Genomic DNA, 56,273 nt, shown 5'->3' on the forward strand with positions numbered 1-56,273 from the left:
GCTCGGCGCCGGACTGCTCGGGGCCAGGACCCCGCCGACCGGCCGGGCCGAGGCCGGCCGCCGGAGGGGGGCCCCGGAGACCGGACGGTCGGACCGGGTGCCACCGGCCTCCGGCGGGCCGGCGTGGGCCGCCCACGGTCGTCCGGGCGCACCGGGCCCCGGCACCGGGCCGTGCGGCGACGCGGCGGCGGGCTCCCCCCGGTGCCGGGCGCGCCGTAGCCACCGGCCGCCGCGTGTGCGGACCGGACGCGAACGAGCCACGCGGCTGCGCCGGGATGGCGTTCCCGGACGGCTCCGGCGCGAGGGCGACGCGGCGGTTGCGGTGCTCGAGCGCCGGGTTCCAGGCGTCGAGACCGCGACGGCGCCGTCGGGGTACGGGCGCGACCGTGCGGGGTCCGGACGCTCCTCGGGCGCGGCGGAGCCCTGTCCGCCCCGGCCCCGGCGGCCGTCGCGTCGGGCTCGGTGCCGGGCCGGTCGGACCCGTCGAGATCGTCCGCGCCCGGTCGGACTGCGGACGCAACCGACGGCGAGACGCCGCCGGTGGACCTGCTCACCTCTGGCTCCACGCCTGCTTGGTCGCGCGGACGAGGCGGTCCTTCAGTTCACGGGTGTGCCGACGGCTGACCGCAGCTCCGCGGTCTCCGGGCCGGTCCGATGCGCACGACGTAGCCGGACCCGGCCACCGCAGCTCGGTGACCAGCGGCAGCGCCACCAGGAACGAGCGGTGGATGCGCACGAAACCGGCGTCGCGCCAGCGGTCCTCGAGCACCGACAGCGGGATCCGGACGAGGTGGCTGCCCTCGGTTGTGTGCAGCCGGGCGTAGTCGCCCTGCGCCTCGACACGTAGCGCACGGCGGACCGCGGTACCAGCTTGGTGGTGCCGGCCAGCTCGACGGGGATGACCTCGTCGTCGCCGCCGGTCTCCTCACGCACGGTCTCGACCGGCCCGCTGCGACGGGTCGACAGGATCCGGTCGAGCGCGGCGGAGAGGCGCTCGGTGCGCAGCGGCTTGAGGAAGGTAGTCGATGGCACCGACGTCGTAGGCGTCGACCGCGCGGTCGTCGTGCGCGGTGACGAAGACGATCGCCGGCTGCACGGCCATGTTTTGCAGCACCCGGGCCAGCTCCAGGCCGTCGAGACCGGGCATGCGGATGTCGAGGAACACGGCGTCGATGTCGGTCTGCTCGGCGACGTCCGCGCCGCCCCCCCGCCGGCTCCCGCGGCCGCCCCGGCCCGGCGGCCGTTCAGGATGCGCAGGGCCTCGGTGGACTCGCCGGCCTTGAGGACCGTCGCGACGCGCGGGTCCTCGTCGAGCAGGTAGGCCATCTCCTCGAGCGCGGGCTGCTCGTCGTCCACCGCGAGAACGACCAGTCCGCGAGTGGTGTCGTTGCTGTCCACGATCTCCTCATCCTGCTTCCGGGCCTGCGCCGGGAAGCCCATCCGCTCGATGATCGCCCGGCGCCGCGACCATGGTGACGTGCCGACGCGCGTGATGCCAGGGCACGAACCGGATCGGTGACCGTCCGGACACGGGGTGCAGCGCGGCCGTGGTGCGCACGGTCACCGGTGTCACAGCCCGTAAACGGGCCCACGCCGCCCTCGTTCGAGGGCGGAGCGGAGAGCAGCTCGTGCCGGCCCCGGCGATGCCGCCGGAGAGGCCGGCCTGGGCCGCGGACCCGCCGGCGCCGAGACGGGCGAGCAGCGGCCTGCGCTGCTCCACCGGGCTGCTCGGCATCGGGGAAACGTTCGGTCAGGACGTCGTGGGCGCTGCCGATGCCGTCCACCAGGCCCAGCTCGCGGGCCCGCTCGCCCAGCCACACCTCGCCGTCGAACAGCTCGGTGTCGGTCGCGAGCCGGTCGCCACGCCGCTCGCGCACCCATCCGGTGAACCGGTCGTGCAGCTGTTCCTGCAGGCCGGTGAGCCAGCGACGTCCTCGGACCGCTCGGGCAGGAACGGGTCCAGCCGCGACTTCGACCCGCCCGCGGTGTGCAGCCGCCGGGAGACACCCCATCGCTCGATCAGGCCGTCGAGCCCGAACCCGGCGCTGATCACGCCGATCGAGCCGACGATCGAGGTGGAGCAGGAGTAGATCTCGTCGGCGGCGCAGGCCAGCCAGTAGCCGCCGGACGCGGCGACGTCCTCGCAGAACGCGAGCACCGGCACGTCCTTCTCCGCCGCCAGCGAGCGGACGCGGTCCCCGATCAGCTGGGACTGGGTCGGCGAGCCGCCCGGGGAGTTGATCACCAGTGCGACAGCGGCGAGCCGCTCGGGCGCGAACGCCCGTTCCAGCACCTTCTCCATCGACGAGATGTTCAGCACCTGCCGCGGTACCGACGCGGCCTGAGCGCTGATGACGCCCTGCATCCGCACGACCGACACCACCGGAGGGCCGACCGACTCACCCAGCCTGCCGGGCAGACGGGAGGTCACCGCCGCGGGAATACGCAGGACGTCCATGCCGTCCCACCGTACGCGCGAGCACAGGGTGACGTGGTGTGACCGGATCGGCACAGCTCGCGACCACCTGGTTCACCCGTACGGCCCATCAGATGGCCAGAGGGTCCCACGGATGCCCGCCGGTCAGGCCCGGATGCCCGCCCGGAACTTCGGCACCCGCAGCGTGATCTTCATCCCGGCGCCGATGTTGGTGTCGACGACGAGGCCGAAGTTGTCGCCGAAGGCCGAGCGCATGCGGTCGTCGACGTTGCCGAGGCCGACGTGCGCGCCGGAGAGGTGGGCGTCGTCGAGGTCCTCGTTGAGCCGGGCCGGGTCCATGCCGACGCCGTCGTCCTCGACGACGATCACGCACTCCGACCCGGCGTTCTCCGCCCGGATGGTGACGGTGCCGCCGTTGGGCTTGCCGGACAACCCGTGCCGGACCGCGTTCTCCACCAGCGGCTGCAGCGCGAGGAAGGGCAGGACGACGTTCTGCACCTCCTGGTCGATCTGGAGCTTGATGTTGAGCCGGTTCCCGAAGCGGGCCTTCTCCAGCCGGACGTAGCGCTCGATGTTGTTCAGCTCGTCGAGCAGCGTCGTGTACTCACCGGCCGAGCGGAACGAGTACCGGGTGAAGTCGGCGAACTCGATCAGCAGCTCACGGGCCCGCGCCGGGTCGGTGCGGATGAACGAGGCGATCGTGGTCAGTGCGTTGTAGACGAAGTGCGGGGAGATCTGGGCACGCAGGGCGCGGACCTCGGCGCGGTTGAGCCGGGCCCGGGAGTCGTCGAGCTCGGCGAGCTCCAGCTGGCTGGAGACGTAGCGCGCGACCTCGCCGGTGGCCCGCAGCACCGGCGGGCCCGCCGTCGACGGGGTCAGCGCGGCGAGCGTGCCGATGATGTTCCCGTCGCTCTCCAGCGGGACGACGACGATCCCCCGCACCTCGCAGCCGGGCTGGTTGCACTTGATGGAGGTGTGGCTCATCAGCTCCATCCGGCCGGTCCGGACGACCGTGTCGGCGAGCGTCTGCACGTCCTGCTGGTGCTGGTCGGCGGTGCCGTCCCAGCCCAGGACCGTCCCGCGGGAGTCGGTCATCGCCATCGCCGTGGTCTCCAGCAGCTGGCGCAGGTACGGCAGCGCCTGCGACGCCGAGCGCGACGACAGCCCCTCGCGCAGCACCGGCGCGGCCAGCGCGACCGTGTGCAGCGCGGAGAACGTGGCCTTGGCCAGCGGCGAGACCATCGTGTTGCGCCGGTTGCGCTGCCACAGGAAGAAGAACACCGCGACCACGCCGACGACGACAGCCACCACGAGCAGCAGCGCCATGGACGGGGTGAGCGTGGTGGATCCGTCCACGACTGCGAGCACCCCCGTTCCCGCGCCCGCCACTAGCGCACCAACCGGGACAGGCGGCGGTCGGCGAGCGGTTTCCCCCCGGTCTGGCAGGTCGGACAGTACTGGAACGATCTCTCCGCGAACGACACCTCGCGCACGGTGTCGCCGCAGACCGGGCAGGGCAGCCCGGTGCGGGCGTGCACCCGCAGCCCGGAGCGCTTCTCCCCCTTGAGCTCCGCGGCGCCCTGGCCGACCGAGCGGGCCACCGCGTCGGACAGCACGGCGTGCAGCGACTCGAACAGGGTGTCCCGGGCTGCGGCGTCGAGCCGGGACGCCGTGGCGTAGGGCGACAGGCGCGCCGTGTGCAGGATCTCGTCGGAGTAGGCGTTGCCGATGCCGGCGAGCGTGGACTGGTCGGCCAGCAGCGTCTTGAGCCTGCGGTTGTCGCCGTCGAGCAGCTCGTCGAGACCGGCCCGGCCCAGCTCCAGCGCGTCCGGACCCAGCTTCGCGATGCCCGGGACCTGCGCCGGGTCGTCCACCAGGTACACGGCGAGCCGCTTCTGGGTGCCCTGCTCGGTGAGGTCGAAGCCCGGCCCGCCGACCTGGTCGAGGTGCACCCGCAGCTGCAACGGGCCGCGGCCCGGCTTGGGCGGGGTGACGCCCGCGGTGGTGTGCCAGCGCAGCCAGCCGGCCCGGGACAGGTGCGTGACCAGGTGCAGCGGGCCGCTGTCGGGGCGGTCGTCGAAGTCGACCGACAGGAACTTCCCGAACCGCGACGCCCCGGTCACCACCCGGCCCACCAGCGCCGACACCGGTGGGTCGAACGTCTTCAGTGCGCTCATCGAGGCCAGGTCCACCCGGGCCACCGGGCGGTACACGGCGTGCTCACGCAGGTGGTGGGCCAGGGCCTCCACCTCGGGCAGTTCGGGCACCGCGACTCCTAGTTGATCGGCTGCAGCGGGCTGTCCGCGTGGCCGGGCGTCGACCGGTTCTTGAGGCTGCGCACGACCACCTTGGTCTCCTCGCGTGCGGTGGCGAGCCCGCGCACCATGCCCGTCCACTTCTCCGGGGGCAGGTCGTAGCCGCCCTGGGTCTTCGCGGTGATCGTGAACGGCCTGCGCAGCAGCCAGCGGAACGGGAAGAAACCCAGTCCGACGATGACGACGAGCCAGTAGAACCAGGGGAAGACCACCCCGCCGGGCACCCAGACGACGAGGACCAGCCAGAAGAACACCAGCGTGCCGAGGATCAGCACGACCGCGCCGTTACCCGCGTCGACGTCGTGCTCGAACTCGTCACCGACCGCCGGCGTGGTCCACTCGATCCGCCGGCTCACCTGCCATTCACGGTAGTCCGCCGCGATGACCGTCTTCGTCGTCAAGGTGTCCGCTCCCCTGCCCCGGTACCGCCCACGATGTTCCCACAGGCCACCGACAGATCCGAGACCTCACGCGCCCGCCGCCGCGTCGCGATCCCCCGTCTCCCACGTACGGGCCGCTCGTACGAACCTTTCGTGCGAACGGCCCGCTCGGACGGACACGAGAGCCGGGCCGAGGAGGGCGCTGCGGTGGGTCAGCAGGCGGGCTCGGCGGGCTCGCGTTCCGGGGCACCGGGGGCCAGCAGCTCCGAGCGGGTCAGCACGACCGGGTCCGGGCCGTCGTTGCGCAGCTCGTTGGGCCTGCCGTCCTCCAGGAAGAACGCCTCCCCCGGGCCGAACGGGCGCGGCTCGCAGGAGTCGGCACGCTGCACCGTCACCGTGCCGGACCGCACGACCGAGATCACCGTGCCGGGGTGGCGGACCCAGCCGCTCGCCTGGCCCGGCTGCAGCACCTCGGTGCGCACGAGCAGCTCGGCGGGGCCGGGCGTGGAGATGTCGACCGGGCGGTCGAGGCGCCCCCGGGCGTCGGAGCCCGCCTGGGTGACCGGCACGTCCGGGACGCCGGGGAGCGCGGGCTCCGTGGTCGGCGCGGGGGCGGCGGACGACGGAACGACTTCGCTCTCGTGGCCGAGCTGCCCCGGCTGGGCACACCCCGCGAGCAGGGCGGCGGTCGCGACCAGCAGGGCCGGTCCGAGAAGGTGACGGGCGAGCGGCACGGGCGGTGTCCCTCCGGGCGCGATGCGTGATCGCACCGCACGCTAGTGGCCGATCACCACGCGAGCGGCAGCCGGGTCGTCCCGTTGATGAAGTTGGAGGTCAGGCGGCGCACCTCCCCGTCGAGCCGGGCCGGCGGCAGGCGCAGGAACGCGGTGAGGAAGGCCCGCATCTGCATCCGGGCGAAGTGCGCGCCCAGGCACAGGTGCGGCCCCTGCCCGAACGCCAGGTGCTCGTTCGGGGAGCGGGTGATGTCGAAGGTGTCCGGGTCGGCGAAGCGGCGCTCGTCGCGGTGCGCCGAGCAGTGGTAGACGACGACCTTGTCCCCCGCCGCGATCTCCGCGCCGTTCAGGACGTGGTCGCGGGTGGCGGTCCGGCGGAACGTCAGCACCGGCGGGTGCCACCGCAGGATCTCCTCGATCGCCGACGGCAGCAGCCCCGGTTCCGCGCGCAGGCGGGCGTAGGCGTCGGGGTGCCCGACGAGCGCGAGCACCCCGCCCGGCAGCGCGCTGCGCACCGTGTCGTTGCCCGCGATGACCAGCAGGAAGAAGAACATGTGCAGCTCGGGGCCGGTGAGTGCGCGGCCGTCGACCTCGGCGTGCACCAGTGCGGTCATGACGTCGTCGCCGGGCTCGGCGCGCTTGCGCTCGGCGAGGGCGTCGGCGTAGCCGAACATGTCGGCCAGCGCGGCCGGGGAGCGCGGGTTCACCGGTGGACCCTCGGCCGCGTGGTCCGGGTCCTGGTAGCCGATCACCCGGTTCGTCCAGTGCAGCAGCATCGGGCGGTCCTCGACCGGCACGCCGAGCAGGTCGGACAGGTTCTGCAACGGGAACTCGTCGGTGACCCGCCCGACGAGCTCGCAGCCGCCGTCGTCGCGTACGGCGTCCAGGAGCGCGTCGGCGCGGCGCTGCACCGCGGCGGCGAACCCCTCCAGCCGGCGACGCGTGAACGCCCCGGTGACCAGCGTCCGCAGCCGGACCTGCTCCGGCGGGTCCATGTTGAGCACCATCCGGCGCAGGAACGGCAGGTCGGCCGGGTCCGGGTCGCGGATCTGCGTCGCCCCGAGCGACGACGAGTAGTCGGCCGGGCTGCGCAGGACGTGCCGGACGTCGTCGTAGCGGGTGACGGCCCAGAATCCGGGTCCGGCCGGCCACGGGCCGACGGCGTGCTCGTCCTGCCAGGAGACGGGCGCGGCGTCGCGCAGCAGCCGCAGCGCATCGTGCGGCACCCCGCGGGCGAACACGCGCGGGTCGAACACATCGGTGTCGATCTCGTCCGGGTCGACCCCATCGGGGCCGCTCACCGGTTCGCGACCTCGATCAGCGTGTCCGCGTGGCAGGGCACGTCCTCGGCGCACCAGCAGCACAGGTCCTTGCCCGCGAGCTCGGTCCGGGCCCGTTCGACCAGGTCGGGGCGCTCGTCGAGCAGCCAGCGGCGGTGCGCGGCGATGGCCGGTGCCCGCCCCATCTCGCGCACGTCGAAGGGGTTGCCCCACGGTCCGGGCCGGGTGACGAGCACCGCGCCGTCGGGTTTGCGCCACCCCTTCGTGCGACGCAGCCGGATCCGCCGTGGAGTGCTCACGACCCGCACCGTAATCAGGTGGCGCAGCTCACGGCCAATCGCTTTGCATTGCGCAATGCATCGGCGCATGCTTGCGCGAGTCAACTAGTTGCGTGATACATGCACTACCGAGAGGGGGTCCGCGATGAGCACCGCACAGGCTGCCACCGCCGAGCCCGCCGACGCCGACCTGGAGCTCGCCGACTCGATCGTCCGGGAGCTGTTCCTGCTGGTCCGCCAGGTGAAGCGGTCCGGTGAACGGCACCGCCCCGAGATGATCGTCGACATGGCCGCGTACCACGTGCTGGCCCATCTCCACTTCGGCGGCCCGCAACGGGCCGGCGAGGTCGCCGCCACCTTCCACTCCGACCCCTCCACGATCAGCCGGCAGGTGTCCGGCCTGGTCAAGGCGGGTCTCGTCGAGCGGCGCGCCGACCCCGGCGACGGGCGCGCCTCCCTCCTCGCCGCGACGGACGAGGGCGTCCGCGTGATCGAGACCGAGCGACGCCGTCGCGCGCACGTCATCGCCACCGTGCTGGCCGCGTGGAGCCCCGACGACCGGCAGGCCCTCACCGGCCTGCTCGGCCGCTTCCTCGACGACTATCAGACCTTCGAAGCACAGGAGTCCTGAGAATGTCCACCGCTGCCGCCAGTGCGCAGCGCCCCGCCGCCACCTCCGGCGACGGCGAGCTGACGCACCGGCAGATCCTGACCGTCCTGGGTGGACTGATGCTGGGCATGTTCCTGGCCGCCCTGGACCAGACGGTCGTCTCGACCGCGATCCGCACCATCGCCGACGACCTGTCGGGCCTCAACCTGCAGGCGTGGGCGACGACGGCCTTCCTCATCACCAGCACCATCACCACGCCGCTGTACGGCAAGCTCTCCGACATCTTCGGTCGCAAGCCGCTGTTCATGACCGCGATCACGATCTTCCTGATCGGGTCCGTGGCCTGCACCCTGGCCTGGTCGATGTACTCCCTGGCCGCGTTCCGCGCCCTGCAGGGCCTCGGCGCCGGCGGCCTGATGTCGCTGGCGCTGACGATCCTCGGCGACATCGTCCCGCCGCGTGAGCGTGCCCGCTACCAGGGCTTCTTCCTGGCCGTGTTCGGCACCTCGAGCGTGATCGGCCCGGTCATCGGCGGCCTGCTGTCCGGTGTGGACAGCATCGCCGGCATCGACGGGTGGCGCTGGATCTTCCTGGTCAACGTGCCCATCGGGCTCGTCGCGCTGGTCGTCGTCCAGCGGGTGCTGAACATCCCGCACGTCCCGCGGCCCGCACGGATCGACTGGCCCGGCGCGCTGGCGCTGGCGCTGTGCCTGGTGCCGCTGCTGATCGTGGCCGAGCAGGGCCGCGAGTGGGGCTGGGGTTCCACCTCGTCGATCGTCTGCTACGTCATCGGTGGTGTCGGCCTGCTGCTGTTCCTGCTGGCCGAGCGTGCCTACGGCGACGCCGCGCTGCTGCCGCTGCGGCTGTTCCGCACCGGCATCTTCTCGCTGTCCGCGGTGCTCAACCTGCTCATCGGTATGGCGATGTTCGGCGGCATCGCGCTGCTGCCGCAGTTCCTGCAGATCGTGCACGGCGCGACGCCCATCGAGGCCGGCTTCATGATGCTGCCGCTGGTCGGCGGGATCATGGTCGCATCGATCCTCTCCGGCCAGCTGACCTCGCGCACCGGCCGCTACAAGATCTTCCCGGTGATCGGCACCGCGTTCATCACGATCGCGATGGTGCTGCTGTGGCAGACCGTCACGCCGTCGATCCCGATCTGGCAGCTCGACCTGACCATGGCCCTGCTGGGCCTCGGCCTGGGTCTGTGCATGCAGACCCTCGTGCTCGCCGTGCAGAACGCGATGCCCGCCCGCGACATGGGTGTCACCACCTCCTCGGTGACGTTCTTCCGGCAGATGGGCGGCACGCTGGGCACCGCGATCTTCCTGTCGGTGGTGTTCTCCACCGCCGGCGACAAGATCGCCGACGCCATCCGCACCGCGCTCGGCACGAGCTCCTTCCGGGCCGCGCTGACCGACCCCGCCGTCGCGGCCGACCCGGCCAACGCGCAGGTCGTCGGGGCGCTGCAGTCCGGTCAGGCCGGCGGCCTGTCCACCTCGGTGCTGGCCGACTCCTCGTTCCTGCAGCGGATCGACCCGCGGCTGGCCGCACCGTTCCAGGAGGGCTTCACCAGCGCGATGACGCTGGCGTTCCTCATCGCGGCCTGCGTGATCGCGGTGGCCTTCGTCCTGGTGCTGTTCGTCAAGGAGCTGCCGCTGCGCACCATGTCCGGTGCGCAGGCCGCCCGGGCCGAGGCCGCGGGCCAGGGGGCCGCCGCCGCGTCGGTCCCGACCGAGGCGCTCGGGACGGTCGCGCCGGCACCCGCCCCGGCCGGGCGGGTCGACGGCGGTGGGCGCGGAGCGGACATCGCGCCGCCCACCACGCCGCTTCCCGTCGTCGCCCGGCAGGAGCCGCCGCACCCGGCGCCCCGGCCGCGTCCGCACAACGGCACCGTCGGTGACGCCGCCGCGGCCGCGGGCCTGGACCACCTGCACTCCGCGGGCGGCGACGGCCCGGCCGTCACCGGACGGGTCCAGGGCGGCACCGGCACGCCGGTCACCGGGGCGGTCGTCACCGTCACCCGGCTGTCCGGCGACCAGGTCGGTCGCACCACGACCGACGACGACGGCCACTACCGCATCGCCGTCGACCAGCCCGGACGCTTCCTGGTGGTGGCGGCCTCGGCGGCGCTGCCGCCGCACGCCGCCACGGTCTCGGTCGGCACCGAGCCGGTCCGCCACGACGTGCGGCTGTCGGTCAGCAGCGGCATCCGCGGCACCGTGCTCGACGCCGCGGGCACCCCGCTGCCCGGGATCACCGTCTCGCTGATCGACCACGGCGGCGACGTCGCCGCGGCCGGCCGGTCCGGTGAGGGCGGCCGCTGGGCGCTCGACGGCGTCCCGGCCGGGCGCTACACGCTCACCGCCGCCGGCGAGGGCGTCGACCCGGTGGCGGTCGGCGTCGAGGTGCCCGGCTCCGGCACGGCGGTCCAGGACCTGCGGCTGCCGCAGCGCTCCCGGCTCACCGGCCGGGTCACCGCGGCCCCCGACGGGCACCCGGTGGCGCACGCACTGGCCACGCTGATCGACGCCGAGGGCGCCGTCGTCGGGTCGCGGCTGTCCGGCCCGGACGGGGCCTTCGCGTTCGAGGGCCTGCCCGCGGGCAGCTACACCCTCGCGACCAGCGGCTACGCCCCGGTCGCGACGGTGGTCGCGCTGGAGCCGGGCCGGGTGACCCACTCCGACGTGGAGTTCCCGCTCCCGCTCGACGGACAGGCGTCCACGAACGGCAACGGGTCCGCGTCGAGCAACGGCAACGGGCTCCAGAACGGCCGGCACGTCCGGGAGGGCGAGCAGGGTCTGCGGGGCGAGGCGCACCGCTGACCCACCCGTCCGTGTTCCACGTGGAACGCCCCGTTCCTCCCGTCACGGGAGGGGCGGGGCGTTCCGCCGTCTACAGCGCGATCGCCGCGCCCACCCCGGACCGGGGGTCGACCGCGGCGTGCAGCGTCCCGGGCCCGCCGCCCCCGGGGACGGCGGCGCCGGTCCCGACCGCGCACATCCGGCCCAGCGCCCAGGCGCCCGCGTCGTCCACGACGTGCCCGCGGCGGGTCAGCCCGGCGAGGGTGCCGGCCCCGAGCCGGGACTCGACGACGAGCCCGTGCGGCTCCCAGCCGCGCGGCGCGAAGGACGCGGGGAACGCCGTCGAGTGCCAGGTCGGCGCGTCGATCGCGGCCTGCAGGTCCAGACCACCGTGCATCAGCGCGAGCAGGAAGGCGAGCTGCCACTGGTCCTGCTGGTCCCCACCCGGCGTCCCGAACGCGAGTGCGGGCTCGCCGTCGCGCAGCGCCAGCGACGGCGACAGCGTCGTGCGCGGCATCCGCCCGGGCGCCAGCGTGCTCGCGAGCCCCTCCTCCAGCCAGAACATCTGGCCGCGGGTGCCGAGGCAGAAGCCCAGCGCCGGGATCGTCGGCGACGACTGCAGCCAGCCCCCCGACGGCGTCACCGAGATCATGTTCCCGGCGGCGTCGACGACGTCGACGTGCACCGTGTCCCCGCGGGCGACGCCGTCCCGCGACACCGTCGGCTCGCCGGTGCCCGGCCCCTCCGTCCCGGAGCCGCGCCCGGCGCCCGGGGTCGCCGCGTAGTCCCCGATCCGGGGGGTGCGTCCGCCCGGCGAGCCGGGTCGCAGCCCGCCGTCCGAGGCCGGGCCGATCAGGCCCCGCCGGTCGTCGGTGTAGGCGTCGGAGAGCAGGTCGGCGAGCAGGTCGGGGGTCGCGCCGTCGCCGTACCAGGCCTCCCGGTCGGCGAAGGCGAGCTTCGCGGCCTCGGCGGCGGCGTGCACCGTGTCGAGGGTCGCGACACCGCCGGGCAGCTCCAGGTCCAGGCCCGCCAGCAGCCGCAGCTGCTGCAGCAGGACCGGCCCCTGCGACCACGGGCCGCACTTCGCGACCGACCAGCCGGACCCGGCGTCGGCGACGAGCGCGTCCTCGTAGTGCGCCGACCAGCCGGCCAGGTCGTCGGCGGTGAGCAGGCCGGTGTGGTCACGCCCGGTCTCGTCCCGGACCGGGGTCGCGGCGAACCGGCCGATCTCCTCGGCGACGAACCCGCGGTACCAGGCGTCGCGGGCGGCGTCGATCCGCGCCTCCCGGCTCGGGCCGACGGCCTCGTCGAGCAGCCGGCGCCAGGTCGCGGCCAGCACGGGCAGCCGCACCCGCTCGCCCGCGGCGGGGACCCGGCCGTCGGGCAGCCAGGTCGCCGCCGACGACGGCCAGTGCGTGCGGAAGTGGTCCGCGACCGTGCCGATGGCCGCGGGCACCCGCGGGACCAGCGGGAACCCGCCCGCGGCGTAGCCGAGCGCCGGTGCGAGGACGTCGGCGAGCTCCCAGGTGCCGTGGTCGCGCAGCAGGGTCAGCCAGCCCTCCCAGGCCCCGGGGACCGTCGCCGGGAGCAGGCCGGTGCCGGGGACGATCGTGCAGCCCAGGTCGCGCACCCGCTGCGCCGTCGCGGCGGCCGGTGCCACGCCCTGGGCGCACAGCACCCGAGGGACGGGGTCGGTCGCGGTGACGAACACGGCGGGCAGCTCACCTCCCGGCCCGCACAGGTGCGGCTCGACCACCTGCAGCACGAACCCGCAGGCGACGGCGGCGTCGAAGGCGTTCCCGCCCCGCGCCAGCACCGTGGCCGCGGCGGCGGTGCCGAGATGGTGGGTGCTGCTGACCGCACCGTGCGGCCCGATCCGGTCGTGTCCTCTGGGTGCCACGACCCGGATCCTCACACGCCCGCGTGTGCCCCGCGGACCTCAGGCGGGGTCGCGCAGCTCGCTCACCAGCGGGACCTCCAGCACCCGGTCCGAGGACATCCACTCGCGCAGCGCGCGGGTGGCCAGCACGTCGTCGGTGTTGTAGCCGAGCAGCCGCTCCCGCTGGACCGGGTCGGGCTCGCCGCCGTCGAGCGCGACGGCGTCGCGGTACCAGCGCATGGAGTTCTCCCCACCCGCCTCCGGGTCCCGCCAGGAGAACCCGGCGGCGGGGGCGATCTTCTTCAGCCCCTTGCCCTGCGCGCACAGGAACCAGGTGGAGACCACGCCGTAGAGGTCGACCCAGCACGGGTCCGCGACGAACGCGCGCACCTCGGCCTCGGTCGGCACCCCGGGCATCCCGGCGAACCGCTGCGCCGAGGCGATCATCCAGCGGTTCTCGGCCTGCTCGTTGTAGCAGTAGGCGGCGAACGTGCGCCCCGACGCGAGCGTGGCGGCGCGCAGGCCCGCGAACCAGGTCCAGAACTCCCCGAACGAGCGCCCCTCGTCGCGGGTGGGCAGCGGGTCCCAGGTCGCGAACGCCCGGTAGCCGGGCTCCGGGTCCCCGTCACGGGCACCGCCGGGCAGCGTCAGCAGCGCACCCCACAGGTAGGCCCCGGACTCGCCGAAGCTCTCCATGTCGACGTCGACCTCGACGTCGGCGCGCGTGACCGGCACCCGCGGCACCCGGCGGGCGACGGCGAGTCCCCGGCGGCGCGCACGGGCCAGCGCCACGAGGTCGGTGAACGGCGGCCCGGGCAGGGGGCCGGTCAGCTCGGCGGGCGGGTCCGCCGGGTCCAGCCCGGCCAGCCCCGCGACGGTCACGACGCCCGACTCCCGCAGCAGCCGCGCCGTCTCGCCGTGGGCGACCAGGCTGACGTCGTCGACCTGCTCCAGCTCGGCCTCGCACGTCGGCCACCAGGGGCAGCGGCGGCACTCGGTGATCCGCGACGGCGCCGCGAGCGCGGGCCCGCCGGTCGCCGCGGCCCGGGCGACGGCGGCCCGGTCGGTGAACCGCGCGTCGTACTCCTCCAGCGTGGACCGCCCGCCGGGCCAGTGCCCGGCCCGCAGGTCGTGCCAGACGACCACGTCGGCGTCGAGCCCGATCACCCCGCCGAGCCGCGGGGCCGACTCCGGCGGCGCCCAGCCCGCGGCCTCCAGCAGCCGGGTCAGCTGGGCCAGGGCCAGCAGGTCGCGCGGCTGGGAGCGGACCTTGCGGTCCGGGTCGTGCCGGGCGCGCTGCGGCCACGGGTCGGTGACGGCGGTGGTGCGCGCGCCCTCGCCCGGATCGGTGATCCGGCGGCGCACGACGAGCAGCGGGGCGTAGCCCCCGGTGGGCGTGCGCACGAGCAGCTCCGCGGTGCCGCGCCGGTCGCCGTCGACGGGCAGTACCGCACCCCAGACCAGCGGTGCACCGGCCGCGACGAGCTCGGCCGTGCGCTCCGCCCGGGCCGCCCGCGGACCGGCGCCGGTCCCGGTCGGCCCGGCCGCGCCGTCCGGCCAGGTGCTCGCCCAGTCCGCACCCCAGGTGCGCGCGAGCAGCTCGCCGATCCGCACCCGGTGCGCCGCCGCGTCGGCCCGGCGCTGCTCGATCGCCGGGTCCGGGAGCGCCCGCGGCCGCTCCGCCGCCGACGGGTCGTGGTCCAGGTGCACCCGGCGGCGGCACCCGCTCAGCGCCGCCGCGTCCAGCAGGACACGGGGTGCGGTACGCGGTCCGGTCGAGGTGCTCACGGCTCCCGAGGGTAGAGACCACCCCCGACAGGAACGGATCCGCGTGACGCCCCGTTCCCCCACCCGGGTGGTGTCGGTCCTGCGCGCGCGGTGGGCGGGGCCCTAGGCTGCGTCGACACGGCGATCATCTGCCGAGCCGACCCGGGAGGACACGACATGGGACTGCTGCGCAGGAAGCCGAGCGCGGGCGAGCGCGCCGCGGCGGCGACCAGGGAGGCGGCGGTCGATGCGTCGGAACGGGTGCAGTCGGCCACGGTCCAGACCCTCGAGTACACCCGCGAGACCGCCGACAAGGCCGCCGAGAAGCTGCACCAGCGCGCGGTGAAGGCCCGGAAGAAGGCCGAGGCGGCGTCGCGGCGGGCGGAGAAGGCCGGCCGCCGGGCCGCGCGCAGCACGCGTCGCGCCGTCGGCGAGGGCACCGCCACCGCGAACAGCCTGCTGAGCTCGGCCGACCTCAAGGCCCGCTCGGCCGACCGGAAGGTCGCCAAGGCGGCGGCGAAGGCCGACGCGGGCGCCCGCAAGGCCGAGGCGAAGGCCGCGCGCGCCGCGGAGAAGGGCAGGCTCAAGAGCGAGAACCTGGCCGCCAAGCAGGCCGAGCGGGACCGCGCCGCCCGCGAGTGGAACGCCAAGAAGGTCCAGCGGTACCTGGGCGTGGCGAAGATCGTCGCGCCGCTGCTGGCGCCGTACGCGATGGCCGCGGCCGGGTCGCTGCGCCACCGCCTCGACGACCACCGTTCCCGCCGGCTCGGCGTGTCCCCGGACGAGCTGGGCGGCTACTCCGGCCCCGGCGGACGGCTGCACGCACGGCTGTCCCGGATCGCGCGCACCATCACCGAGCTGCGCGAGGACGGGACCGTCGAGCGCGACCAGGCGGCGAAGCGGTTCGCCGACGAGACCGAGCCGCGGCTGCACGACCTCGCCGCCGCCGTCCGGGCCGCGGAGAACATGCCGGCCGCCCGCCGCAAGGCCGCGTACCGCACGGTGTCCGCGGACCTGGACCGCATCGAGGTCCGCCTGCTCGACCACCTGGGCGTCCGCTCCTGACCCGCTCCGTGGGCCCGGCACCGGCCGGGCCCACGGCGACGCTCAGCCCGCGCGGTACCGATGCGCGCTCCGCCTGCGCTACGCGCGGTAGGTCTCCAGCAGCCGCAGCCACACCTCGCTGATCGTGGGGAACGCGGGCACGGCGTGCCACAGCCGGGCCAGCGGCACCTCACCGACCACGGCGACCGTCGCCGCGTGCAGCAGCTCGGCGACCCCGGGCCCGACGAACGTGACCCCGAGCAGCACCTCACGCCGCGGGTCGACGACGGCGACCACCCGGCCGGACCAGTCGTCCGCGGTGAGTGAGGACCCGGCGACGGCGATGTCCATGTCGACCACCCGCACGTCGAGCCCCTCGGCGCGGGCGGTCGCGGCGGTCCGGCCCACCCAGGCGACCTCGGGGTCGGTGAACACGACCTGGGGCACCGCGTGGTGGTCGGCGGTCGCCGCGTCCTCGCCCCAGGGGGTGTCGTCGAGCGGGCGGCCCGCGGCGCGCGCGGCGATCGCGTGCGCGGCGATCCGGGCCTGGTACTTGCCCTGGTGGGTGAGCGGGGCCCGCCCGTTGACGTCGCCGACGGCGTAGAGCCAGTCCCCCGCTGCGAGCCCCGAGTCGTCGACGGCGATCTCCCCGCGCCGCCCGAGGCCCACCCCGGCCGAGCCGAGGTCGAGCCCGTCGGTGGCCGGACGACGCCCGGTCGCGACGAGCAGCCGGTCCACCTCGACCTCGTCCCCGCCGCCGACCAGCACCGTCGCGTCCCCGCTCCGGCGCACCTCGTCCAGGCCGGTGCCCAGCCGCACGTCGACGCCGGCCTCCCGCAGCCCGGCCGCGACCCGCTCGGACGCCTGCGGCTCCGCGCCCGGCAGCACCCGGTCGCCGTGGTTGAACAGCGTGACCTGCGCGCCCAGCCGGGCGTGGGCCAGCGCCATCTCGCAGCCGACGACGCCGCCGCCGAGCACGCCGAGCCGGCGCGGGACCTCCCTCGCCGAGGTCGCCTCGCGCGAGCCCCAGTACTCGACCGTGTCCAGCCCCGCGACGTGCGGGACGACCGGCACGCTGCCGGTCGCGACGACGACGGCGTGGCGCGCGGTCACCACGGTCTCGGTGCCGTCGGCCGCGGTCACGACGACGCGCTTCTCCCCGGCCAGCCGGCCCCGGCCGCGCAGCACCGCGGCACCGGCGCCCTCGGCCCACCGCACCTGGCCGCTGTCGTCCCAGTCGGAGGTGAACGTCGTGCGGCGTTCGAGGACCTTCGCCGGGTCGAACTCGGCCCGCACGCCGGGCAGCCGCCGGGCGTCGGCGACGGCCTGCGGGGTGCGCAGCAACGCCTTCGACGGGATGCACGCCCAGTACGAGCACTCCCCGCCGAGGAGCTCGGCCTCCACCAGCACCGCGGACAGGCCGGCGTCCACCGCGTAGCCCGCGGCGTTCTCACCGACCGGGCCCGCCCCGATCACGACGACGTCGTAGCTCTGCTCGCTCATGGCACCGAGCTTCCCGCTCCGGGGCCGTCCCATGTCACCCCGGCGCCGGACTGTCACCCCAGGGCGGCGACCGCGTCCCCCAGCTCGGTGTCGCCACCGCGCAGCTCGAGGGTCAGGCCCGCCGACTGCGGAGCCGTGAGCAGCGCGGCGACGGTCGCGGCGGTGTCGTCGCGGGTCACGTCGCCGTACTCCACCGGCGGCGGGGCCAGCACCACCCGGCCGGTGCCCGGGTCGTTCGTGAGCCTCCCCGGGCGCAGGATCGTCGCGTCGAGCCGGCCGTCGGCGCGGACCGCCTCCTCGGCGGCCTTCTTCGCGCGGATGTAGGCGGCCCAGACCTCGCCGCGCTCGGGGTCCGGCTCGGCGTCCACCCCGGTCGAGGAGATCAGCACGTAACGGCGGATCCCGGCGGTCGCGGCGGCGTCGGCGAGCAGCACGGCGCCGTCGCGGTCGACGGTCTCCTTGCGCTCCACCCCGCTGCCCGGCCCGGCCCCCGCAGCGAAGACGACGGCGTCGGCGCCGGTCAGATGCCCTGCGAGGTCCGTCGCGGAGATCTTCTCCAGGTCCGCCACGACCGGGCTCGCCCCGGTGGCCGCCACGTCGTCGGTGTGGTCGGGGTTGCGCACGATCGAGCGCACCGTGTGTCCCTGACCCGTGAGCAGTGTGGACAGTCGCAGCGCGATCTGTCCGTGTCCTCCGGCGATCACCACGTCCATGCGGCCACGCTAGGCCGGACGGCTGCTCACCGCCTGTTCGGCTTGAGCGTCCAGACGATCGTCATGGCCCCGGTCTGCACACCCTGGGCGTCGGTGATGGTGACGTCGACGGTGAACTCCGGGCGCGTCCCGGCGTCGAGCTCGGCGAGCACCTCACCGGCCGGACGGGTCAGCACCGCCTCGGCGCGGAGATCTCCCTTGGCGAGCTTGAGGTAGCGGATCTCGGACCGGACGACCAGCGGCACGGCCCGGTCCCCGGCCGAGGCGAACGCGGCCAGGCCGACCGCGCCGGACGCGGTCTCGCCCAGTCCGAACATGACCGCGGCGTGCGGCCCGCCGACGTGGTTGTGCTGGTCGGACCGGTCGGGGAGGAACGCCTCGACCCGGTCGGTCGTGATCGATCCGAAGGTGATCCCGGCGGTGCCCACCCACGGCACCGCCTGCGTCATCGCGTCGGCCACCCAGCTCGCGTCATCAGCCATGACCCGACCCTACTCGTCGGTAACCTCCGAGGAAAGCGACGCCCGTTTCCTCACGATTCTCGCTGTGCGAGAACGAACCCCCTTGTCCGTCGTGCACAACGGGGTTGAGATCGGTGTGACAGCAGGCACACCAAGTCCCACCACCACGATGCGCAACGCCGCGCGTCCGAGGCTCGGAGGTACCGCCAGTGAAGGCCGTGCGGGTGCACGCGTACAAGCAGGACCCCCGGATCGACGACATCCCGGAACCGACGATCCAGGGTCCGCTCGACGTCATCGTCAAGATCGGCGGTGCCGGCGTGTGCCGCACCGACCTCCACATCATCGACGGGGACTGGGCCGACATCCAGAACCCCGACCTGCCGTACGTGATCGGCCACGAGAACGCGGGCTGGGTGCACGCGGTCGGCGACGGCGTCACGAACGTGCGGGTCGGCGACACCGTCATCCTGCACCCGCAGCCGTCGTGCGGGCTGTGCACCATGTGCCGCTACGGGCGCGACATGCAGTGCACCGGGGACGCGTTCTTCCCCGGCCTGTCGAACAACGACGGCGGCATGGCCGAGTACCTGCGCACCACCGCGCGGTCCTGCGTGAAGCTGAACCCGGACACCAACCCGGCCGACGTCGCCGCACTCGCCGATGCGGGCATCACCGCCTACCACGCGGTCCGCAAGGCGGTGCCGTTCCTGTACCCGGGCACGACCGCGGTCGTGCAGGGCGCGGGCGGGCTCGGCCACATCGGCATCCAGGCGCTTGCCGCGCTCACCGCAACCAAGATCATCGTCGTCGACAAGAACCCGGACGCGCTCGAGCTGGCGAAGCAGATCGGCGCGGAGGAGACCGTCGTCGCCGACGGGAACCAGGTCGAGGCCGTCCAGGAGCTCACCGGTGGCGGCGCCACGGTGGTCTTCGACTTCGTCGCCGAGCAGGGCGCGGAGAACGACGCCTGGGCGATGACCGGCCCGGCCGGCTACAACTTCGTCCTCGGCTACGGCGGCAACCTCTCCGCCCCCACCCTCGACTTCGTCGCCGGCGAGAAGAACATCATCGGCAACATCGTCGGGACCTACAACGACCTCGCCGAGCTCATGGTCCTGGCGCAGGCCGGAAAGGTCACCCTGCACACGGTCCAGTACAAGCTCGACCAGGCGCTGGAGGCCCTGCACGACCTGGACGCGGGCAAGGTCCGTGGCCGGGCGATCCTCGTTCCGTAACCCAGTCATACGTACGTACAGGACGAACGTTCTTTCCCTGACCCACCACCGATCAGCAGAGCTGCTGACGCAGGAGGAACCACATGTACGAGAAGGACGGCGAGAAGTACTTCATCGTCGACTCCCACAGCCACTTCTGGGACGCCTCCCGGGAGAACTGGGTCGAGGGTCGCGAGCAGTACGCCAAGGGCTGGATCGACTGCTTCTACGGCTACCACCAGCTCGGCCCGCCCGAGACCCACTGGGACTGGGAGCACTACCTCAAGGTCTCGCAGGACGACTTCGAGCGCGACGTCTTCATCGAGGGCCACGTCGACTACTCGATCTTCCAGTCGACCTACCTCAAGGAGTGGTACAAGAACGGCTTCAACACCGCCGACCAGAACGCGGCGCTGCTGGAGAAGTGGGGCGACCGGATCATCGTCAACGGGCGCTTCGACCCGCGTGACGGCGACGAGGGCATGAAGCAGTTCGAGGCGGACTGCGCGAAGTACAAGCACAAGGGCGTGAAGCTCTACACCGCGGAGTGGAACGGCAGCTCCCGCGGCTTCAAGCTCACCGACCCGGAGTGCTACCGCTTCCTGGAGCGGGCCCAGGAGCTGGGCATCAAGAACGTCCACGTCCACAAGGGCCCGACGATCTGGCCGCTCGACAAGGACGCGTTCGACGTCGCCGACGTCGACCACGCGGCCACCGACTTCCAGGGCCTGAACTTCATCGTCGAGCACGTCGGCCTGCCGCGCATCGAGGACTTCTGCTTCATGGCGGTGCAGGAGCCCAACGTCTACGCCGGCCTGTCGGTCGTCGTCGGCGGCCTGATGCACGCCCGCCCGAAGTTCTTCGCCAAGGTGATGGGCGAGCTGCTGTTCTGGGTCGGCGAGGACAAGATGACCTTCGGCAGCGACTACAACATCTGGACGCCGAAGTGGCAGGTCGAGGGCCTGGTCGACTGGCAGATGCCCGACGACGACCAGTTCGCCGACTACCCGCGCCTCACCACCGCGTCGAAGAAGAAGATCCTGGGCCTCAACGCCGCGAAGCTCTACGACCTCGAGGTCCCGGCCGACTGCCGGCTGCCCGACACCACGGCCGACGAGGCCATGGCCCCGGGTGAGGAGCTCGTCGACAACAAGGCGGGGGCGCAGGCGTGACCCCGCGGCCTGCTGAGAGCCCGCTCCGGCAGGCCGTGTGGTCCGCGCTGGGGACGGTGCTCGACCCGGAGCTGGACGAGCCGATCACCGAGCTCGACTTCGTCGAGTCGTGGTCGGTCTCGCCTGCCGGTGAGGTCGTCGTCGGGCTCCGGCTGCCGACGTTCTTCTGCGCTCCGAACTTCTCGTTCCTGATGGTCGCCGACGCCTACGACGCGGTGACCGCGGTACCGGGAGTGACGAGGGCGGAGGTGACGCTGGCCGACCACCACGCCTCCGACGAGATCAACGGCGGGGTCGCGGCGCACGCCGGGTTCGTCAAGTCCTTCGAGGGCTCGATCAACGGGCAGGCCGCGGCCGAGCTCGACGAGCTGCGGCACACGTTCCTGGCCAAGGCCGCGCTGGCCGGCCAGGACCGGGTGGCCCGCCCGCTCGTCGACGCCGGCCGGGGACCCGACGAGCTGGCCGGGCTGACGCTCGGCGAGCTGGTCGGGACCGAGGCCGACACCGAGGAGCTGACCCGGATGCGGACCCGCCGCAGGGCGATCGGCCTGCCCGCCGGCGACGACGCACCGCTGCTGGTCCACTCCGACGGCACCGCGGTGACCGTCGAGCAGGTCCCGCTGCACCTGCGTCGCGCGCGGTTGCAGCGGGTCGGGATCGAGACCAACGGGGAGTACTGCAAGGGCCTGCTCAAGATCCGCTACGAGACCGGCCGGACGGCGGCGACCGCCGGCCGCTGACCACCGCACGCCACCTCCGGGCCGCGCCCCTCACCGAGGGACGCGGCCCGGACGTGTGCACGCCCCGAGTCCGCGCGCTGATCCGGAGTCCGCGCGCATCCCCGCAGTCCGCGCGTGTCACGGCACGCGCGAACCGCGGATCAGCGCGCGGGAGGACCGGCGTCCAGGACGCGGACGGTGTCGGTGAGGCGGTAGCCGTCCCCGTGCGCGAAGGGGGCCAGGGCGGCCAGCAGGGCGGCGCGGACGGCGGCGGGGCCGGCGTGGCGTGCCGCGTGCCGCCCCGGCCCGGACGCCAGCACCCCGGCGACGAGGTCGTCCGGGTCGGGGTGCACCACCGGGACCCGGACGACGGCGACCTCCCGCACCACGAGCCCGGCCAGCTCCGCCAGCCGGGTCAGCCGCCGCGGATCGGTCAGCGGGGGCGCACCGACGCCGCTGCGGTCGGGCCCGGGGTTGTTCTGCGGCGGCGCGGGCGCGGCCCCGGTGAGCGGGGCGAGTGCCGCGCCGATGACGGCGGCGTCGCACTCGTCGGGGGTGCCCCAGACCGTGGCCCGCACCGCGCCGCCCGGCGCGCACACCCGGCCCGCCCCGCGCAGCGCGAGCACCGGGTTCGGGAGGTGCTCCAGCACCTGCACCAGCGTGACCAGGTCGAACGCGTCATCGGCGAAGGGCAGCTCGTGGGCGTCGGCGACCCGCAGGTCCGCCCCGGGCGCGGCCCGCTCCGCCGCGGCGAGCGCGCGAGGTTCGGTGTCCACGCCGGTGACGGCCAGCCCGGCGGCGGCCGCGTCGGCGAGCAGCCGTCCCGCCCCGCAGCCGACGTCCAGCAGCCGCGAGCCCGGGCCGGCGCCCGCCAGGACACGGTCGGACAGCGGGGACGCGGCAGCGGTGCTCACGGCTCCGACGCTAGTCCGGCGCGGTGCCGCGGTCACCGCTTCGGTGGGAGCTTCTCCACGACCGCGACCGCCTCGGCGACCCAGCCGGCGAGCTCCGGGCCGTCGAGGTCGTCGACGTCGGGCTCGCCGGTCACCCACAGCCAGCCGGCCATCTCGCGGCCGCCCATCACCATCCGCTCGGTCCGCGGGCGCTCCAGCAGCTCCGCGGAGCGGTCCGCGGCCACCCGCACGAGCAGCCCGCCACGTCCGCTCGCGGCGACGGCCATGTGCCCGTCGACCAGGAAGGCGAGCCCGCCGAACATCTTCTTCTCGGTCACCGGCCGGTCCGCGAGCAGGCTGCGCAGACGGGCGGCGAGACCCTCGTCGTAGGCCACCCGGGCGAGTATGGCCCTCAGCGGCCCCAGACGTCCTCGGCGACCGAGACGATCAGCTCCAGCTTGCGCTTCTGGTCGTCGACGGTGAGCTCGTTGCCCTCGACGGTGGAGGAGAACCCGCACTGCGGCGACAGGCACAGCTGGTCCAGCGGCACGTACCGCGCCGCCTCGTCGATCCGGCGCTTGAGCCCGTCCGGGTCCTCCAGCGCCCCGGACTTGGTCGTGACCAGCCCGAGCACCACCTGCTTGCCCTTCGGGACGAACCGCAGCGGGGCGAACCCGCCGGAGCGCTCGTCGTCGAACTCGCAGAAGAAGCCGTCGACGCCCAGCGTGCCGAACAGCGCCTCGGCGACGTGGTCGTAGCCGCCCTCCGCGGCCCACGACGACCGGTAGTTGCCCCGGCACATGTGGGTGGTGACGTACATGTCCGACGGCCGGTCGGCGATCGCGGCGTTGATCTGGCGGATGTAGCGCAGGTGCTGGGTCTCCGGGTCGTCACCCTTCTCGGACAGCTGCGCGCGGTGCGCCGGGTCGTTCAGGTAGGCCAGCGCGGTGTCGTCGAGCTGCAGGTAGCGGCAGCCGCGGTCGTACATCGCGCGGAGCTGGTCGGCGTAGGCGGTCGACAGGTCGGACCAGAACTCCTCGACGTCGGGGTAGACCTCGCCGGAGATGACCGACCGGCCGCCGCGGGCGTAGACCATGCTCGGCGAGGGGATCGTGAGCTTCGGGGTCGCCGTGGTGACCTGCGCGGCCAGGTACTCGAACGCCGAGGCGAAGACGGGTTCGTCGAGGTGCACCCGGCTGTCGACGGCCATCCCGGCGGAGGTGAAGTTGTTCTGGCCCGCCGCGTTGCGCATCGCGACCTCGACCCGGCCGGAGGTCTTCGTGACGCCGCCGAGGGCGTAGATGAAGTCCATGTGCCAGGAGGTGCGGCGGAACTCGCCGTCGGTGGCCGAGCGCAGGCCGACCGACTCCTGCAGCGCGACGACGTCGGTGATCGCGGCGTCCTCGGCCGCGCGCAGGCCCGCGGCGTCGAGCTCGCCCGCGGCGTGCCGCTCCCGGGCGGCGAGCAGGGCGGGCGGCCGCAGCAGTGAGCCGACGTGGTCGGCCCGGAACGGCGGGACGGTGCGGACGAGCGACTCCACTGTCTTCTCCGGCATCGGGCGAACGTATCGCCGTGTCCGCATGTCCGCCGACGTCACTTCCGGAGAATGGAAGGTCTATCGCGCACGCCAGTGCGGGGACCGCTTGTCCCGGGCCGCGGCGGCACCTTCCGCCGCGTCCTCGGTGGTCGCGACGACCTTCCGCAGCGTCTCGCCGAACCGGATCGCCTCCGTGGTGCCCATCTCCGGCCCGCGCACCGCCATCTCCTTGATCGCGCGCTGGGCCAGCGGCGCCCCCGCGGTGAGCCGCCGGGCGAGGTCCCGGGCGGCGTCGCCCAGCTCCTCGTGCGGCACGACCCACCCGGCGAGGCCGATCTCGTGCGCCCGCCGCGCGTCGATCGTCTCGCCGGTGAGCAGCAGCTCCATCGCGTACTGCCGGTCGATCATCCGGGGCAGCCGCAGCGCACCGACGATCGTCGGGACGCCCAGCCGGGCCTCCGGGAAGGAGAAGGTGGCGCGGTCCGAGGCGATCACGAAGTCGCACCAGGTCAGCAGCGTGACGCCGTAGCCGACGGCGGGTCCGTTCACCGCGGCGACGATCGGCTTGAAGATCTCCCAGCCGCTCTCCAGCGAGTTCACCGTCGGCCGCTCGAAGAAGCTGCCCGGGAAGTCGCCCGCCGGGCTGCCGGTGGTCGAGCGCGTGTCCGCCCCGGCACAGAACGCAGGCCCCTGGCCGGTCACGATCGCGACCCACGCCTCGTCGTCGGTGCGGAAGCGGTCCCAGGCGGCGTTGATCGCGCGCCGCATGTCCCCGTCGATCGCGTTGCGCTTCTCCGGGCGGTCGTAGGTGATCGTCACGACGTGTCCGTCGCGTTCGTAGCGCACCCCGTCGGCCATCGGGCCATCCTGGCGGGCTCAGCCGGACGCGGCGACCCCCGGCGCCGCGGCCAGGTGCCGGGCCAGCGGGACCGCGGCCTCGCGCACCGCGCGTTCGAGCTCCCAGCGGCGCCCGGTGAAGTCCGCCCGGCTGACGACGACCGACAGCGCGGCGCCGCCGCCCGGGTGCGGCACCGCGACCGCGAGCCCGGCCCGGCCGCGGGCGTGCTCCTCCACCTCCACCGCGACCCCCGCCGAGCGGACCCGCAGCAGGTCGCGGTCGAGCAGCCGCCGGTCGGTGAGGGTGTGCGGGGTCAGCGGCGCCAGCGGCCCGTGCCCGACGCCGAGGACGTCGGCCAGCCGTCCGGCGTCGAGCCCGGCGAGCAGTGCCTTGCCCGGCGCGGTCGCGTGCGCGGGCAGCGGTTCCCCGGTCACCGCGCCCGGCCCCGGGTGCGCCGCACAGGTCTCGGTGTGGGCGACGACGACGTCGTCGGACCGCAGCACGGCCAGCACCACCGCCGCGCGGGCCGTGGTGTGCAGCTCGGCGAGCACCTCCCGGGCCGGGGCGGGCGGCACGATCGGGTCGGTCATCCCCCGGTACAGCCCGACGACGCGGTAGCCCAGCCCGTACCCGCGCTCGGCGTGCAGCCGGACCAGGTAGCCCTCCTCGACGAGCGTCCCCAGCAACCGGTACGCCGTCGGCAACGGCAGCTCCAGGCGGCGGGCGAGGGCCTTGGCGCTGACCCCGTCACCCGCCTCGGCGACCGCCTCGAGGACCCGCAGCGCTCGGCGCAGCACCGCCCCCGCGCCGTCGCCGACCATCCGCCTAGTGTCGCTGCGGGACCGAGGGCACGCCAGGACCGGGAGGACGACATGGCAGGGGCGTTCCGGCCCGTCGACCGGGCGGGGCTCGCGGCACACCTGGCGGAACGCGCCGGGGAGCCGCCGGGGCGGGTGCGCGTGCTCGTCGACGGCGCCCCGCCCGCGGCCCCGCTGGAGCTGGCCCGGGCGGTCGCGGAGCGGCTGCGCTCCGGCGGGCGACCGGCCCTGGCGGTGGACGCCGACGACTTCCTGCGACCGGCGTCGGTCCGCCTGGAGCTCGGCCGCACCGACCCGGACATGTTCCTCGACGGCTGGCTCGACGAGCCCGCGCTGCGCCGCGAGGTCCTCGCCCCGATGGGTCCCGGCGGCAGCGGCCTGGTGCTGCCCCGGCTGCGCGACACGGTGCGCGACCGTGCCTACCGCGACGAGCCGGTGCCGCTGGGGCCGGACGGGGTGGTGCTGCTCGCCGGCGGGCGGCTGCTGGGCCGGGGCCTGGCCGCCGAGCTGACCGTGCACCTGCGCGTCGGCGGGGCCGCGCTGCGCCGCATGCTGCCCCCCGACGACGCCTGGACGGCCGCCGCGTACGCCCGCTACGAGAGCGAGGGCGACCCCGGTTCGTTCGCCGATGTGCTCGTGATGGCCGACCATCCCGACCGCCCGGCGCTGCGGGACGCCTGATCGGCGCACGGCGTCCGGGCACGGAGCGTGGCCGGAGCCCGGGAAAACGAAAAGCGAGACCGGATCGGGCTACACCCGGAACCGATCTCGCGATGGCGGTGGTGACCGCCGGAGGGGGAGAATCCCCGATGAGGGGAGATGGTGGGCGAGGAGGGAGTTGAACCCTCACGTCCTTTCGGACACACGGACCTGAACCGTGCGCGTCTGCCATTCCGCCACTCGCCCGAGCGACACGAGAAAGTTAGCACCCCGCTCGGCAGCCGTTCGCAGGGGGGTCCCCTGCCCGTCGATCACCAGCTGGAGGGGGTCGTGGCGGGTGGGACACCGGGATGCGCCGCGGCTCCGGGCCGGGTAGATCGGAGGGGAGCACGTCGGTGGCACCGCGGGGCCGGTCGCCCGCTCGTGCCGGGCCCCGCCGTGCCCGGCGGATAACACAGATACGATCGGTCGCACATCACCGACACGCCGATGCGGATGGAGGAGATCTTTTGGGCCGCGTGGACCGCTTCGAGCGCCGACTTCAGGGGTTCGTGGGCGACGCCTTCGCGCGGGTCTTCGGGGGCAGTGTCGTCCCACAGGAAGTCGCACAGGCACTGCTGAGGGAAGCCGAGGACAACGTCGAGCAGCTCGCCGGAGGTCGCCAGCTGGCGCCCAACCGGTACACCGTTCTGCTCAGCCCCAGCGATCTCGACCGGATGGCGGGCGACGAGGACGGGGTCGTCCGATCCCTCTCGTCGCACGTGGCGAAGGAACTCACCGACCAGGGCTGGGACACCTACGGTGAGGTCGTAGTCTTTCTGGAGCGCTCCGAGGCGCTGCACACGGGACAATTCCGCACCCGCTCCGCTGTCGACCCCGACGCTTCCCGTCGGGCCGCCAACCGAGCACGCACCGCAGGAGAAGCACCCATGAGCCAGCAACCGGGCCACCCCGAGGAGAACGGGCAGTACGGATACGACCGGGGCGCACCCGGCGGGTACGGCCAGCAGACCTACGCGCCTCAGGGGTACGACCAGGAGCAGCAGGGCGGCTACGGCCAGCAGCAGCAGGGCGGGTACGACCAGTACGGGCAGCAGCAGGGCGGCTACGGCCAGCCCGGCTACGACCAGTACGGCCAGCCCCAGCAGGGCTACGGCCAGCAGCCCGGCTACGACCAGCAGCAGCCCGGCTACGACCAGTACGGTCAGCAGCAGGGCTACGGCCAGCAGGGCGGCTACGGCCAGCCCCCGCAGGGCGGCTACGACCAGTACGGCCAGCAGGGCTACGGCCAGCCGCAGCAGGGCGGCTACCCCCAGCAGGGCTACGAGCAGGGCTACGACGGCTACGGCCAGCCCCAGCAGGGCGGCTACGGCCAGCCCCAGGGCTACGCCCAGCCCGGCTACCCGCAGCAGGGTGGCTACGAGCAGGGCTACGACGGCGGCTACGGCCAGCAGCAGGGCTACGCCCAGCCGGGCTACCAGCAGGGCGGCTACGACCAGGGCTACGACGGCCAGGGTTACGGTGGCCAGGGCGGCTGGGGCGCTCCGGCGCAGCTGACCGCGATGCTGATCCTGGACGACGGGTCGAACCGCAACTACCAGCTGGCCGAGGGCACCCACGTCATCGGCCGCGGCCAGGACTCCCAGTTCCGGCTCCCGGACACCGGCGTGTCCCGCCGGCACCTGGAGGTCACCTGGGACGGCCAGGTCGCGACCCTGAACGACCTGGGTTCGACCAACGGCACCACGGTGAACAACTCCCCGGTGCAGTCCTGCCAGCTGACCGACGGCGACGTGATCCGCGTGGGTCACTCCAGCCTGGTGTTCCGCACCCAGGGCTGAGCCACACCCGCGGAGCGGAGTCCGCGCAGCGACAGCGGTGCGTCCCCGCCCGCCCGGTGAACCACCGGGCGGGCGGAGCGTGCAGCAACACGAGAAGGGCGAGTAGGACGACGTGCCGGAACTGGTACTGCAACTGACCCGGGGCGGCTTCCTCGCCCTCCTGTGGCTGTTCGTCCTGCTCGCACTCCAGGTGGTCCGCTCCGACCTCTACGCCGCGTCCGGTCTCCGGACGGCCGCACCCGGCCGCGCGGGCGGCGGACGGGCCGCCAGGGTCCGCGGCGGTGGCCGCGGCAAGGTGGCCCGCCAGCTCCTCGTCACCCAGGGTCCGCTGGCCGGCAGCCGCATCACGCTCGACTCCCGGCCGATCCTGATCGGCCGCGCCGACGACTCGACCCTCAAGCTCGACGACGACTACGCCTCCACCCGGCACGCACGCATCTCGCAGCAGGGTGACGACTGGTACGTCGAGGATCTCGGGTCGACGAACGGCACCTATCTGGAACGTAATAAGGTCACCGGGCCCACCCGGGTCCCGCTGGGGACACCGGTCCGCATCGGCAAGACGGTGATCGAGCTGCGATCGTGACGGACACGGACCGACCATGAGGTACCGACCGTGAGCCCGGCGCGACCGACCGCTCCCCCGGTGCCGCGGCCGTCCGACCGGTCCCGCGGCGCGGGATCCGCCCGACGTGCCCCGACCGAAGCCGGAGCCGCCCCGTGACACTGGTGCTGCGTTACTCGGCCCGCAGTGACCGCGGACTGGTCCGGCAGAACAACCAGGACGCCGTCTACGCGGGCCCCCGCCTGCTCGCCCTCGCCGACGGCATGGGCGGTCACGCCGCGGGCGAGGTCGCCTCGTCCCTGGTGATCTCCGCACTGGCCCCGCTCGACGACGACGTACCCGGCGACGACCTGCTCGCCGAACTCCGCGAGGCGACCCACGACGGCAACGAGGCGATCTCCCGCCACGTGGCCGAGGCCCCCGACCTCGAGGGCATGGGCACCACGCTGACCGCGATCCTGTTCGCGGGCTCGCGCCTGGGCATGGTCCACGTCGGCGACTCGCGCTGCTACCTGCTGCGGGACGGCGAGTTCGCCCAGATCACGAAGGACGACACGTTCGTCCAGTCGCTGATCGACGAGGGCCGGATCACCGAGGAGGAGGCGCACACGCACCCGCAGCGGTCGCTGCTGCTGCGCGCCATCACCGGGCAGGACGTCGACCCGTCGCTGTCGATCCGCGAGGCCCGCGCCGGGGACCGCTTCCTGCTGTGCTCCGACGGCCTGTCCGGTCCGGTCAGCGACGAGACGCTGCACGACACCCTGACCGACTACGCCGACCCGCGCGAGTGCGCCGACCGCATGATCGAGCTGGCGCTGCGCGGCGGCGGGCCGGACAACATCACCTGCATCGTCGCCGACGTCGTGGACGTCGACTACGCCGACGACGCCCCGATCATCGGGGGCTCCGCGGGCCGCAACCCCCGCGCCGGCGACGGCGACTACCGCCACGACGAGCGGACCCCGCACTCCTCGGCGCAGCGCGCCGCGGCCACCACGCTGCCCCGTACCGAGCCGGTGCGGCTGGAGCCCGCTGCCGCGGAGGAGCCGCGCCGCCGGCGCGGTCTGCGCCCGGTGCTCGCCCTGCTGGGCGTGCTCGTGGTGCTCGTGGCGGGCGTGTTCGTCGCCCGGGCGCTGGTGCTGCAGCAGTACTACGTGGCCGTCGACCAGAACCAGGTCGCGATCTACCAGGGTGTGCGCGGCAACGTGCTCGGTGTCCCGTTGCAACGGGTGGCCGAGTCCACCGACATCGGCCTCGACGACCTGCCGCAGGCGGTCCGCAGCCAGGTCACCGACGGCATCGTCTCCGACGAGGGCGAGACCGGTGCCCGGGAGACCGTCGACCGGCTGCGGGAGCGCATGCTCCCGCTCTGCTCCACGCTGAACCCGCCGCAGCCGCCCGCGGTCGTCCAGGTACCCGGCGCCCCGCCGGTGACGACGACCCCGCTGCCGACCGCGACCCCCGAGCCGGGCCGGAACTGCCGGCTCGACGGCTGATGGCCACGGGCAGCTCCGCTGCGGAGCCGACCACGCCCACCGGCCGCGGCATCGAGCTGTTGATGCTGGGCCTGGCCGCCGTGCTCACGACCGGTGCGCTGGTGCTGGTGGAGGCGAACCAGGAGCAGTCGCTGACGACCGACCTGTTGTGGGTGGGTCTGGCGTACCTCGTGCTGTTCGCGGGTGCGCACGTGGCGGTGCGCTTCCTCGCGCCCTACGCCGACCCGCTGATCCTGCCGTCGGTCGCGCTGCTCAACGGCATCGGCCTGGTGATGATCCACCGGCTCGACCTGGCCAAGGCCGCCCGCGCGGAGGCCACCGGGAGCCCGGTGCCGAGCGGGCTGATCGGCGCCCAGGTCACCTGGACCGTCGCCGGCCTGGCGTTGTTCGCGCTGGTGCTGTTCTTCCTCCGGGACCACCGCACACTGGCCCGCTACGGCTACACCGCCGGCTTCGTCGGCCTGGTCTTCCTGGCGATCCCGGCGTTCCTGCCGTCGTCGATCTCCGAGGTCAACGGGGCCAAGCTCTGGATCCGCATCCCCGGCGGCCCCGGCATCCAGCCCGGCGAGTTCTCCAAGATCCTGCTGATCATCTTCTTCGCGGCCTACCTGGTCCAGAAGCGCAACCTGCTCTCCACCGCGGGCCGCCGCTTCCTGGGCATGGAGCTGCCCCGCGCCCGTGACCTGGCGCCGCTGCTCGTCGCCTGGGGGCTGTCGGTCGGCGTGCTCGTGCTCCAGCGCGACCTCGGCAGCTCGCTGCTGATCTTCGGCCTGGTCCTGGTCCTGCTCTACACCGCGACCGAACGCGTGTCGTGGATGGTGATCGGGCTGCTGGCGTTCTCCGGCGGTGCCGTCGTCGCCTACAACCTGTTCGACCACGTCCAGACCCGCGTGCGGATCTGGCTGGACCCGTTCGCCGACTTCAGCGGCGGCGGCTACCAGCTCGCGCAGGCGCTGTTCGGGCTCGGCACCGGCGGCGTCGGCGGGACCGGGCTGGGTGCCGGGCGGCCGGACATCGTGCCCTTCGCCGAGTCCGACTTCATCTTCTCCTCGCTCGGCGAGGAGCTCGGGCTGATCGGGCTGGCCGCGATCCTGCTGGTCTACCTGGTGCTCATCACCCGTGGGCTGCGGTCGGCGCTGGCCGTGCGCGACTCCTACGGCAAGCTGCTCGCGACCGGGCTGTCGTTCTCGGTGGCGCTGCAGATCTTCGTCGTCATCGGCGGGGTGACGAAGCTGATCCCGTTGACCGGTCTGACACTCCCGTTCCTGTCCTACGGCGGCTCGTCGCTGCTGGCGAACTACGTGCTGGTGGCGATCCTGCTGCGGATCTCGCACGTGGCCAGGGCACCGCTTCCCGTCCGGCCCGCGAAGCCGCGGGCGCCGATCGCCGAGGCCAGCACCGAGCTCGTCCAGCGTCCCGGGACGGGCCGTTCCGACACCCGTGACGACAACCGCGCCGACACCGCGGCCCAGAGGAGCGAGACGTGAACCGCCCGGTCCGCCGCGTGGCACTCGCCGTGATGGTGATGATCGTGGTCCTGCTCGGCAACATCACCTACGTGCAGGTGGTCATGGCCGGCCAGTACCGGGACGACTCCCGCAACCAGCGCTCGCAGATCGACGAGTACTCGCGTCAGCGCGGCCAGATCGTCGCCGGCGGGCAGGTCCTCGCGCAGAGCGTCGAGAGCGACGGCCGGCTGCGGTTCGCCCGCCAGTACCCGCAGGGCGAGATGTTCGCGCCGGTCACCGGCTTCCTGTCGACCGTGTACGGCAAGACCGCACTCGAGCGGTCCACCGACGAGGTGCTCAACGGCACCGACGACCGGCTGTTCGTGCGCAGGCTGTCGGACCTCATCACCGGCCGGGACCCGGCGGGCGGCAACGTGGTGACCACCATCGACCCCGAGGTGCAGCGCGCCGCCTACGACGGGCTGGCCTCCCGCGGGTACACCGGCGCCGTCGTCGCGCTGGTGCCGCAGACCGGGGAGATCCTGGCGATGGCCTCGACGCCGTCGTTCGACCCGAACCCGCTGGCCTCGCCGGACCCGGCGCAGCAGCAGGAGGCGTGGAAGCGCTACGGCGCCGCCGACCCGGACCCGATGACCAACCGGGCGATCAACGAGATCGAGCCGCCCGGCTCGACGTTCAAGCTCGTCACCACCGCGGCCGCCCTGCAGAACGGCTACACCCCGGACAGCCAGCTCACGGCCGCCCGCAACATCCAGCTGGCCGACTCCACGACCACCCTGGAGAACTACAACGGCTCGGCCTGCGGCGGCGGGGCGACGGCGTCGCTGCGCGAGGCGCTGGCGCGATCCTGCAACACCGCGTTCGCCCAGCTCGGCGGGGAGCTCGGCCCGGACAAGCTCCGTGCCCAGGCCGAGGCGTTCGGCATCGGACGCACCGACCTGCAGATCCCGATGCCCGTCACGGCGTCGCAGGTCGGCCCGATGGCCGACACCCCCTCGACCCAGCAGTCCGCGATCGGGCAGCGCGACGTCCGGCTGACCCCGATGCAGCTGGCGATGATCGGCGCCTCGATCGCCAACGGCGGCCAGACGATGGCCCCGCACCTGGTCAAGGAGATCCAGAGCCAGACCCTGGACGTCGTCGACACCACCGACCCGGACCGGATGTCGCGGTCGATGCCGGCCGACGTGGCCCGCACGATGACCGACCTGATGGTCGGCTCGGAGGACCGGACCTCGGGCGGCGGCAAGATCACCGGCGTCCAGATCGCGTCGAAGACCGGTACCGCCGAGCACGGCACCGACCCGAAGAACACCCCGCCGCACGCCTGGTACGTGGCGTTCGCACCGGCCGACAACCCCAAGGTCGCGGTGGCGGTGCTCGTCGAGAACGGCGGCGACCGGGCACTCGAGGCGACCGGTGGCTCGGTCGCGGCCCCGATCGGGCGGGCCGTGATCGCCGAGGCGCTGCGGGACGCGCAGTGAGCCCGCGGGACCCGGCCCGGCGCAGGTCCCCGGCGGCCCCGTGAGCGCCCTGTCGGCCGGGCAGCTGATCTCCGAGCGCTACCAGCTGGACCGGCGGATCGCGGTCGGCGGGATGGGCGAGGTCTGGGAGGCCTCGGACACCCGGCTCGGGCGCAGCGTCGCGGTGAAGGTTCTCAAGGCGGAGCTCTCCGACGACCCGGAGTTCCTGCACCGGTTCCGCATCGAGGCCCGCACCGTCGCCTCGCTCGACCACGCCGGGATCGCCGCCGTGCACGACTACGGCGAGGACGACAGCCCCACCGGCGGCGGGCGCACCGCCTACCTGGTGATGGAGCTCGTCCGGGGTGAGCCGCTGTCGTCGCGGATCGGGCGCGGTCCCATCCCCGCCGACGAGGCGCTCGACATCCTCGAGCAGGCGGGCCGGGCGCTGTTCGCCGCGCACGAGCGCGGGTTCGTCCACCGCGACGTCAAGCCCGGCAACATCCTGCTGCGCACCGACGGCGTCGTGAAGCTGACCGACTTCGGCATCGCCAAGGCCGCCGACGCCGTCCCGGTGACCCGGTCCGGGATGGTCATGGGCACCGCCCACTACATCGCTCCGGAGCAGGCCTCCGGCGAGGAGGCCGGGCCGTCGGGCGACGTCTACTCGCTCGGCATCGTCGGCTACGAGTGCCTGGCCGGGGTGCGGCCGTTCCGCGCCGAGAGCGCGGTCGCGGTGGCGATGATGCAGGTCCGCGACGACCCGCCACCACTGCCGGACGAGATCCCCGAGCGGGTCCGCGAACTGGTCTCCTCGGTGCTGGTCAAGGACCCCGAGCAGCGCTACGCCGACGGCGCCGAGTTCGCCGACGCCGTCGCCGCGGTCCGGCGCGGGCACCGGCCGCCGCCGCCCGGTATCCCCGCCCCCGCCGGGTACGCACCCGACTTCCGCGGCGACGACGGCACCGGCTCGCGGCACGTCCTGCAGGAGTCCGGGCCGGGGACCGGTGACGACGGCCCGTCGGCGGGCGGCACCGACACCGCCGACCGCGGCCCGCGCACCGGTGACCCCGGCCCCGACGGCGCCCGCCGCACCGGGCCGGACCAGGGTGTCTCCCGCCCGGTCACCGGTCCGTACCCCGGTGGCGCGCCGGGCCGGCCGCAGGGACCGCGCACCCCGGGCGGCACGCCGTCCTGGTCCGGGCCGGTCCCGGTGCCCCCGGGCTCGCCGCCCTACGGTGCCCCGCTGCGGCCGCCGCACACCGGGCCGCACAGCGGCGGTCTCCCGGGTGGGCGTCGTCCGGGCGGGCCGCCCACCGGACCCGGGGTCCCGGGGCAGCAGCGATCGGCGCCGACCCGTCCGCCGGTGCGCCGCAACGCCTCCGCCGACCGGATGCCCGAGCAGCATCCGTCCGGCCCGCTCGATCTCGGCCCGCAGCGCTCCGGACGGTCGAAGGCGTGGCTGGCCGTGCTGTTCGTGATCCTGACGCTCGCCGCCGTGCTCCTGGCCGTGATGATCTTGAGGGGAGCCTCGCCCGACGACATGCGGCCCGGCTCGCTGGGGGTCGCGCCCGGTACCGTGGCGACCGCGGCCGGCCCCTCGGCCGGGTCCACGGGACCGGCGGTCCCGGCGGAGCCGTTCGCCGTCCCCCGTGCCCAAGATCGACCGGAGGTGCCCGGTGATGTCCCGGTGATCCCACCGAACGGTCGCTCCGGCGCACATGTCGCCCGTACGGGACCGGCAGTGAGCGCCGACCGGCATGATGAGCACGCCTCCGACGGACTCGATGAGTACGGGAATCTGAACCGATGACGACACCACGACTGCTCTCCGAGCGCTACGAGCTGGGCGACCCGCTCGGCTACGGCGGCATGTCCGAGGTCCACCGCGGCCTCGACACCCGGCTCGGCCGGGACGTGGCGGTCAAGGTGCTGCGCGCCGACCTGGCCCGCGACCCCCAGTTCCAGCTGCGCTTCCGCCGCGAGGCGCAGAACTCGGCGTCGCTGAACCACCCGGCGATCGTCGCGGTGTACGACACCGGCGAGGTCGAGTCCGAGTTCGGGCCGCTGCCCTACATCGTCATGGAGTTCGTCGACGGGCAGACGCTGCGCGAGATCGTCAAGACCACCGGCCCGATGACCCAGCAGCGGGTCGTCGAGGTGATGGCCGACGTCTGCGCCGCGCTCGACTTCTCGCACCGGCACAACATCATCCACCGCGACGTGAAGCCCGCGAACGTGATGATCAACGGCGTCGGCGCGGTCAAGGTCATGGACTTCGGCATCGCCCGTGCGCTGGGCGAGGGCCAGAACGTCACCCAGACCGCCGCCGTCATCGGCACGGCGCAGTACCTGTCCCCCGAGCAGGCGCGCGGTGAGGCCGTGGACGCCCGCTCGGACGTCTACGCCGCGGGCTGTGTGCTGTTCGAGCTCCTGACCGGCGAGCCGCCCTTCACCGGGGACACCCCGGTCGCGGTCGCCTACCAGCACGTGCGGGAGGACCCCCGGTCCCCGTCCGAGCTCAACCCGTCGGTGCCCCCGGCGCTCGACGCGGTGGTGCTCAAGGCGCTCAGCAAGAACCCGGCCAACCGCTACCAGTCGGCCGCCGAGATGCGGGCGGACCTGGTCCGCGTGCGCAACGGCGAGCCGGTGCACGCGCCGCTGGTCATGAGCGAGCACGAGCGCACGCACATGATGGCCCACGACGGCGCGACCCAGGCCATGGCGACGCGCCGGCTCGACGCGGGCGGCCCGCCCACCGGCCGGCACACGATGCCGCCGCACCACCCCGACTACGCCGACGACGAGGGCCGCGGCGGGCGGCGCAAGGCCCTCCTGTGGGTCGCCGCGCTCGCGGTCATCGGCCTGCTCGGCTTCGTCGGTTTCCAGCTGTTCTCCTCCTCGGGCCCGGACCAGGTGTCGGTGCCCGACGTGCTCGGCCAGTCCCCGGACCAGGCGCGGCAGACCATCACCCAGGCCGGGCTGCTGTTCTCCCAGGAGGACCAGCCGTCGGACGTCGCCCAGGTCGGCAAGGTCGTCCGGACCGACCCCGGCGGCGGCAACCAGGTCGCCGAGAACAGCCGGGTGACGGTCTACGTCGGCAGCGGGCCCGCGCAGGTCACGGTGCCGAGTGTGGAGGGCCTGTCCCCGGACGAGGCCGAGGCCAAGCTCCGGGAGGCCGGCCTGCAGGTCGGCGGCCGCACCGAACGCGACACGAGTGACTCCAGCCAGGTCGGCAAGGTCATCACCTCCGACCCGGGGCCGGGCCAGCAGGTCTCGGGCAACACCGCGGTGTCGCTGGTGGTGGGCCGCAAGCAGCAGACCGTCGCCGTGCCGGACGTGGCGGGCCAGTCGGCCGACGCCGCCCGGGCGACGCTGCAGAACGCCGGCTTCCAGTCGATCTCCACGACCGAGGTCGACAGCAGCGGTTCGGCGGGCCAGGCGGTCGGCACGAACCCGTCGGCCGGGACCCGGGTCGCACCCGACCAGACCATCACGATCCAGATCAGCCGTGGGAACCAGAACCAGGTGCCCAACGTCGTCGGCCAGCGCGTCGACAGCGCGATCAGCACACTGCAGGAGGCGGGGCTGAGCCCGTCGATCCGCCAGGTCGACGTCTCGGACTCCTCGCAGAACGGCGTCGTGCTGCAGCAGAGCCCGTCCGGCGGGTCCGAGGCCTCGAGCGGCCAGACCGTCACCCTCACCGTCGGCAGCTACTCCGGTGGCAGCAGCAGCGACGGTGAGAACGGCAGCAACGGCTTCCCGTTCAACTGACGATCTCCCGGGAGGGACCGTGCGCGTACTCGTCGTCGACAACTACGACAGCTTCGTCTACAACCTGGTCCAGTACCTGGCCCAGCTCGGTGCCGACCCGGTGGTCCGGCGCAACGACGAGGTCGAGCTCGACGAGCTCGACGAGGTCGGCGCCGTCCTGGTCAGCCCCGGTCCGGGAACCCCGGAGCGGGCCGGTCGCAGCGTCGAGGTCATCCGTCGCGCCGCGGAGCGCGCCACGCCCCTGCTGGGCGTGTGCCTCGGCCACCAGGCGCTGGCCACCGCCTGGGGCGGGGTCGTGGAGCGCGCGCCCGAGCTGCTGCACGGCAAGACCTCGGAGGTCTTCCACGACGACACCGGTGTGCTGACCGGGCTGCCGTCGCCGTTCACGGCCACCCGCTACCACTCGCTGACGATCGCGCCCGACGGTCTGCCGTCGGAGCTGGAGGCGACCGGCCACACCGAGACCGGCCTGATCATGGCCGTGCGGCACCGGGAGCTCCCGATCTCCGGCGTGCAGTTCCACCCGGAGTCCGTGCTGACCGAGGGCGGGCACCGGATGCTGGCGAACTGGCTGCGCCAGGCCGGCTACGACGTGCCGGAGGACCTGGTCGTACGGCTGTCCGACGAGATGGCCGGACTGGTCGCCGGGGTCTGATCCCCGCCCCGCACCACCCGACGTCCCCGTGACGTGTGACGCCTGTGTCGCCGGTGTGACCCGGACGGCGAGGCGGTCGCGCTACCGTGGTGGCGGATCTGTCCGGGTCGCCACGTACCCCGACCACGGCGCCCCGTCGCAGGTCCCGCCCCCGGCCGGCGCACCGGCCGGACCCGTGTCCGACTCCGACAGGCGATGAGGTCAGATGCCGAAGTCGAAGGTCCGCAAGAAGGCGGCCTACACCCCGCCCCCGGTCAGCCGCACCCCGCAGAAGGTCGCGGGACCGACACACCCGGCCTACATCGCCGTCATGGTCGCGATGTGGATCCTCGGCCTGGCCTGGCTGGTGATCAACTATCTGGCCGGTCCGTCCATCCCGTTCATGCTGGCGCTGGGCAACTGGAACTTCATCATCGGGTTCTCACTCATCGTGATCGGCCTGCTGATGACGATGCGGTGGCGTTGAGCAGCAGAAATACACGGATGTGAGTTGTCCACCGTGTGGATGGAGCCTGTGGACAACTTCACATGACCACACAGGGTGATCGACTTCGGTGGTCGACGCCGATGGGCACGGTCGTCGTGCTCTGGGCGCTGGCGGTCGCTGCGACCGGCTGGTCGGTCACGGTGCTCGTCTCCGGCGCGGACGCGGCGGGCGCGTTGGTCGCGGGCGTCGCTGCGCTCGGTCTGACCCTGGCCGCGGCGTCGGGGACCCGTGCCCGGCCCCGGCTGGAGGCCGGCCCCGAGGGGCTGACGGTCCGCAGGCTGACCTGGACCCGGCACGTGCCCTGGGGGCGGGTGGACGACCTGCGGCTGCTGCGGACCCGCAGGCTGGGCCGCGAGTCGGTGCTGCTGGAACTGGAGCTGCGCGACGTCGACGACCACGAGCGGCTGGTGATCCTCGGCCGGGCCGAGCTGGGCGCGGACCCGGTGGACGTGTTCGACGACCTCGCCGCCCTCCGCCCGGGGCACCGCCCCGGCGACACGGGCCCGCCCGGGCTCTGACCCGCCACCCGCACCTCGGCGAGCACCGGATCCGGCCCCGACCGGCCCGGGTCGGCGGGCAGCCGCCGGGAGGCACCTCGGGGCCGTCCTGGCTCAGTGGCGACAGCCCTGAGCTGCTTCTCGACGTACGGGCCGAGGTCGGGCCCGGGCTGTCTCAGACACCGGCGGCCGCGAGCAGCCCCGCGGCGCGCACCCCGATCAGTACCAGCGCCAGCACGGCCAGCCCGGAGACCGCCAGCAGCTGGGTCCGCCTGCGCTGCGGGGATCCCGTCCCGAGGTGGACCAGCGCCGCGGTGACCGCGGCGCCGAAGACGAGCCCGCCGAGGTGCCCCTGCCAGGAGATCCCCTGGATGCTGAGGCTGATCACGGCGTTGATCGCGATGACGGCGACGACCTGCCCGGTCGGCAGCTTCAGCCGCCGCAGCAGGACGAACAGTGCCCCCATCAGCCCGAACACCGCACCGGAGGCGCCCGCGGTCGCCCCGACCGGGGAGCTGAAGAGCATGACCGCGGCCGCACCGCCGAGCATGGAGACGCCGTAGACGGCGACGAACCGGGCCCGGCCTAGGACCGCCTCGACCTCGCGGCCGATGATCCACAGGGCGTACATGTTGAACGCCAGGTGCAGCGGGCCGATGTGCAGGAAGCCCGAGGTGATGATGCGCCAGTACTCGCCGTCGGCGACCAGGAGCGGGACGAGCCCCCCGGCGTCGAACAGCGGCGAGCGGAAGTTGGACATCACGCTGCCCGCCGTGACCGCGGTGAGCACGTAGACCACCACGTTGGCGACGATCAGACCGGGGACGATCACCGGCTTCCCGGTGCGGCTCGCACCGGCGACGTTGCGCCGGCGCGGGGTCGTCCGCGCGCCCTCGGCGAGGCAGTCCACGCAGTGCTGGCCGACCGGGGCCGGCCGCAGGCAGTCGGGACAGGCGGGCCGGTCGCAGCGCGAGCAGGCCAGCCCGGTGGGCCGGTCGGGGTGCCGGACGCAGACCGCACCGGCACCGGATCCGGCCCCCGGGACCCCACCGGGCGGCGGACCACCGTGCGGGCCGCCGTGCGTGGCACCGCCGTCCGGGGCCCCGCCGGACGCCGCGCCGGAACCGGCCCGGGGCGGACCGCCCGGCGCGCCCGGCGGCGGCCACCGGGGCTGCGGGTAGCCGGGCGGCGCCGGGTAGTACGGCGTGCCCGCGGGGCCGGGGGAACCCGGCCCGCCCTCGGGCTCGCCGGGTGTCCCGGATCCGCTGTCGTCGGGTCGTCCGTTCACCACGGCCCGTCCACTCGGTGGTCGGAGACCTGCGGGGTCAGGACCGCTCGATCTCGATCTTCTCGATGACCACGTCGGTCAGCGGCCGGTCGGCCTGACCGGTGGTGGTCTGGGCGATGGCGTCCACGACGGCCCGCGACTCGGCGTCGGCGACCTCACCGAAGATGGTGTGGCGCCGGTTCAGGTGCGGGGTGTTGCCCACCGTGATGAAGAACTGCGAGCCGTTGGTGCCCGGCCCGGCGTTGGCCATGGCCAGCAGGTAGGGCTTGTCGAACTTGAGGTCCGGGTGGAACTCGTCGCCGAACTGGTAGCCCGGGCCACCGCGACCGGTACCGGTCGGGTCGCCGCCCTGGATCATGAAGCCGCTGATCACCCGGTGGAAGATCGAACCGTCGTAGAACGGCCCGGAGTCGCCGCCGCTCGCGTTCGGGCCCGTGTAGTCCTTGCTGCCCTCCGCGAGGCCGACGAAGTTCGCGACCGTCTTCGGCGCGTGGTCGCCGAACAGCTTGACGCGGACGACGCCCTCGGAGGTGTGCAGGACGGCCGTCGTGTTGGCGTTTCCTGGTTCCGTCACGGCTACCATCGTGCCAGTAAGCAGCCGCATCCGTGGGAAGCAGGTCCGGAACATGAGTGCCGAGAGGACGCGGGCCCGTGCCCGCAAGGATGCGGTCGAGGCCGTGCACACCTTCGCCGACGCCGGCCGGATCGCCGGTGGCGCGGTCGCCGACGCCGTGGCGGGAGGGGTCTCGTCCCGCCTGTCCGGACTGTCCGACGTGGTGTCCGGCTCGGTGCACGACGCCCGCCACGCGCTGGCCGAGGTGGTCGAGCCGACCCCGGCGCGGGTGCGCCGGGCCCCGTGGATCGTGGCCGTCCTGCTGCTGACCGCTGCCGCGGTGTGGGGCTGGGCGACGGTCCTGCAGCGCGATCGCGAGGTGGACCCGGGGACCCCGGTGCCGACGACCCCGCCGACCGACGACCAGATCCACGGCAAGCCGATCGGCCAGGGCCGGTCGCAGGCGAGCGGTCACTGACCCACGGCCCGTCCCGGAGCGAGCGGGTCAGGCCGGGCGCAGGGTCCGCAGGAAGCCGGTCACGGCGGCCTCGTAGCCGTCGGGATCGGCGTTCCAGCTGCCGGTGTGCTCGGTGCCGGAGAACTCCCGGTAGGTGACCGGCCAGCCGTGCCCGGGGGCGGCCGCGGCCAGGTCCCGGCTCAGCGTGACCGGCACGGCGGTGTCGGCGTCGCTGTGCAGGACGAGCGTCGGCGGGCGGACCGCGGGCGGGCGCCGGACCAGGTCGAACCGGTCGAGGTCGATCCCGATCCGGCGCGCGGTGAACCGGGCCGCGACCCCGGCGAGGGTCGGCGGGAGACCGCGGTTGCGGGCCTGTCTGCGCAGCGTGCGACGCCAGTCGAGCAGCGGCGCGTCCCAGACCACGGCGTCGACGAGGTCGGCGTGCGGGGACCGGTCGAGGAACGCCCCGCCCACCGCGGCCCCCATCGACCAGCCGACCAGCACCAGCCGGCGCGCGCCGTGGACCAGGGCGTAGGCCGCGGCGGCGTCGATGTCGCGCCACTCGGTGTCGCCGAGGTGCGAACGCCCGTCCGGTGACTCCGGGGCGGTCCCGTCCCCGCGGTAGCTGATGACGAGCTGGGCCAGCCCGGCCGCGTGCAGCGCGGGCAGGATCCGCAGTGCCTCGCGCCGGGTCCCGCCTCGGCCGTGCACGCACAGTGCCCAGGTGTCCGGGTCACCGCCGTCCGGGGCGGGGATGCGCCAGGCCGGGGCGAGGCCGAGGTCGGTGGGCACCCGGACGTCGTCGAAGGGCAGCCCGCGGGCGGACGGGTCCGGGTCGAAGGGGCCGGCGTCGAGCACCGCGGGGCCGGTCGCGGGGACCGGGCCGGCGTGCAGCTCCCGGACGACGGTGCGGCGCCCGCGGTCCAGGACCGGACCGACGACGGCGAGCCCGGCCGGGCCGCGCAGCCCCCAGACGCCCGGCTGTGCGGACAGCCGGGTCCGCGCCAGCTCGACGGTGCCGTCCCCGGCGGCGACGACCCGCTCGGGCAGCCCCGGGTGCGGCGACGGGTGCAGCAGGATCGTCGAGTAGTGCCAGCCGATCGCGGCCGCGGCGGCGCCGCCCGCCCCGCCCAGGGCCCCGGCCAGCGCTCCCGCGACGGGCGCCGATCGACGGACGGAGTGGCGGACGGAGGAGCTCGGCGCGCGCACACACTCATCCTGCTCTCCCGCGTACGTGTGCCGCGAGTGGACCACCTGATGCCTGCTGGAGTGACGAGACGGGGCCGTACGTGCGAGACCCCTCTCAGGTTGCCACTCGTACGAGTGAAGATCGCCGTCGATCGACTGCGGAACGCAACCGGCCGATGTGGATCTCGTTGTCCCCCGGCGAGGGTCGTCCGTCGGCCCTCCGCTCCCCCACTCCCCCTTGGAAGGACGTGCGCATGACCTCGCTCGCCCGTACCGCCCTGCGGCTGTCCCTCGCCGGCGCCGGCATCGCCGCGCTCGGCGCCGGCGTCGTCGGCCAGGCCTCGGCCGCCGAACTGCCCGAGGCACCCGACGCCCCGGACACCTCCGCCCTGCCGTCCTACGAGGACGGCACCGTGTCGAACGACGCGAACAGCGTCTCCTTCGGCGAGCTGCAGACCCCGCACGGCGAGGCCTCCGGTCTGCCGGAGCTGCCGTCGGCCGACTCGCTCCCCGGCCTGCCGGGCGCCGACGCGCTGCCCTCGGCCGACTCGCTGCCGAGCACCGACGCGCTCCCGTCGGCCGACTCGCTGCCGAGCACCGATGCGCTGCCCTCGGCGGACTCGCTGCCGGGCGCGGAGGACCTCTCCACCGCCTCGCTGCAGTCCGCGGACGCGCCCGAGGTCCCCTCCGCTCCGGACGTGCCCGAACTCCCCTCCGCCGACGACGCCCCCGAGCTCCCCTCCGCGGACGACGCCGACCTCCCGTCGGCCGACGACGCCGGCGCGCTGCCCGTGTTCGAGGTCCCGGGCGTGATGTACCTCGAGGCCCCGACCGTCTCCTGACGGCGGACCGACGAGCGCCGGCCCCCCGACCGGCGCTCGCGACGTCGCCCGTCCGGTGTCCCCCACGACCGGGGCACCGGACGGGCGACCGCGGACGGGGTCAGGGCCGGCCGTGCCGCGGACGCGGCGGCGGCGCGGGCACCACCGGCGCGCGGACGAGGAGCTCGTAGCGGTCGAAGGACCCCTCGTCGTCGACGACATGGCGCAGGAACCGGAACCCGGCCCGTCGCGCGACCCCGACCGATGCGGTGTTCTGCGGGTCGACGTCGATCGAGATCCACCGTACGTCACCCCGTTCGCCCAGGTAGCGGGCCGCGAGCCGGACCGCGCGCGTCGCGAGGCCGCGACGGCGGTACGCCGCGTAGACGCCGTAGGACAGACCGGCCCGGTCCCCCGCGGGATCCAGGTCGACGTCGATGGTCCCGGCGAGGACGGCGCCGCCGTCGACCCGGATGCCGAAGCTCAGCTTCGGCCCGTCGTCGGCCCAGCGCTCGATCGCCCGGCGGACGTGGGCGCGGGCGGTCGCCGGGGTCGCGGGCGCGCCACCGAGCCAGCGGACGATCTCGGCGTCCTCACCCGCGAGGTGGGCCGTCACGTCGTCCCAGCCGAGCGGACTGAGGACGACGACGCCGTCCGCCAGCATGTTCGAGGGACGCGACACGGCACCATCCTGCCCCAGACGTCGCCGTGCGTGATCGGGACCTCCCCCTCCGGGGTTCCCCGTCAGGACGACGGCGCCTCGCGCACCCGGTAGCGCATGAGGAGCGTGTCGTCCCCCGTGACGACGCTGACGAGCTCGAGACGCGCGGGGTCCATGCCCGCGCCGCGGGCGATCCGGCCCGCCTCGCCGGAGACCAGGAACGGCGCGAGGGTCAGCCGCAGCTCGTCGACCAGGCCCGCCTCGGCCAGACTGCCGAACAGCGCGGGTCCGCCCATGCAGTTGATCCGGCGCAGCCCGCGCTCCCCCAGCGCGGCGACGGCGACGGCGAGGTCGACCGACTCGTCGCCGGTGAGCACGACCTCGGCGCCGGCGTCGGCCCACCGGCCGCGCAGGTCCGCCGGGACCGACTCGCAGGTGAGCACGATCGTGGGGACCACGGTGTCCGTCAGCACCGGCGCCGACGGGTCGAGCGACTTCCCCGACGAGGTGACGACCGCCGTCGACGGCAGCTCCGACAGCCCGAAGCGGCGACGCCGGTCGTCCATCCGGTCGTTGTGCTTCACGCCGGTGAACCCCTCGGCGGTGGCCGTCCCGGCCGCGACGAGCACGACGTCGGCCAGGTCGGTGCCCAGGTCCAGCACCGCGCGGTCGGGCGGGGTGGACAGCCCGGCCGAGCTGCCCTCGACCTCGACGGCGCCGTCGGCGCTGGACACGAAGTTGACCGACAGCCGGAGGCGGTCGTCCGGGTAGGCGTAGAGCCGTTCGAGCTGCTCGGTCGACAGCGGTCCGGCGTCGGCCGCCGGGAAGATCTGGTGGATCACGCTCACGCGAGCAGTCTCACCGCCCGCGACGGGTTCCGCTCGCCACGGACGGTGGCGACCATCTCGCAGGTCTCCCGGGTGGCCCGGGCCTGGTGGGCGCGCACCATGGCGACGCCGCGGTCCGCGGCCAGCGCCGTCGCGGCGAGGGTGCCGGTCAGCCGCTCCTCGAGCGGCACGGCCAGGGACTCCCCGACGACGGTCTTGTTCGACATCGCCAGCAGCACCGGCCAGCCGGTCGCGACCATCTCGTCGATGCCGCGCAGGACCTGGAGGCTGTGCAGCGTGTTCTTGGAGAAGTCGATCGCCGGGTCGATGAGGATCCCCCCGGCGGGCACGCCCGCGGCGACGGCCTTCTCGGCGAGCGCGACGGTCTGGTCGACGACGCTGCGGAGCACGTCGGCGTAGCGGGGCCGGTGCGGCTCGGTGCGCGGGGTGACGTGGTCGGTGTGGGCGCTGACGTAACCGGCGCCGTACCGGGCGGCGACGTCGAGGATCGCACCGTCGGCGGCGGCCCAGTTGTCGTTGACCAGGTCGGCCCCGGCGGCGCAGACGGCGTCGGCGGGCCCGGCGCGGAAGGTGTCGACCGAGATCGCGACGTCGGGGAACGTGTGGCGCGCCCACTCCACGGTCGGCACGACCCGGTCGATCTCCTCCTGCTCGGTGACCTCGGTGCCCGGACTGGCCGGGACGCCGCCGATGTCGATGACGTCGGCACCCTCCCGGACGACCGCGGTGATCCGGTCCCGGGCCGCCTGCTCGGCGAAGGTGACGCCGTGGTCGTAGAACGAGTCGGGGGTCCGGTTCACGATCGCCATCACCATCGCCCGGTCCCGGTTCCAGGTACGTCCACGGAACGTCACGCTCGGCACGTGGTCTCCTCACAGCACGGACGGGCCCGCTGCAGGACCCGGTTGGATCTCCATCCTCCCCGGGGCCCGGCGTACGCGCCCACCCCGCCGGTCGTCAGCCGCGCGCGTACTCCCGCAGCGGCGGCTCGGCCGCCACCCGCGGCTCGGTCGCGATGCTGGTCGCGACCTGCCCCAGAAGCCGCGCCTCGTTCGCCGGGAGCTGCGTCCGGTCGACGGCGGGCATGACGTCGGCCGGGCAGACGGCGCGGTCGATCCGGCCCGCGTCGGCGGGGCCGTCGTGGTCCAGCGCGTCGGCGACGCCGGTCAGGCAGGCCGCGGTCACTGCCGGCGCGAGCAGGGTGGACCTCGTCGTCCGTGCCATGTCTTCCCCCGTTGTCGATCTTCTCGATCGGTGGAAGAGGGCGTCGGCCTGCGGTGACGCTTTCTCGTCGGTCCGACGACGACCGGGCGCCGGGGTCACGCCAGGTGCTTCCCGGAGATCGCGCGGGCGATGACGAGCTGCTGGATCTGCTCGGTGCCCTCGAAGATGTCGTAGATCTTCGAGTCGCGGTGCATCCGCTCCACCGGGTGCTCGCGCGAGTAGCCCGCACCGCCGAGGATCTGGATGGCGCGCTCGGTGGTCCACACCGCGACGCGGCCGGCCTTCAACTTGGACATCGACCCCTCGCCCGCGGTGAACGGGACGTTGTTGCGGCCCATCCACGCGGCCCGGTGCACGAGCAGCCGGGCGGCGTCGATCTCGGTCTTCATGTCCGCGAGCATGAACGAGATCGACTGGTTCTCGATGATCGGACGGCCGAAGGCGACGCGGTCCTTGGCGTACTCCAGCGCGTACTCGTAGGCGGCGCGGGCGATGCCGATCGCCTGCGAGCCGACCGTCGGACGGGACAGCTCGAAGGTCTGCATCGCGGCCGAACCCGTCGACCTCTCCCCCGACCGGGCGCGGGCGAGCCGCTCGTCGAGCTTCTCCTTGCCGCCGAGCAGACAGGAGCCGGGGAGCTTCACGTCGTCGAGGAAGACGTCCGCGGTGTGCGACGCGCGCAGACCCATTTTCTTGATCTTGCGGGTGGACTCCAGGCCGGGGGTGTTCGGCGGGACGACGAACGCGGCCTGCCCCTTGCTCCCCAGGTCTGCGTCGACGACGGCCTGCACCACGTGGATGTTCGCGATGCCCCCGTTGGTGGCCCAGGCCTTCTGACCGGTCAGGGTCCACTCGTCCTTCGCCTCGTCGTAGACGGCGCGGGTGCGCATCGCCGAGACGTCCGAGCCTGCCTCGGGCTCGGACGAGCAGAACGCTCCGACCTGCGGCTCGGAGGCGTCGCCGTAGCACTGCGGGATGAACTCGACCATCTGCTCGGGCGTGCCGGAGGCGAAGATGCCGGCCACCGCCAGGGTGGTGCCGAAGATCGCCATGCCGATGCCGCCGTCGCCCCAGAAGAGCTCCTCGTTGACCAGCGGCATGGACAGCCCGGTCTCGTCACCCCAGAAGGAGGCGAGGGTCTCGAAGTTGTAGAGCTCGATCTTCGCGGCCTCCTGCAGGATCGGCCACGGGGTCTCCTCGCGCTCGTCCCACTCGGCGGCGGCCGGGCGTACGACGTCGGCGGCGAAGCCGTGCACCCACTCCTGCAGCTCGCGGTGCTCCTCGGACAGTTCGAAGGAAGTCATCTCAGCTCTCCGCTGGTCGGTCGCGGTTCTCGTCAGGCGGACGGGATCTGGAACATCTTCTGCAGGGCGGTCGCGAAGCCGACGTCGCCGGAGACCTTGAGCTTGCGCGTCATGAACAGGGTCACCGGGTTGGCGTTGTTCGTGGCGACCTTGAGGAACTCGGTGCCCGGCATGGTCAGCGCGGTCCGGGCCTCCTCGTCGGTGCCCTCGGTGACGGTGCAGGTCCCGTTCTGCAGCACGGTCTGGAAGCTGTCGGTCGTCGAGCCGTCCTTGATGTGCCAGTGCACGACCTGCCGGTTCCCGGAGGCCCCCTTCGACGAGTAGAACTCGCTCATCCGGCCGAAGATCGCCTCCAGCACCGGCCGGCGGACCTCGGAGGACATCACGGTCGCCAGCTGCTGCTTCGACGCGGTCTTGACCAGGCGGGCGAACAGCGACGGGTCGACGTCCTTCGCGTTCCCGTCACGCAGGGCCGTGCCGAGGGTGGAGATCAGCTGCTCGTCGGACAGGGACTTCGGGTCGACGCTGCGACCCAGCTCGTTGATGTCGACCGTGTCGGCCATCGCTCGCTCCACCTCGCCGTGGTTCACACAAGTGTCCGGTACTCGCCGTACCGGCTCGGACGGAGCGTACTTTACGCAGCAGTAGCTAAGCTGTCGAGATGGCACCCCCACCCCGCCGCAGGCTCCCTCCCGCGCAGCGCGAGAAGCAGGTCCTCGACGCGGCGGTGCGGGTGTTCTCCCGGGACGGGTTCCACGACGCGTCGATGGACACCGTCGCCGACGAGGCGGGGCTGTCGAAGCCGATGGTCTACACGCACGGCGGGGGTTCGAAGGAGGAGCTGCTGCGGCGGTGCATCCGCCGCGAGTCCGACCGGCTGCTGGAGTCGGTCTCCGGCGCCGCCGCCGGGGCACCGGCCGACGCCGAGGTGCGCCTGCACCGCGGCCTCCGGGCGTTCTTCGCCAGCGTGACCACCCACCGCGACGGCTGGTCGGTGCTCTACCGCCAGGCCCGCACCGGGGCACTCGCGGACGAGGTGCACGCGGCGCGCACCCGCATCGTCGACCGGGTGGCACAGCTGCTGGCCGCCGAGCTGGTCGTCCCCGAGGGGGTCGACCCGGCGACGGTCACCACGCCGATCGCGGCGGCGCTGGCGGGTGCGGCCGAGGGGCTGGCCGACTGGGCCGGCGACGGCGGGGACCCCGACGACCTCGCTTCGACGCTGATGACCCTGGTCTGGCCGGGACTGGAACGCCTGCGCGGGTGATCCGGGCCCGTCCTGCGGGGCCGGGGCGTGACCGGCGTCAGCCGGAACGGTGATCCGTTCCGGCGCCGGTAACGCATTCCCGCGCGGGTCTGATGGAACGGGCAGCCGGACCACCCGTACAGGAGGAGCTCATGTCCACCACGCGACCGAAGTGGGCCACGACCGTCCTCCCGACGGTGCTGGAACGGGACGGCACCCGCAGGGTGCACGACCCCCTCGTCCTCGACGGGCCGGGCCGCAAGCTGAACACCTCCGGCGGCGTCGACCTCCCCGGTTCCGGCGCCGGGGCCGTCGCGCTGCTCCTGGTGATCGTGACGGCGGCCGTCCTCGTACCGCTGTTGCTGGCCACCGGGGTGCTGTCGGCGGTGCTCTGGGGCGCGGGCGCCGCCGCGGTGGCGGTGGTCGCCGGCTCGCTGATCTACACGTCGGTGTTCCCGGACCCCGTCGCCCGGTACCGGAAGGAGCGCGGCGGCGACCCGTTCCTGGACGTCGGGGACGGCACGGACCAGACCCGCCTGTGCAACCTCGCGACGGCCGTCGCCACCTCGTCCGCCTGGCAGCAGGCCCGTGTCGATCCGGACCGGCTGTTGCCGGCGACCCTCTGGAACGCCGTGAAGCTGGCCGAGCACGTCGGGAACCAGTCCGCCGACCTCGCGCGCGACCGCGCGGCGGGTCGCGCAGAGCACGTCCTGGCCCCGACCGTCGACGACCTGGCGGCGGCCACCGGCGAGCTGGCACGGGTGGAGACGAACCTGCGCACGCTCGGTGCGCTCGCCCGGGACCTCGACGGGCGTGCCGCGGCTCCCGAACGGGCGGCGATGACCATGACCTCGGCTCCGGTCGCAGAGCTCGGGCTCGCGGCCGCGGCCTCCGAGGCGATGCTCGACCACGCCCGGACGGTGCACCGGCTGCAGTGAGCCGGACGCCCCGCCCGGCCGCCCTCAGCTCTCCGTGGCCGGACGCGTCACGAGCCGCCGGGTGCGGTCCGGCAGCCGGTCGACGATGCGGCCGATCCGCTCGGTGGTGCCCTGCAGCGGCGCGAGCGCGTCCGCCAGCACCCCGATCTGCCGGTCGAGCGCGTCGATCCGGGCCGCGACGGACCGCAGATCCGGGGCGACGGCGGTCAGCTGGCTCGCGGCCTGCGCGAGGTTGACGTCCAGCGCGGCCAGCCGCGGGGTCCCCTCCGCGTCGGCGTCCGCGACGGCCGCGGCGATCCGCCGGACGGCGCCCTGGTCGCCGGTGGCGGCGGCCAGCGTCGCAAGGTCCTCACGCACGGTGGCGAGCATCCGCAGCGGCTCCACCGCGCCCGCGAGGGCGGCGAGGTCGCCGGGGGTGCGGGCCAGCTCCTGCAGCGGTCCGACCGCCTCGGCGAGCCGTGCGAGGTCGGCCCGGGTCGCGGCCAGCTCGTGCACCGCGGGGACGGCGCCGGTCAGGCTCTCCAGGTGCTCGCGGGCCGAGGCCAGCTCCCGCAGCGGCTCGACGGCGCCGGCGAGCTGCGCCAGGTCGGCGCGGGTGGCGGCGAGCTCCTGGAGCGGGGCGACGGCGTCGGCGAGGCGCTGCAGCGAGGTGACCGCCCCCGCCAGCGCGGCCAGGTCGCCCGCGGCGGGGGCCAGCTCGCGCAGCGGCGCCGCGGCACCGGCCAGCTCGTGCAGGTCGTCCCGGACCGCGGCCAGCTCGGCCAAGGGACCGACGGCCGCGCCGAGCTCCCGCAGCGCCTCCACCGCGCCCGCCAGCTCCGACAGCGGACCCACGGCGGTGCTGAGCTCGCGCAGCGGCTCGACCGCCGTGCCCAGCTCGGTCAGCGGACCGACGGCGGTGGCGAGCTCCCGCAGCGCCTCGACCGCGCCGGCGAGTTCCGACAACGGACCGACGGCCGCGGCCAGCTCCCGCAGCGCCTCGACGGCCCCCGCCAGCTCCTGCAGCGAGGCCACCGCCCCGCCCAGCTCCCGCAGCGGCCCGACCGCGGCGGCGAGCTCGTGCAGGTCGCCCCGCACCGCGGCCAGCTCCCGCAGGTCCTCCCGCATCCCCGCCAGCTCGTGCAGGTCCCCGCGCACCGCAGCCAGCTCGTGCAGGTCCTCCCGGACCCCGGCCAGCTCGTGCAGGTCCTCGCGCACACCGGCCAGCTGGTGCAGGTCCTCGCGCAGCCCGGCGAGCTGGTGCAGGTCGTCGCGGGCACCGGCCAGCTCGCGCAGTGGTCCGGCGGCCCCGGCCAGCTCGACCACGGCCGCGGTCAGCCGGTCGATCCGCTCGACGGTCACCGGGTCGTCCCACAGCGTCACGACCCGGCCGAGCACGTCGTCGAGCACGGGGGCGAGGCCGGTCAGGGCGGCGTCGACGCCGGCGATGCGCCGCGGCAGCGCGGCGACGTCGGCCGCGACCGACGGCATCGCCTCGACCGCGCGGGGGGCCTCGGCCAGCCAGCCGGGCAGCCGGCGGCCGATCTCCACGGCCGCGCCGACCGTGCCGAGCGCGGCGCCGATCAGGGTCCCGGTGACGCCCGCGGGCGACCAGGAGCTCGGGAGGGGCTGCTTCGCCATCGGTCTCCTCCGGGGCTCACGGGAACGTGCTCGGTCAGCTTCGCAGATCCGGCGGCCCGGTGTACCGCTCGGTAGCTCCCTCAGTACGACGCGTCGTCCACCCGGGCCGCCGCGTCGCCGCCGGCGTCGCGGGCCGCGGCGTCGTCGAGGATCGTGGCCGTACCGCTGGTGCCGAAGCGGGTGACACCCGCGGCGTGGAAGGCCAGCACGGTGTCGAGGTCCCGGACCCCGCCGGAGGCCTTGACCTGGACCTGCGGTCCGACGGTGGCGCGCATGAGCGCGAGGTGCTCGGGCGTGGCGCCGCCGCCGGCGAAGCCGGTGGAGGTCTTCACGAACGCCGCGCCCGCCGACTCGGCGGCCCGGCAGCCGGCGACCACGTCGTCGTCGGACAGCAGCGCGGTCTCCAGGATCACCTTCACGACGCGGCCGTCGGCGGCCCCGACGACGGCGGCGATGTCGGCCTCGACGTCGTCGGTCAGGCCGCTCCGCAGCCGGCCGACGTTCAGCACCATGTCCAGCTCGGCGGCGCCGTCGGCGATCGCCTGCCGCGCCTCGGCGACCTTGGCCGCGGTGCTGGTCGTGCCGTGCGGGAAGCCGATCACGGTGCCGACGGCGACGCCGGTCCCCGCGAGCCGGGCGGCGGCGTGCGCGACGTCGGACGGGCGTACGCACACGCTGAAGATGCGGTAGCGGGCGGCGAGGTCGAGCTGGGCGTCGACCTCGGCGCGGGTCAGCTCGGGCTTGAGGATCGCGTGGTCGATCATCCCGGCGATCGCGGCGGCGGAGAGGGTCGTAGCGCTCACGGTGGTCCTTCGGGTCCCGGCGGGAGGATCGCCCCCGCGGGTGGTCGGCGGTCGGGTGCGAAGGCTACGCGCCCGGAGCACCGCCGATCAGCACATGCGGTGACGGCCACCCGCTGCGATGCTGACCGGACGTACCGGAGATCCCGGTGGCCGAAGGGGGTTCTCGACCATGGCGGACGACGACCGCTCCGTGCCGGATGCCGCGCAGGCCGCCGCTCCCGGGCCGACGCTGCGCTTCGAGCAGTCCAGCCACCCGGCGGGAGCCACCGTGCTGCACGCGATCGGCGCCATCGACGACGACACCTCCCCCGACCTGTGGGTCGAGATGGGCATCTGGTCCGAGGCCGGCCCCGAGCTCATCCTCGACCTGACCGGCGTGGACTTCCTGGGGACGGCGGGGCTCAACTCGCTGCTCCAGTCGCGCGACATGCTGGGCGCCGAGGGCAAACGGCTCCGGGTGTACTGCGGGTCGAGCCGGCCCGCCCGACGCGCACTCCAGGTGACCGGCGCGATGGACCTGTTCGACGTCGTCGACCGTATCCCCGAGGAGCCGGCCTCGTCGCGGAACATGCTGTTCGGCGTACCGGACCCGGACGTCCGCCTGGACGGTCAGCGCCGCTCGAACGACGGGTAGCCCGCGGCGGCCTCGTCGTCGCAGGCCCGCAGTACGCCCGCGACCCCGCCGGGCACCGAATGGGGCGCGACCGGCTCCGCCGGGCACGACAGCGCCTCGATCGTCGACAGGCCGTCGGCGTCCAGGGCGCCGATCGCCCGGTCGACCCACTCGACCTGCCCTTGCAGGCAGGCCGCGTCGTTGCCGTACCCGAGGGTCGGTGCCAGCGGCGCGAACAGGTTCGGGAAGCCGGGGTGCGCCATCCCGAACAGGCCCGGCCCGGTGCCGAGCAGCCGCCCGTCGCGGCCGACGACGTCGATCCCGGCCCGGGTCGCACCCGTGTCGAACCCGGTGGCCAGCACGATCGCGTCCAGCCCGACGACGGTCCCGTCGGCCAGCCCGACCCCCTCCGGCCGGATCCGCGTGACCGGGTTCCGGGCGACGGGGAGCACCTCGACGTCGTCGCGGTGGAAGCTCTCCAGCCACCCCTGGTCGGTCGCGACGGGCCGCAGGCCGTAGTCGTCGCCCTCCGGGACCAGCGCCGCCGCGAGGCGGTCGTCGCCCAGCCGCGCCCGCATCCGGTCCCGGACGACGGCGGCCGCCGCGGCCCGCAGTGCCGGGTCGGACGCGAGCCCGGCGAGCCGGGCCGGGTGCAGCGCCAGCGGATCCTCGTCGTGGACCGTCCCCAGACTGTGGAGTCCTCTGTGGACAGACGGGTGTCCGGTGCCGGACGGTGTGGACCGGACCGCCTCGCGCATCGCGGGCAACCGGTCGCGGTAGGCCGCGCGCTCCGGCCAGCCGAACATCGGGTTCGCCGCGGGCAGCACGAACCGCGGGGTCCGGGCCAGGACGGTGAGCCGGCCGACCCGCCCGGCCAGGGCCGGGACCAGCTGGACCGCGCTCGGCCCGCAGCCGACGACGCCGACCCGCAGCCCGTCGAGCCGGGGTCCCCCGGCCGGCCACGCTCCGGTGTGGACGACCGGCCCGGTGAAGTCCGACCGGCCGGGGACGGCGTCGGTGCGGGGCGCGGTGAACGACCCCGTGCAGCGGACCAGGAACCGCGCGGACAGCTCGTCGTCGCCGGTGCGGATCCGCCAGCGGCCGCCGTCCCAGCGGGCGGCGGTGACCGGTGTGGACAGTCGCAGGTCGCGGTGCAGGTCGAGCCGGTCGGCGACGAACCGCAGCCAGCGCAGCACCTCGTAGCCGGCCGGGAAGCGCTCGCTCCAGCCCCAGTCGCGGTACAGCTCGTCGGAGAACAGGTACTGGTAGGCGGCACCCTCGGTGTCGATGCGGGCGCCCGGGAAACGCTGGTGGTGCCACACCCCGCCGGGCTCGGGCGCGGCGTCGACGCAGGTCACCCGCAGACCGCGCCGGCGCAGCAGGTGCAGCGCGTACAGACCCGCGACCCCGGCGCCGACGACCACGACGTCGTGCTCGTCCTCCACCGGCCCAGCGTGGCCGATCCGGGACGTCGCCGGACCGACCTGTCTCAGATCGACACGTGGCGCCCGGTGGGCGAAGCTGGGTCCGTGGTGTCCGGCGGGATGCGGTAGCGGCGGTGGAGGCGGTCCTCCTCGGGGTCGGCGGTCTCGTACTGCTGCTCGTCGGCGCCGAGCTGCTGGTCCGGTCCGGCAGCAGGCTCGCCACCCGGCTGGGCCTGTCCCCGATGGTCATCGGGCTGACGGTCGTCTCGGTCGGCACGAGCCTGCCCGAGCTCGCGATCGGCATCGACGCGGCACGCTCGGGCAGCCCGGGCATCGCCACCGGCAACATCGTCGGCACCAACCTGGCGAACCTGCTGCTGGTGCTCGGTCTGGGCGCGCTGCTGCGGCCGGTCGCGTTCGACCGGCGCACGCTGCGCTTCGACCTGCCCGCGATGGTCGCCGCCGCGCTGCTGCTGTTCGTCCTGTCACGCGACGGGTCGATCGGCCCGGCCGGCGGGGTCGTGCTGCTGCTCGCCGCCGTCGGCTACGTCGTGCTGGTGCTGCGCACCTCCCCGCGCGAGGACGTCACCGCCGAGGCCGACGCCGGCGACGGGCGCGGCGGCCCGCCGGTGCAGCTGCTGGTGCTGGTGGTCTCGCTGGCGCTGGTCGTGCTCGGCGCGGAGTGGCTGGTCGACGGCGCGGTGCAGGGGGCGCTGGTGCTCGGCGTCGACGAGGCGGTGATCGGGCTGACGGTCGTCGCGCTCGGCACGTCGGCGCCCGAGCTGGTGACGATGCTGGTCGCCGTCGCACGACGGGAGACGGGGCTCGCCGTCGGTAACCTGGTCGGGTCCAGCGTCCTGAACATCGCGCTCGTGCTGGGGGCGACGGTGCTCGCCGCACCCGGCGCGACGATCGCGGTCCCGCCGGACGTCGTCGACGCCGACCTGGTGCTGCTGGTCGTCGCGACCCTGGGGGCGGGGCTGGCCATGCGGACCGGGACCCGGCTGTCACGGCCCGAGGGCGGGTTGCTGGTGCTGGGCTACGCGGCCTATCTGACCTGGTTGGTCCTCACGCGGGTGTGAGCAGGTGTCGCACACTGGGCGCATGACCGCATCCGACGACGCATGGTCCTGGCCCGACGCGACGACCGCGGCGCACGACCTCGCCGCGCACCTGGAGGACGCCGCCCGCGCCCTGCGCGACGGGCGCGCGGAGGTCCGCCGGTCCGCGACCGGCACCGCCTCCGACGGTCACCGGCAGCTGGAGGTCGACCTGACCTGGCGCGAGGACGCGTCCTAGGGGTCAGCGCGCGGCGAGCTCGGCCCACACCCGCTTGCCGCGGCCCCGGGGGTCACAGCCCCAGGCCTGCGCGACGGCGTCGATGAGCTGCAGGCCGCGCCCCCGCGCCGCCCGCAGGTCGATCGGCTGGAGCAGCGGGCCGCCCGCACCCTCGTCGTCCACCTCGATCCGCAGGGCGTCCCGGCCCCGGACCAGGGTCAGGCGGAACGCAGTACGGGCGTGGTCGACGACGTTCGCGACGAGCTCCTCGATGACCAGCATCGCGTCGGCGAGGGTGCCGGGGGCGAGGTCCCAGCCGACGAGGACGCGTTCCGCGGCACGCCGCGTCTCCCGGCCGACCCCGGCGTGCGGGACGTGCTCGGTGACGACCCGGTCGACGTCGCCGGTGCCGGGCTCCTCGACCTGCACGACGACCACCCCGGCGTCGTCGCTGAGGTGACCGCCGCAGTGCGCGAGGGCGGCGTCGGTGAGGGCGCGCGCGATCGTGTCGGCGTCGGCGCCCGGGTCGAGCGAGGCCAGCGCGCGCCGGGCGCCCTCCTCCCCCAGCTGCTCCCAGTGCCCGCGCACGTGCGCCTCGGTGATGCCGTCGGTGTAGAGCACCAGGCTGTCGCCCGCGGCGAGGGTGACGGCCTCGTCGGCCACCATCGGGGTGGTGCCGATGCCGAGGACCAGCCCGCCGCCGCCGTGGAACTCCGCGGTGCCGTCGGCCCGTCGCACGAGGGCGGGCGGGTGACCGGCCGAGGCGAGGTCGGCGTGCCAGGTGTCGGAGGGGCCGCGGCGCAGCGACGCGAGCGCGGCGGTGACGAAGCTGATGCGGCCGTCGAACCAGACGTGCAGGACGTCGTTGACGGTGCGCAGCACGGCGGCCGGGTCGTTCTCGAAGTGCGCGGCGGTGCGGGTGGCCGAGCGGGCCAGCGCGGTCGTCCGGGCGGCGCCGGCGCCCTTGCCCTGGACGTCGCCGATCACCACGGCGACGCCGTCCGGGGTGGGGACGGCGTCGTAGAAGTCGCCCATGACCTCCACGCCGGAGCCGCCGGGCAGGAAGCGGGCCGCGATGTCGACCCCGGGCAGCCGCGGGGGCTGCGCCGGCAGCAGCGACTCCTGCAGCGTCCGGGCCAGCGTCTCGATCTCGGCGGCGTCGCGGGCGGCGGCGACCGCCTGCCGCTCGGTCTCGCGCAGGGCCAGACGCAGCGCGATCTCGCCCTCGACGGCGTCGGCCAGGGTACGGATCGTCTCGCGGTGCAGCGGGGTCCAGTCACGGACGACCACGTCCATCGCGCAGAGGTTGCCCACGACCTGGCCCGCGGGGTCGCGCACCGGCACGCCGAGCCAGGCGGCCGCACCGAAGTCGGTCATCAGCGAGAGGTCGCGCAGCCGTGGGTCGGCCCGCACGTCACCGGCGCAGATCTCGCCGCCCGACTCGATGACGACCTTGCACCCGCTGTCCTCGACGGGCGCCGACCAGACGCCGTCCGGGCCGACGATCTGCGCGGGCTCGGGCGTGCCCTTGAGGAAGGTCCGGACCTCGTCGACGACGGTCAGCATGACCGCCGGGGTGCCGAGGACCACCGAGACCAGCCGGGTCAGGCGGTTGAACGCCTCGTCCGGCCCGGTGTCCAGCAGCTGGGTGGCCCGGACCGCGGCCAGCCGTGCCGGCGACGTCAGCGGCGACGGTGCCGC

General features: G+C 74.3%; 55 protein-coding genes, 1 tRNA gene and 1 pseudogene (1 of these 57 running past the window's edge). 24 read left to right on the forward strand and 33 right to left on the reverse strand.

Going from position 1 to position 56,273, the window contains the following annotated elements:
• Positions 1-550 precede the first annotated feature (550 nt).
• The 9 genes and pseudogenes from KPF22_RS01520 to KPF22_RS01560 all read right to left on the reverse strand — a co-directional run bounded on the left by KPF22_RS01520 (position 551) and on the right by KPF22_RS01560 (position 7,445).
• Complete coding sequence (locus tag KPF22_RS01520; RefSeq protein WP_224402357.1) at positions 551-814, reverse strand: LytTR family DNA-binding domain-containing protein; 264 nt, start codon at positions 812-814, stop codon at positions 551-553.
• 111 nt (positions 815-925) lie between these two features.
• Positions 926-1,165: a response regulator gene (locus tag KPF22_RS01525; RefSeq protein ID WP_308010352.1), complete on the reverse strand. Its 240-nt coding sequence runs from the start codon at positions 1,163-1,165 to the stop codon at positions 926-928.
• 417 nt (positions 1,166-1,582) lie between these two features.
• Positions 1,583-2,458 (reverse strand): annotated as a pseudogene (locus tag KPF22_RS01530) (S49 family peptidase); the annotation flags it as partial.
• A gap of 123 nt (positions 2,459-2,581) precedes the next feature.
• A complete protein-coding gene (locus KPF22_RS01535) occupies positions 2,582-3,793 on the reverse strand; it encodes a sensor histidine kinase (RefSeq protein WP_224401013.1) in 1,212 nt (403 codons plus the stop codon).
• A gap of 32 nt (positions 3,794-3,825) precedes the next feature.
• The gene (locus tag KPF22_RS01540) at positions 3,826-4,704 is read right to left on the reverse strand and encodes a DNA-formamidopyrimidine glycosylase family protein (RefSeq protein ID WP_224401014.1); all 879 of its coding nucleotides are present in this window, start codon (positions 4,702-4,704) and stop codon (positions 3,826-3,828) included.
• An 8-nt stretch (positions 4,705-4,712) separates the two neighbouring features.
• Complete coding sequence (locus KPF22_RS01545) at positions 4,713-5,153, reverse strand: hypothetical protein (protein ID WP_073573757.1); 441 nt, start codon at positions 5,151-5,153, stop codon at positions 4,713-4,715.
• Between the two features lie 191 nt (positions 5,154-5,344).
• Entirely contained in the window at positions 5,345-5,866 is a 522-nt protein-coding gene (locus KPF22_RS32890; RefSeq protein WP_208820375.1) for a cupin domain-containing protein, read from the reverse strand.
• Between the two features lie 53 nt (positions 5,867-5,919).
• Positions 5,920-7,167, reverse strand: coding sequence for a cytochrome P450 (locus KPF22_RS01555; RefSeq protein WP_224401015.1), 1,248 nt, complete (start codon positions 7,165-7,167; stop codon positions 5,920-5,922).
• Entirely contained in the window at positions 7,164-7,445 is a 282-nt protein-coding gene (locus KPF22_RS01560; RefSeq protein WP_224401016.1) for a DUF4326 domain-containing protein, read from the reverse strand. The genes KPF22_RS01555 and KPF22_RS01560 overlap by 4 nt, the downstream gene beginning before the upstream one ends.
• Positions 7,446-7,569: 124 nt before the next feature.
• Here KPF22_RS01560 and KPF22_RS01565 point away from each other — a divergent pair, with 124 nt between their 5' ends.
• Positions 7,570-8,055: a MarR family winged helix-turn-helix transcriptional regulator gene (locus tag KPF22_RS01565; protein WP_062399130.1), complete on the forward strand. Its 486-nt coding sequence runs from the start codon at positions 7,570-7,572 to the stop codon at positions 8,053-8,055.
• A 2-nt stretch (positions 8,056-8,057) separates the two neighbouring features.
• Positions 8,058-10,859, forward strand: a complete 2,802-nt coding sequence (locus KPF22_RS01570) for an MFS transporter (RefSeq protein WP_224401017.1) — start codon at positions 8,058-8,060, stop codon at positions 10,857-10,859.
• A gap of 70 nt (positions 10,860-10,929) precedes the next feature.
• Here the strand turns inward: KPF22_RS01570 and KPF22_RS01575 are convergent, their stop codons facing one another.
• Positions 10,930-12,738: a gamma-glutamyltransferase family protein gene (locus KPF22_RS01575; protein WP_208820381.1), complete on the reverse strand. Its 1,809-nt coding sequence runs from the start codon at positions 12,736-12,738 to the stop codon at positions 10,930-10,932.
• A gap of 39 nt (positions 12,739-12,777) precedes the next feature.
• Positions 12,778-14,505, reverse strand: coding sequence for a TM0106 family RecB-like putative nuclease (locus KPF22_RS01580; RefSeq protein ID WP_208820383.1), 1,728 nt, complete (start codon positions 14,503-14,505; stop codon positions 12,778-12,780).
• Between the two features lie 156 nt (positions 14,506-14,661).
• Between KPF22_RS01580 and KPF22_RS01585 the strand changes: the two genes are divergently transcribed.
• Positions 14,662-15,549, forward strand: a complete 888-nt coding sequence (locus tag KPF22_RS01585; protein WP_208820385.1) for a DUF6474 family protein — start codon at positions 14,662-14,664, stop codon at positions 15,547-15,549.
• A gap of 78 nt (positions 15,550-15,627) precedes the next feature.
• Here KPF22_RS01585 and KPF22_RS01590 read toward each other — a convergent pair whose 3' ends face one another.
• Genes KPF22_RS01590 through KPF22_RS01600 form a run of 3 tightly spaced genes read right to left on the reverse strand, consistent with a single transcriptional unit; the run spans position 15,628 to position 18,226 of the window.
• Positions 15,628-17,031, reverse strand: coding sequence for an NAD(P)/FAD-dependent oxidoreductase (locus KPF22_RS01590; RefSeq protein ID WP_208820387.1), 1,404 nt, complete (start codon positions 17,029-17,031; stop codon positions 15,628-15,630).
• Positions 17,032-17,084: 53 nt separating this feature from the next.
• Positions 17,085-17,744, reverse strand: coding sequence for an SDR family oxidoreductase (locus KPF22_RS01595; RefSeq protein WP_161152049.1), 660 nt, complete (start codon positions 17,742-17,744; stop codon positions 17,085-17,087).
• A 26-nt stretch (positions 17,745-17,770) separates the two neighbouring features.
• Entirely contained in the window at positions 17,771-18,226 is a 456-nt protein-coding gene (locus tag KPF22_RS01600) for a DUF4442 domain-containing protein (RefSeq protein WP_083474440.1), read from the reverse strand.
• Between the two features lie 188 nt (positions 18,227-18,414).
• Here KPF22_RS01600 and KPF22_RS01605 point away from each other — a divergent pair, with 188 nt between their 5' ends.
• From KPF22_RS01605 to KPF22_RS01615, 3 genes are all read left to right on the forward strand, one after another.
• The gene (locus tag KPF22_RS01605; protein ID WP_208820389.1) at positions 18,415-19,443 is read left to right on the forward strand and encodes an NAD(P)-dependent alcohol dehydrogenase; all 1,029 of its coding nucleotides are present in this window, start codon (positions 18,415-18,417) and stop codon (positions 19,441-19,443) included.
• An 83-nt stretch (positions 19,444-19,526) separates the two neighbouring features.
• On the forward strand, positions 19,527-20,594 hold the full coding sequence (locus KPF22_RS01610) for an amidohydrolase family protein (protein WP_073573747.1): 1,068 nt from the start codon (positions 19,527-19,529) through the stop codon (positions 20,592-20,594).
• A complete protein-coding gene (locus KPF22_RS01615; protein WP_062399118.1) occupies positions 20,591-21,334 on the forward strand; it encodes an iron-sulfur cluster assembly protein in 744 nt (247 codons plus the stop codon). Before KPF22_RS01610 ends, KPF22_RS01615 begins: the two co-directional genes overlap by 4 nt.
• 140 nt (positions 21,335-21,474) lie before the next feature.
• Here KPF22_RS01615 and KPF22_RS01620 read toward each other — a convergent pair whose 3' ends face one another.
• Genes KPF22_RS01620 through KPF22_RS01640 form a run of 5 tightly spaced genes read right to left on the reverse strand, consistent with a single transcriptional unit; the run spans position 21,475 to position 25,402 of the window.
• Positions 21,475-22,227, reverse strand: coding sequence for a class I SAM-dependent methyltransferase (locus KPF22_RS01620; RefSeq protein ID WP_224401018.1), 753 nt, complete (start codon positions 22,225-22,227; stop codon positions 21,475-21,477).
• A gap of 32 nt (positions 22,228-22,259) precedes the next feature.
• On the reverse strand, positions 22,260-22,601 hold the full coding sequence (locus tag KPF22_RS01625; RefSeq protein ID WP_208820393.1) for a TfoX/Sxy family protein: 342 nt from the start codon (positions 22,599-22,601) through the stop codon (positions 22,260-22,262).
• Between the two features lie 17 nt (positions 22,602-22,618).
• Entirely contained in the window at positions 22,619-23,761 is a 1,143-nt protein-coding gene (locus KPF22_RS01630) for a 5-methyltetrahydropteroyltriglutamate--homocysteine S-methyltransferase (RefSeq protein ID WP_224401019.1), read from the reverse strand.
• A gap of 60 nt (positions 23,762-23,821) precedes the next feature.
• Positions 23,822-24,601: an enoyl-CoA hydratase/isomerase family protein gene (locus tag KPF22_RS01635; RefSeq protein ID WP_208820397.1), complete on the reverse strand. Its 780-nt coding sequence runs from the start codon at positions 24,599-24,601 to the stop codon at positions 23,822-23,824.
• An 18-nt stretch (positions 24,602-24,619) separates the two neighbouring features.
• Positions 24,620-25,402: an IclR family transcriptional regulator gene (locus KPF22_RS01640; RefSeq protein ID WP_208820399.1), complete on the reverse strand. Its 783-nt coding sequence runs from the start codon at positions 25,400-25,402 to the stop codon at positions 24,620-24,622.
• Between the two features lie 51 nt (positions 25,403-25,453).
• Between KPF22_RS01640 and KPF22_RS01645 the strand changes: the two genes are divergently transcribed.
• Positions 25,454-26,080, forward strand: coding sequence for a uridine kinase (locus KPF22_RS01645; protein ID WP_224401020.1), 627 nt, complete (start codon positions 25,454-25,456; stop codon positions 26,078-26,080).
• Positions 26,081-26,219: 139 nt separating this feature from the next.
• On the opposite strand, the gene KPF22_RS01650 is transcribed toward KPF22_RS01645, so the two are convergent.
• Positions 26,220-26,305, reverse strand: a tRNA-Leu gene (locus KPF22_RS01650).
• A 263-nt stretch (positions 26,306-26,568) separates the two neighbouring features.
• Between KPF22_RS01650 and KPF22_RS01655 the strand changes: the two genes are divergently transcribed.
• The 10 genes from KPF22_RS01655 to KPF22_RS01700 all read left to right on the forward strand — a co-directional run bounded on the left by KPF22_RS01655 (position 26,569) and on the right by KPF22_RS01700 (position 38,327).
• On the forward strand, positions 26,569-27,900 hold the full coding sequence (locus KPF22_RS01655) for a DUF3662 and FHA domain-containing protein (protein WP_224401021.1): 1,332 nt from the start codon (positions 26,569-26,571) through the stop codon (positions 27,898-27,900).
• A gap of 112 nt (positions 27,901-28,012) precedes the next feature.
• Complete coding sequence (locus tag KPF22_RS01660; RefSeq protein ID WP_062399103.1) at positions 28,013-28,486, forward strand: FHA domain-containing protein; 474 nt, start codon at positions 28,013-28,015, stop codon at positions 28,484-28,486.
• A 134-nt stretch (positions 28,487-28,620) separates the two neighbouring features.
• Positions 28,621-29,961, forward strand: a complete 1,341-nt coding sequence (locus tag KPF22_RS01665; RefSeq protein ID WP_062399101.1) for a PP2C family serine/threonine-protein phosphatase — start codon at positions 28,621-28,623, stop codon at positions 29,959-29,961.
• Positions 29,961-31,448 (forward strand): FtsW/RodA/SpoVE family cell cycle protein, encoded by a 1,488-nt coding sequence (locus tag KPF22_RS01670; protein ID WP_083474438.1) that lies wholly within the window; start codon positions 29,961-29,963, stop codon positions 31,446-31,448. The genes KPF22_RS01665 and KPF22_RS01670 overlap by 1 nt, the downstream gene beginning before the upstream one ends.
• On the forward strand, positions 31,445-32,914 hold the full coding sequence (locus KPF22_RS01675; RefSeq protein ID WP_208820405.1) for a penicillin-binding protein 2: 1,470 nt from the start codon (positions 31,445-31,447) through the stop codon (positions 32,912-32,914). The genes KPF22_RS01670 and KPF22_RS01675 overlap by 4 nt, the downstream gene beginning before the upstream one ends.
• A 40-nt stretch (positions 32,915-32,954) precedes the next feature.
• The gene (locus KPF22_RS33545) at positions 32,955-34,706 is read left to right on the forward strand and encodes a protein kinase (protein ID WP_374107447.1); all 1,752 of its coding nucleotides are present in this window, start codon (positions 32,955-32,957) and stop codon (positions 34,704-34,706) included.
• A complete protein-coding gene (gene pknB, locus KPF22_RS01685; RefSeq protein WP_224401022.1) occupies positions 34,703-36,667 on the forward strand; it encodes a Stk1 family PASTA domain-containing Ser/Thr kinase in 1,965 nt (654 codons plus the stop codon). Before KPF22_RS33545 ends, pknB begins: the two co-directional genes overlap by 4 nt.
• Before the next feature lie 19 nt (positions 36,668-36,686).
• The gene (locus KPF22_RS01690) at positions 36,687-37,322 is read left to right on the forward strand and encodes an aminodeoxychorismate/anthranilate synthase component II (protein ID WP_062399097.1); all 636 of its coding nucleotides are present in this window, start codon (positions 36,687-36,689) and stop codon (positions 37,320-37,322) included.
• A gap of 205 nt (positions 37,323-37,527) precedes the next feature.
• Positions 37,528-37,788: a cell division protein CrgA gene (crgA, locus tag KPF22_RS01695; RefSeq protein WP_020626195.1), complete on the forward strand. Its 261-nt coding sequence runs from the start codon at positions 37,528-37,530 to the stop codon at positions 37,786-37,788.
• Between the two features lie 101 nt (positions 37,789-37,889).
• Positions 37,890-38,327 carry a PH domain-containing protein gene (locus KPF22_RS01700; protein ID WP_224401023.1) on the forward strand — a complete coding sequence of 146 codons (438 nt, stop codon included), beginning with the start codon at positions 37,890-37,892 and terminating at the stop codon, positions 38,325-38,327.
• Between the two features lie 154 nt (positions 38,328-38,481).
• Here the strand turns inward: KPF22_RS01700 and KPF22_RS32895 are convergent, their stop codons facing one another.
• Complete coding sequence (locus KPF22_RS32895; protein ID WP_224401024.1) at positions 38,482-39,594, reverse strand: rhomboid family intramembrane serine protease; 1,113 nt, start codon at positions 39,592-39,594, stop codon at positions 38,482-38,484.
• Positions 39,595-39,631: 37 nt separating this feature from the next.
• Positions 39,632-40,177: a peptidylprolyl isomerase gene (locus KPF22_RS01710; RefSeq protein ID WP_224401025.1), complete on the reverse strand. Its 546-nt coding sequence runs from the start codon at positions 40,175-40,177 to the stop codon at positions 39,632-39,634.
• A gap of 43 nt (positions 40,178-40,220) precedes the next feature.
• Between KPF22_RS01710 and KPF22_RS01715 the strand changes: the two genes are divergently transcribed.
• Complete coding sequence (locus tag KPF22_RS01715) at positions 40,221-40,625, forward strand: hypothetical protein (RefSeq protein ID WP_224401026.1); 405 nt, start codon at positions 40,221-40,223, stop codon at positions 40,623-40,625.
• A 27-nt stretch (positions 40,626-40,652) separates the two neighbouring features.
• Here KPF22_RS01715 and KPF22_RS01720 read toward each other — a convergent pair whose 3' ends face one another.
• A complete protein-coding gene (locus tag KPF22_RS01720) occupies positions 40,653-41,813 on the reverse strand; it encodes a serine aminopeptidase domain-containing protein (RefSeq protein WP_224401027.1) in 1,161 nt (386 codons plus the stop codon).
• A gap of 233 nt (positions 41,814-42,046) precedes the next feature.
• Between KPF22_RS01720 and KPF22_RS01725 the strand changes: the two genes are divergently transcribed.
• The gene (locus tag KPF22_RS01725; protein WP_224401028.1) at positions 42,047-42,634 is read left to right on the forward strand and encodes a hypothetical protein; all 588 of its coding nucleotides are present in this window, start codon (positions 42,047-42,049) and stop codon (positions 42,632-42,634) included.
• Between the two features lie 100 nt (positions 42,635-42,734).
• Here the strand turns inward: KPF22_RS01725 and KPF22_RS01730 are convergent, their stop codons facing one another.
• The 6 genes from KPF22_RS01730 to KPF22_RS01755 all read right to left on the reverse strand — a co-directional run bounded on the left by KPF22_RS01730 (position 42,735) and on the right by KPF22_RS01755 (position 47,213).
• Positions 42,735-43,295, reverse strand: a complete 561-nt coding sequence (locus KPF22_RS01730) for a GNAT family N-acetyltransferase (RefSeq protein ID WP_062399087.1) — start codon at positions 43,293-43,295, stop codon at positions 42,735-42,737.
• 62 nt (positions 43,296-43,357) lie between these two features.
• A complete protein-coding gene (locus tag KPF22_RS01735) occupies positions 43,358-44,122 on the reverse strand; it encodes a dihydrofolate reductase family protein (RefSeq protein WP_224401029.1) in 765 nt (254 codons plus the stop codon).
• Entirely contained in the window at positions 44,119-44,985 is an 867-nt protein-coding gene (folP, locus tag KPF22_RS01740; RefSeq protein ID WP_224401030.1) for a dihydropteroate synthase, read from the reverse strand. Before folP ends, KPF22_RS01735 begins: the two co-directional genes overlap by 4 nt.
• Before the next feature lie 94 nt (positions 44,986-45,079).
• Positions 45,080-45,346 (reverse strand): hypothetical protein, encoded by a 267-nt coding sequence (locus tag KPF22_RS01745; RefSeq protein WP_224401031.1) that lies wholly within the window; start codon positions 45,344-45,346, stop codon positions 45,080-45,082.
• A gap of 95 nt (positions 45,347-45,441) precedes the next feature.
• Complete coding sequence (locus KPF22_RS01750; RefSeq protein WP_178376552.1) at positions 45,442-46,650, reverse strand: acyl-CoA dehydrogenase family protein; 1,209 nt, start codon at positions 46,648-46,650, stop codon at positions 45,442-45,444.
• A gap of 32 nt (positions 46,651-46,682) precedes the next feature.
• Positions 46,683-47,213, reverse strand: a complete 531-nt coding sequence (locus KPF22_RS01755; RefSeq protein WP_224401032.1) for an SCP2 sterol-binding domain-containing protein — start codon at positions 47,211-47,213, stop codon at positions 46,683-46,685.
• 98 nt (positions 47,214-47,311) lie between these two features.
• Between KPF22_RS01755 and KPF22_RS01760 the strand changes: the two genes are divergently transcribed.
• Both KPF22_RS01760 and KPF22_RS01765 read left to right on the forward strand, forming a co-directional pair.
• The gene (locus KPF22_RS01760) at positions 47,312-47,917 is read left to right on the forward strand and encodes a TetR/AcrR family transcriptional regulator (RefSeq protein ID WP_224401033.1); all 606 of its coding nucleotides are present in this window, start codon (positions 47,312-47,314) and stop codon (positions 47,915-47,917) included.
• A 131-nt stretch (positions 47,918-48,048) separates the two neighbouring features.
• Positions 48,049-48,834 (forward strand): hypothetical protein, encoded by a 786-nt coding sequence (locus tag KPF22_RS01765; RefSeq protein ID WP_224401034.1) that lies wholly within the window; start codon positions 48,049-48,051, stop codon positions 48,832-48,834.
• Positions 48,835-48,858: 24 nt separating this feature from the next.
• Here KPF22_RS01765 and KPF22_RS01770 read toward each other — a convergent pair whose 3' ends face one another.
• Entirely contained in the window at positions 48,859-50,454 is a 1,596-nt protein-coding gene (locus KPF22_RS01770) for a hypothetical protein (RefSeq protein ID WP_208820426.1), read from the reverse strand.
• 80 nt (positions 50,455-50,534) lie between these two features.
• On the reverse strand, positions 50,535-51,257 hold the full coding sequence (gene deoC / locus KPF22_RS01775; RefSeq protein ID WP_208820427.1) for a deoxyribose-phosphate aldolase: 723 nt from the start codon (positions 51,255-51,257) through the stop codon (positions 50,535-50,537).
• Between the two features lie 169 nt (positions 51,258-51,426).
• Here deoC and KPF22_RS01780 point away from each other — a divergent pair, with 169 nt between their 5' ends.
• Positions 51,427-51,891 carry an STAS domain-containing protein gene (locus KPF22_RS01780; RefSeq protein ID WP_208820428.1) on the forward strand — a complete coding sequence of 155 codons (465 nt, stop codon included), beginning with the start codon at positions 51,427-51,429 and terminating at the stop codon, positions 51,889-51,891.
• Here KPF22_RS01780 and KPF22_RS01785 read toward each other — a convergent pair.
• Positions 51,867-53,315, reverse strand: coding sequence for an NAD(P)/FAD-dependent oxidoreductase (locus KPF22_RS01785; RefSeq protein WP_224401035.1), 1,449 nt, complete (start codon positions 53,313-53,315; stop codon positions 51,867-51,869). The two genes, KPF22_RS01780 and KPF22_RS01785, sit on opposite strands and share 25 nt — an antisense overlap.
• Before the next feature lie 113 nt (positions 53,316-53,428).
• Between KPF22_RS01785 and KPF22_RS01790 the strand changes: the two genes are divergently transcribed.
• Positions 53,429-54,376, forward strand: coding sequence for a calcium/sodium antiporter (locus KPF22_RS01790; RefSeq protein ID WP_224401036.1), 948 nt, complete (start codon positions 53,429-53,431; stop codon positions 54,374-54,376).
• Between the two features lie 22 nt (positions 54,377-54,398).
• Positions 54,399-54,593 carry a hypothetical protein gene (locus tag KPF22_RS01795; protein WP_073573721.1) on the forward strand — a complete coding sequence of 65 codons (195 nt, stop codon included), beginning with the start codon at positions 54,399-54,401 and terminating at the stop codon, positions 54,591-54,593.
• A 3-nt stretch (positions 54,594-54,596) separates the two neighbouring features.
• On the opposite strand, the gene KPF22_RS01800 is transcribed toward KPF22_RS01795, so the two are convergent.
• Positions 54,597-56,273 carry the 3' portion of a SpoIIE family protein phosphatase gene (locus tag KPF22_RS01800; protein ID WP_224401037.1) on the reverse strand. The gene runs 30 nt beyond the window's last position, so the window shows 1,677 of its 1,707 coding nt (coding positions 31-1,707); its start codon lies off the right edge, out of view — the gene reads right to left on this strand; it ends in the stop codon at positions 54,597-54,599.

This window comes from Pseudonocardia sp. ICBG1034 (assembly GCF_020131375.1).
GTDB classification, from domain to species: Bacteria; Actinomycetota; Actinomycetes; order Mycobacteriales; family Pseudonocardiaceae; genus Pseudonocardia; species Pseudonocardia alni.

What these genes read in the sequence shown, in the direction of transcription:
- KPF22_RS01565 (WP_062399130.1), top strand. Translation starts at nt 7,570, where the DNA reads ATGAGCACCGCACAGGCTGCCACCGCCGAGCCCGCCGACGCCGACCTG.
- KPF22_RS01570 (WP_224401017.1), top strand. Translation starts at nt 8,058, where the DNA reads ATGTCCACCGCTGCCGCCAGTGCGCAGCGCCCCGCCGCCACCTCCGGC.
- KPF22_RS01585 (WP_208820385.1), top strand. Translation starts at nt 14,662, where the DNA reads ATGGGACTGCTGCGCAGGAAGCCGAGCGCGGGCGAGCGCGCCGCGGCG.
- KPF22_RS01590 (WP_208820387.1), bottom strand. Translation starts at nt 17,031, where the DNA reads ATGAGCGAGCAGAGCTACGACGTCGTCGTGATCGGGGCGGGCCCGGTC.
- KPF22_RS01595 (WP_161152049.1), bottom strand. Translation starts at nt 17,744, where the DNA reads ATGGACGTGGTGATCGCCGGAGGACACGGACAGATCGCGCTGCGACTG.
- KPF22_RS01600 (WP_083474440.1), bottom strand. Translation starts at nt 18,226, where the DNA reads ATGGCTGATGACGCGAGCTGGGTGGCCGACGCGATGACGCAGGCGGTG.
- KPF22_RS01610 (WP_073573747.1), top strand. Translation starts at nt 19,527, where the DNA reads ATGTACGAGAAGGACGGCGAGAAGTACTTCATCGTCGACTCCCACAGC.
- KPF22_RS01630 (WP_224401019.1), bottom strand. Translation starts at nt 23,761, where the DNA reads ATGCCGGAGAAGACAGTGGAGTCGCTCGTCCGCACCGTCCCGCCGTTC.
- KPF22_RS01635 (WP_208820397.1), bottom strand. Translation starts at nt 24,601, where the DNA reads ATGGCCGACGGGGTGCGCTACGAACGCGACGGACACGTCGTGACGATC.
- KPF22_RS01640 (WP_208820399.1), bottom strand. Translation starts at nt 25,402, where the DNA reads ATGGTCGGCGACGGCGCGGGGGCGGTGCTGCGCCGAGCGCTGCGGGTC.
- KPF22_RS01645 (WP_224401020.1), top strand. Translation starts at nt 25,454, where the DNA reads ATGGCAGGGGCGTTCCGGCCCGTCGACCGGGCGGGGCTCGCGGCACAC.
- KPF22_RS01670 (WP_083474438.1), top strand. Translation starts at nt 29,961, where the DNA reads ATGGCCACGGGCAGCTCCGCTGCGGAGCCGACCACGCCCACCGGCCGC.
- pknB (WP_224401022.1), top strand. Translation starts at nt 34,703, where the DNA reads ATGACGACACCACGACTGCTCTCCGAGCGCTACGAGCTGGGCGACCCG.
- crgA (WP_020626195.1), top strand. Translation starts at nt 37,528, where the DNA reads ATGCCGAAGTCGAAGGTCCGCAAGAAGGCGGCCTACACCCCGCCCCCG.
- KPF22_RS01700 (WP_224401023.1), top strand. Translation starts at nt 37,890, where the DNA reads ATGGGCACGGTCGTCGTGCTCTGGGCGCTGGCGGTCGCTGCGACCGGC.
- KPF22_RS01710 (WP_224401025.1), bottom strand. Translation starts at nt 40,177, where the DNA reads ATGGTAGCCGTGACGGAACCAGGAAACGCCAACACGACGGCCGTCCTG.
- KPF22_RS01715 (WP_224401026.1), top strand. Translation starts at nt 40,221, where the DNA reads ATGAGTGCCGAGAGGACGCGGGCCCGTGCCCGCAAGGATGCGGTCGAG.
- KPF22_RS01725 (WP_224401028.1), top strand. Translation starts at nt 42,047, where the DNA reads ATGACCTCGCTCGCCCGTACCGCCCTGCGGCTGTCCCTCGCCGGCGCC.
- KPF22_RS01745 (WP_224401031.1), bottom strand. Translation starts at nt 45,346, where the DNA reads ATGGCACGGACGACGAGGTCCACCCTGCTCGCGCCGGCAGTGACCGCG.
- KPF22_RS01750 (WP_178376552.1), bottom strand. Translation starts at nt 46,650, where the DNA reads ATGACTTCCTTCGAACTGTCCGAGGAGCACCGCGAGCTGCAGGAGTGG.
- KPF22_RS01755 (WP_224401032.1), bottom strand. Translation starts at nt 47,213, where the DNA reads ATGGCCGACACGGTCGACATCAACGAGCTGGGTCGCAGCGTCGACCCG.
- KPF22_RS01760 (WP_224401033.1), top strand. Translation starts at nt 47,312, where the DNA reads ATGGCACCCCCACCCCGCCGCAGGCTCCCTCCCGCGCAGCGCGAGAAG.
- KPF22_RS01765 (WP_224401034.1), top strand. Translation starts at nt 48,049, where the DNA reads ATGTCCACCACGCGACCGAAGTGGGCCACGACCGTCCTCCCGACGGTG.
- KPF22_RS01770 (WP_208820426.1), bottom strand. Translation starts at nt 50,454, where the DNA reads ATGGCGAAGCAGCCCCTCCCGAGCTCCTGGTCGCCCGCGGGCGTCACC.
- KPF22_RS01780 (WP_208820428.1), top strand. Translation starts at nt 51,427, where the DNA reads ATGGCGGACGACGACCGCTCCGTGCCGGATGCCGCGCAGGCCGCCGCT.
- KPF22_RS01795 (WP_073573721.1), top strand. Translation starts at nt 54,399, where the DNA reads ATGACCGCATCCGACGACGCATGGTCCTGGCCCGACGCGACGACCGCG.